Annotated in this window: 57 protein-coding genes and 1 tRNA gene (2 of these 58 only partly in view); 28 read left to right on the top strand and 30 right to left on the bottom strand. The window is 69.7% G+C overall.

The genetic code is table 11. The features are described 5' to 3' along the window. A protein-coding gene (locus CKW28_RS21150) for an MMPL/RND family transporter (RefSeq protein ID WP_003925195.1) crosses the window boundary here: on the top strand, positions 1-1,571 show its 3' portion. Its footprint begins 1,492 nt before the window's first position; 1,571 of the gene's 3,063 nt are visible here — the last part of the coding sequence; the start codon falls outside the window, past its left edge; the stop codon is at positions 1,569-1,571. A gap of 120 nt (positions 1,572-1,691) precedes the next feature. On the opposite strand, the gene CKW28_RS21155 is transcribed toward CKW28_RS21150, so the two are convergent. Further along, positions 1,692-1,982, bottom strand: coding sequence for a hypothetical protein (locus CKW28_RS21155; protein WP_003925196.1), 291 nt, complete (start codon positions 1,980-1,982; stop codon positions 1,692-1,694). Positions 1,983-2,284: 302 nt separating this feature from the next. On the opposite strand from CKW28_RS21155, the gene CKW28_RS21160 reads away from it, so the two are divergent. Genes CKW28_RS21160 through CKW28_RS21180 form a run of 5 tightly spaced genes read left to right on the top strand, consistent with a single transcriptional unit; the run spans position 2,285 to position 7,897 of the window. After that, the gene (locus tag CKW28_RS21160; RefSeq protein WP_264015633.1) at positions 2,285-2,977 is read left to right on the top strand and encodes an ImmA/IrrE family metallo-endopeptidase; all 693 of its coding nucleotides are present in this window, start codon (positions 2,285-2,287) and stop codon (positions 2,975-2,977) included. Between the two features lie 28 nt (positions 2,978-3,005). Next, the gene (locus tag CKW28_RS21165; RefSeq protein WP_003925199.1) at positions 3,006-4,214 is read left to right on the top strand and encodes a tyrosine-type recombinase/integrase; all 1,209 of its coding nucleotides are present in this window, start codon (positions 3,006-3,008) and stop codon (positions 4,212-4,214) included. Then, entirely contained in the window at positions 4,198-6,444 is a 2,247-nt protein-coding gene (locus CKW28_RS21170) for a tyrosine-type recombinase/integrase (RefSeq protein ID WP_234784895.1), read from the top strand. Before CKW28_RS21165 ends, CKW28_RS21170 begins: the two co-directional genes overlap by 17 nt. Further along, positions 6,441-6,878, top strand: coding sequence for a DUF6262 family protein (locus tag CKW28_RS21175; protein WP_003925201.1), 438 nt, complete (start codon positions 6,441-6,443; stop codon positions 6,876-6,878). The genes CKW28_RS21170 and CKW28_RS21175 overlap by 4 nt, the downstream gene beginning before the upstream one ends. Further along, complete coding sequence (locus CKW28_RS21180) at positions 6,875-7,897, top strand: PDDEXK family nuclease (RefSeq protein WP_003925202.1); 1,023 nt, start codon at positions 6,875-6,877, stop codon at positions 7,895-7,897. The genes CKW28_RS21175 and CKW28_RS21180 overlap by 4 nt, the downstream gene beginning before the upstream one ends. Positions 7,898-8,017: 120 nt before the next feature. On the opposite strand, the gene CKW28_RS21185 is transcribed toward CKW28_RS21180, so the two are convergent. Together CKW28_RS21185 and ssd are read right to left on the bottom strand one after the other, a co-directional pair. Next, a complete protein-coding gene (locus tag CKW28_RS21185; protein ID WP_003925203.1) occupies positions 8,018-9,106 on the bottom strand; it encodes a TadA family conjugal transfer-associated ATPase in 1,089 nt (362 codons plus the stop codon). Then, the gene (gene ssd, locus CKW28_RS21190) at positions 9,103-10,167 is read right to left on the bottom strand and encodes a septum site-determining protein Ssd (RefSeq protein ID WP_040546815.1); all 1,065 of its coding nucleotides are present in this window, start codon (positions 10,165-10,167) and stop codon (positions 9,103-9,105) included. Before ssd ends, CKW28_RS21185 begins: the two co-directional genes overlap by 4 nt. Positions 10,168-10,598: 431 nt before the next feature. Here ssd and CKW28_RS21195 point away from each other — a divergent pair, with 431 nt between their 5' ends. Continuing rightward, the gene (locus CKW28_RS21195; protein ID WP_003925205.1) at positions 10,599-11,456 is read left to right on the top strand and encodes an HAD-IB family hydrolase; all 858 of its coding nucleotides are present in this window, start codon (positions 10,599-10,601) and stop codon (positions 11,454-11,456) included. 478 nt (positions 11,457-11,934) lie between these two features. Here CKW28_RS21195 and CKW28_RS21205 read toward each other — a convergent pair whose 3' ends face one another. Then, a complete protein-coding gene (locus CKW28_RS21205; protein WP_003925206.1) occupies positions 11,935-12,681 on the bottom strand; it encodes a Fic family protein in 747 nt (248 codons plus the stop codon). Between the two features lie 121 nt (positions 12,682-12,802). Between CKW28_RS21205 and acs the strand changes: the two genes are divergently transcribed. Next, positions 12,803-14,764 carry an acetate--CoA ligase gene (gene acs / locus CKW28_RS21210; RefSeq protein ID WP_003925207.1) on the top strand — a complete coding sequence of 654 codons (1,962 nt, stop codon included), beginning with the start codon at positions 12,803-12,805 and terminating at the stop codon, positions 14,762-14,764. 22 nt (positions 14,765-14,786) lie between these two features. Here the strand turns inward: acs and CKW28_RS21215 are convergent, their stop codons facing one another. After that, positions 14,787-15,473 (bottom strand): S1 family peptidase, encoded by a 687-nt coding sequence (locus CKW28_RS21215; RefSeq protein WP_003925208.1) that lies wholly within the window; start codon positions 15,471-15,473, stop codon positions 14,787-14,789. Between the two features lie 156 nt (positions 15,474-15,629). Here CKW28_RS21215 and CKW28_RS21220 point away from each other — a divergent pair, with 156 nt between their 5' ends. Together CKW28_RS21220 and CKW28_RS21225 are read left to right on the top strand one after the other, a co-directional pair. Further along, complete coding sequence (locus tag CKW28_RS21220) at positions 15,630-16,145, top strand: phage holin family protein (protein ID WP_040546820.1); 516 nt, start codon at positions 15,630-15,632, stop codon at positions 16,143-16,145. Then, the gene (locus tag CKW28_RS21225; protein WP_040546646.1) at positions 16,145-17,110 is read left to right on the top strand and encodes an alpha/beta fold hydrolase; all 966 of its coding nucleotides are present in this window, start codon (positions 16,145-16,147) and stop codon (positions 17,108-17,110) included. Before CKW28_RS21220 ends, CKW28_RS21225 begins: the two co-directional genes overlap by 1 nt. On the opposite strand, the gene marP is transcribed toward CKW28_RS21225, so the two are convergent. From marP to CKW28_RS23975, 5 genes are all read right to left on the bottom strand, one after another. Continuing rightward, positions 17,107-18,309, bottom strand: coding sequence for an acid resistance serine protease MarP (marP, locus tag CKW28_RS21230; RefSeq protein WP_003925211.1), 1,203 nt, complete (start codon positions 18,307-18,309; stop codon positions 17,107-17,109). The two genes, CKW28_RS21225 and marP, sit on opposite strands and share 4 nt — an antisense overlap. 9 nt (positions 18,310-18,318) lie before the next feature. Beyond that, positions 18,319-19,146: an NUDIX hydrolase gene (locus tag CKW28_RS21235; RefSeq protein ID WP_003925212.1), complete on the bottom strand. Its 828-nt coding sequence runs from the start codon at positions 19,144-19,146 to the stop codon at positions 18,319-18,321. Further along, entirely contained in the window at positions 19,143-19,787 is a 645-nt protein-coding gene (locus CKW28_RS21240; protein WP_003925213.1) for a TlpA family protein disulfide reductase, read from the bottom strand. The genes CKW28_RS21235 and CKW28_RS21240 overlap by 4 nt, the downstream gene beginning before the upstream one ends. 12 nt (positions 19,788-19,799) lie before the next feature. Continuing rightward, positions 19,800-20,507, bottom strand: coding sequence for an endonuclease III (gene nth, locus CKW28_RS21245; RefSeq protein WP_234784898.1), 708 nt, complete (start codon positions 20,505-20,507; stop codon positions 19,800-19,802). 275 nt (positions 20,508-20,782) lie between these two features. Next, entirely contained in the window at positions 20,783-21,145 is a 363-nt protein-coding gene (locus CKW28_RS23975; protein ID WP_220096797.1) for a hypothetical protein, read from the bottom strand. Positions 21,146-21,233: 88 nt separating this feature from the next. Here CKW28_RS23975 and crp point away from each other — a divergent pair, with 88 nt between their 5' ends. Next, a complete protein-coding gene (gene crp, locus CKW28_RS21260; RefSeq protein ID WP_003925217.1) occupies positions 21,234-21,908 on the top strand; it encodes a cAMP-activated global transcriptional regulator CRP in 675 nt (224 codons plus the stop codon). Between the two features lie 31 nt (positions 21,909-21,939). Here crp and CKW28_RS21265 read toward each other — a convergent pair whose 3' ends face one another. The 3 genes from CKW28_RS21265 to sp36 are packed head-to-tail and all read right to left on the bottom strand — an operon-like array spanning position 21,940 to position 23,350. After that, the gene (locus tag CKW28_RS21265; protein WP_003925218.1) at positions 21,940-22,737 is read right to left on the bottom strand and encodes an MBL fold metallo-hydrolase; all 798 of its coding nucleotides are present in this window, start codon (positions 22,735-22,737) and stop codon (positions 21,940-21,942) included. Continuing rightward, the gene (locus tag CKW28_RS21270) at positions 22,734-23,192 is read right to left on the bottom strand and encodes a RidA family protein (RefSeq protein ID WP_003925219.1); all 459 of its coding nucleotides are present in this window, start codon (positions 23,190-23,192) and stop codon (positions 22,734-22,736) included. Before CKW28_RS21270 ends, CKW28_RS21265 begins: the two co-directional genes overlap by 4 nt. Further along, complete coding sequence (gene sp36, locus CKW28_RS21275; protein ID WP_003925220.1) at positions 23,189-23,350, bottom strand: Sp36 family protein; 162 nt, start codon at positions 23,348-23,350, stop codon at positions 23,189-23,191. The genes CKW28_RS21270 and sp36 overlap by 4 nt, the downstream gene beginning before the upstream one ends. A gap of 45 nt (positions 23,351-23,395) precedes the next feature. Here sp36 and bagA point away from each other — a divergent pair, with 45 nt between their 5' ends. Then, the gene (gene bagA / locus CKW28_RS21280) at positions 23,396-24,430 is read left to right on the top strand and encodes an ATPase BagA (protein ID WP_003925221.1); all 1,035 of its coding nucleotides are present in this window, start codon (positions 23,396-23,398) and stop codon (positions 24,428-24,430) included. Between the two features lie 58 nt (positions 24,431-24,488). Then, complete coding sequence (gene bagB, locus CKW28_RS21285) at positions 24,489-25,622, top strand: ATPase BagB (RefSeq protein ID WP_003925222.1); 1,134 nt, start codon at positions 24,489-24,491, stop codon at positions 25,620-25,622. A gap of 75 nt (positions 25,623-25,697) precedes the next feature. On the opposite strand, the gene CKW28_RS21290 is transcribed toward bagB, so the two are convergent. Further along, positions 25,698-26,048, bottom strand: coding sequence for a WhiB family transcriptional regulator (locus tag CKW28_RS21290; RefSeq protein ID WP_040546824.1), 351 nt, complete (start codon positions 26,046-26,048; stop codon positions 25,698-25,700). Positions 26,049-26,332: 284 nt separating this feature from the next. On the opposite strand from CKW28_RS21290, the gene ponA2 reads away from it, so the two are divergent. The 5 genes from ponA2 to CKW28_RS21315 all read left to right on the top strand — a co-directional run bounded on the left by ponA2 (position 26,333) and on the right by CKW28_RS21315 (position 32,764). Beyond that, the gene (gene ponA2, locus CKW28_RS21295; protein ID WP_003925224.1) at positions 26,333-28,801 is read left to right on the top strand and encodes a transglycosylase/D,D-transpeptidase PonA2; all 2,469 of its coding nucleotides are present in this window, start codon (positions 26,333-26,335) and stop codon (positions 28,799-28,801) included. 116 nt (positions 28,802-28,917) lie between these two features. Beyond that, positions 28,918-29,895: a metallophosphoesterase gene (locus CKW28_RS21300; RefSeq protein WP_003925225.1), complete on the top strand. Its 978-nt coding sequence runs from the start codon at positions 28,918-28,920 to the stop codon at positions 29,893-29,895. Next, complete coding sequence (gene cds1 / locus CKW28_RS21305) at positions 29,895-31,013, top strand: L-cysteine desulfhydrase Cds1 (RefSeq protein WP_050811941.1); 1,119 nt, start codon at positions 29,895-29,897, stop codon at positions 31,011-31,013. Before CKW28_RS21300 ends, cds1 begins: the two co-directional genes overlap by 1 nt. A 257-nt stretch (positions 31,014-31,270) precedes the next feature. Continuing rightward, positions 31,271-31,344: transfer RNA gene (locus CKW28_RS21310), tRNA-Pro, on the top strand. A 370-nt stretch (positions 31,345-31,714) separates the two neighbouring features. Then, positions 31,715-32,764, top strand: a complete 1,050-nt coding sequence (locus tag CKW28_RS21315) for an iron-containing redox enzyme family protein (protein ID WP_234784894.1) — start codon at positions 31,715-31,717, stop codon at positions 32,762-32,764. 6 nt (positions 32,765-32,770) lie between these two features. On the opposite strand, the gene CKW28_RS21320 is transcribed toward CKW28_RS21315, so the two are convergent. Beyond that, positions 32,771-33,034: a CDGSH iron-sulfur domain-containing protein gene (locus CKW28_RS21320; protein ID WP_003925228.1), complete on the bottom strand. Its 264-nt coding sequence runs from the start codon at positions 33,032-33,034 to the stop codon at positions 32,771-32,773. Next, positions 33,031-33,753, bottom strand: coding sequence for a HemK2/MTQ2 family protein methyltransferase (locus CKW28_RS21325; protein ID WP_040546828.1), 723 nt, complete (start codon positions 33,751-33,753; stop codon positions 33,031-33,033). The genes CKW28_RS21320 and CKW28_RS21325 overlap by 4 nt, the downstream gene beginning before the upstream one ends. 122 nt (positions 33,754-33,875) lie before the next feature. Here CKW28_RS21325 and CKW28_RS21330 point away from each other — a divergent pair, with 122 nt between their 5' ends. After that, complete coding sequence (locus CKW28_RS21330; RefSeq protein ID WP_040546652.1) at positions 33,876-34,544, top strand: hypothetical protein; 669 nt, start codon at positions 33,876-33,878, stop codon at positions 34,542-34,544. 25 nt (positions 34,545-34,569) lie between these two features. Here CKW28_RS21330 and CKW28_RS23980 read toward each other — a convergent pair whose 3' ends face one another. From CKW28_RS23980 to CKW28_RS21340, 3 genes are read right to left on the bottom strand one after another with little or no spacing between them, the layout of a single operon-like run. After that, positions 34,570-34,728 carry a hypothetical protein gene (locus CKW28_RS23980; RefSeq protein ID WP_165483621.1) on the bottom strand — a complete coding sequence of 53 codons (159 nt, stop codon included), beginning with the start codon at positions 34,726-34,728 and terminating at the stop codon, positions 34,570-34,572. A gap of 40 nt (positions 34,729-34,768) precedes the next feature. Further along, positions 34,769-35,758, bottom strand: a complete 990-nt coding sequence (locus tag CKW28_RS21335) for an LLM class F420-dependent oxidoreductase (protein WP_003925232.1) — start codon at positions 35,756-35,758, stop codon at positions 34,769-34,771. A gap of 37 nt (positions 35,759-35,795) precedes the next feature. Next, the gene (locus CKW28_RS21340; protein ID WP_003925233.1) at positions 35,796-36,260 is read right to left on the bottom strand and encodes a GatB/YqeY domain-containing protein; all 465 of its coding nucleotides are present in this window, start codon (positions 36,258-36,260) and stop codon (positions 35,796-35,798) included. 80 nt (positions 36,261-36,340) lie between these two features. Between CKW28_RS21340 and CKW28_RS21345 the strand changes: the two genes are divergently transcribed. From CKW28_RS21345 to CKW28_RS21365, 5 genes are read left to right on the top strand one after another with little or no spacing between them, the layout of a single operon-like run. Continuing rightward, a complete protein-coding gene (locus CKW28_RS21345; RefSeq protein ID WP_040546830.1) occupies positions 36,341-37,609 on the top strand; it encodes a DUF7847 domain-containing protein in 1,269 nt (422 codons plus the stop codon). 24 nt (positions 37,610-37,633) lie between these two features. Next, complete coding sequence (locus CKW28_RS21350) at positions 37,634-38,281, top strand: DUF4129 domain-containing protein (protein WP_003925235.1); 648 nt, start codon at positions 37,634-37,636, stop codon at positions 38,279-38,281. Then, positions 38,278-39,423 (top strand): DUF4350 domain-containing protein, encoded by a 1,146-nt coding sequence (locus CKW28_RS21355; protein WP_003925236.1) that lies wholly within the window; start codon positions 38,278-38,280, stop codon positions 39,421-39,423. The genes CKW28_RS21350 and CKW28_RS21355 overlap by 4 nt, the downstream gene beginning before the upstream one ends. Next, a complete protein-coding gene (locus CKW28_RS21360; RefSeq protein ID WP_081475480.1) occupies positions 39,420-40,439 on the top strand; it encodes an AAA family ATPase in 1,020 nt (339 codons plus the stop codon). Before CKW28_RS21355 ends, CKW28_RS21360 begins: the two co-directional genes overlap by 4 nt. 10 nt (positions 40,440-40,449) lie before the next feature. Beyond that, positions 40,450-41,772 (top strand): DUF58 domain-containing protein, encoded by a 1,323-nt coding sequence (locus CKW28_RS21365; RefSeq protein WP_003925238.1) that lies wholly within the window; start codon positions 40,450-40,452, stop codon positions 41,770-41,772. A 12-nt stretch (positions 41,773-41,784) separates the two neighbouring features. On the opposite strand, the gene CKW28_RS21370 is transcribed toward CKW28_RS21365, so the two are convergent. Then, positions 41,785-42,777 (bottom strand): stage II sporulation protein M, encoded by a 993-nt coding sequence (locus CKW28_RS21370; RefSeq protein ID WP_003925239.1) that lies wholly within the window; start codon positions 42,775-42,777, stop codon positions 41,785-41,787. A gap of 28 nt (positions 42,778-42,805) precedes the next feature. On the opposite strand from CKW28_RS21370, the gene CKW28_RS21375 reads away from it, so the two are divergent. After that, positions 42,806-43,714, top strand: coding sequence for an RDD family protein (locus CKW28_RS21375; protein ID WP_003925240.1), 909 nt, complete (start codon positions 42,806-42,808; stop codon positions 43,712-43,714). Positions 43,715-43,765: 51 nt separating this feature from the next. Here CKW28_RS21375 and glpK read toward each other — a convergent pair whose 3' ends face one another. Continuing rightward, positions 43,766-45,298, bottom strand: a complete 1,533-nt coding sequence (gene glpK, locus CKW28_RS21380) for a glycerol kinase GlpK (protein WP_003925241.1) — start codon at positions 45,296-45,298, stop codon at positions 43,766-43,768. Positions 45,299-45,341: 43 nt separating this feature from the next. Here glpK and CKW28_RS21385 point away from each other — a divergent pair, with 43 nt between their 5' ends. Next, positions 45,342-46,118: a class I SAM-dependent methyltransferase gene (locus CKW28_RS21385; protein ID WP_040546832.1), complete on the top strand. Its 777-nt coding sequence runs from the start codon at positions 45,342-45,344 to the stop codon at positions 46,116-46,118. Here CKW28_RS21385 and CKW28_RS21390 read toward each other — a convergent pair. Continuing rightward, entirely contained in the window at positions 46,054-47,241 is a 1,188-nt protein-coding gene (locus CKW28_RS21390; RefSeq protein WP_003925243.1) for an acyltransferase family protein, read from the bottom strand. The genes CKW28_RS21385 and CKW28_RS21390 overlap by 65 nt on opposite strands. Before the next feature lie 154 nt (positions 47,242-47,395). On the opposite strand from CKW28_RS21390, the gene CKW28_RS21395 reads away from it, so the two are divergent. Together CKW28_RS21395 and CKW28_RS21400 are read left to right on the top strand one after the other, a co-directional pair. After that, a complete protein-coding gene (locus tag CKW28_RS21395) occupies positions 47,396-48,874 on the top strand; it encodes a glutamate-cysteine ligase family protein (protein WP_003925244.1) in 1,479 nt (492 codons plus the stop codon). A 9-nt stretch (positions 48,875-48,883) separates the two neighbouring features. Continuing rightward, a complete protein-coding gene (locus tag CKW28_RS21400) occupies positions 48,884-49,585 on the top strand; it encodes a class I SAM-dependent methyltransferase (protein ID WP_003925245.1) in 702 nt (233 codons plus the stop codon). 22 nt (positions 49,586-49,607) lie between these two features. Here CKW28_RS21400 and egtE read toward each other — a convergent pair whose 3' ends face one another. From egtE to CKW28_RS21440, 8 genes are all read right to left on the bottom strand, one after another. Next, positions 49,608-50,747, bottom strand: a complete 1,140-nt coding sequence (gene egtE / locus CKW28_RS21405) for an ergothioneine biosynthesis PLP-dependent enzyme EgtE (RefSeq protein ID WP_003925246.1) — start codon at positions 50,745-50,747, stop codon at positions 49,608-49,610. After that, positions 50,744-51,709 (bottom strand): L-histidine N(alpha)-methyltransferase, encoded by a 966-nt coding sequence (gene egtD / locus CKW28_RS21410; protein ID WP_003925247.1) that lies wholly within the window; start codon positions 51,707-51,709, stop codon positions 50,744-50,746. The genes egtE and egtD overlap by 4 nt, the downstream gene beginning before the upstream one ends. Then, positions 51,706-52,404, bottom strand: coding sequence for an ergothioneine biosynthesis protein EgtC (gene egtC / locus CKW28_RS21415; RefSeq protein ID WP_003925248.1), 699 nt, complete (start codon positions 52,402-52,404; stop codon positions 51,706-51,708). The genes egtD and egtC overlap by 4 nt, the downstream gene beginning before the upstream one ends. Continuing rightward, positions 52,404-53,744, bottom strand: coding sequence for an ergothioneine biosynthesis protein EgtB (egtB, locus tag CKW28_RS21420; protein ID WP_003925249.1), 1,341 nt, complete (start codon positions 53,742-53,744; stop codon positions 52,404-52,406). Before egtB ends, egtC begins: the two co-directional genes overlap by 1 nt. Further along, complete coding sequence (gene egtA, locus CKW28_RS21425) at positions 53,741-55,015, bottom strand: ergothioneine biosynthesis glutamate--cysteine ligase EgtA (protein WP_003925250.1); 1,275 nt, start codon at positions 55,013-55,015, stop codon at positions 53,741-53,743. Before egtA ends, egtB begins: the two co-directional genes overlap by 4 nt. 135 nt (positions 55,016-55,150) lie before the next feature. Continuing rightward, the gene (locus CKW28_RS21430; RefSeq protein ID WP_081475495.1) at positions 55,151-55,789 is read right to left on the bottom strand and encodes a sensor domain-containing protein; all 639 of its coding nucleotides are present in this window, start codon (positions 55,787-55,789) and stop codon (positions 55,151-55,153) included. 42 nt (positions 55,790-55,831) lie between these two features. Next, positions 55,832-56,257 carry an organic hydroperoxide resistance protein gene (locus CKW28_RS21435; RefSeq protein WP_003925252.1) on the bottom strand — a complete coding sequence of 142 codons (426 nt, stop codon included), beginning with the start codon at positions 56,255-56,257 and terminating at the stop codon, positions 55,832-55,834. A gap of 77 nt (positions 56,258-56,334) precedes the next feature. Further along, positions 56,335-56,992, bottom strand: the final stretch of a protein-coding gene (locus CKW28_RS21440; RefSeq protein WP_003925253.1) for a catalase. It continues 809 nt past the right edge of the window; only the last 658 of its 1,467 coding nucleotides appear in the window; its start codon lies off the right edge, out of view; it ends in the stop codon at positions 56,335-56,337.

A 56,992-nucleotide genomic window follows, 5' to 3' on the forward strand; every position in this document is an offset into this window, starting at 1 on the left:
CCCGCCCCACCGGCGAGCGACTCGACCAAGCCAAATTAGCCTGGCAGAACCAACAAATCGGGGACAAGATGGCCGACGCCGTCGCCGACGGCAACGCCCGCAAAGCCGACCTGGCCAAACTCACCAACGGCGCCGACCAACTGGCCGCCGGGTTGGCCCAACTCGACACCACCCTGCGCACCGCCCTGGCCCCGCTGAGCGGAATCTTGAGCCAAGCCCAATCCGCCGGCACACAAATGCAGCAGTTCCGGCCGCTGCTGCAGCAACTTTCGGCCACCGCACCCGCGGTCGACCAGGCCATCCAAGCCGGGCCGGGCCTGCGGCCATGGGCCGACCAAGCCGCCCACGCCATCGCCATCCTCGATCCGCTCGTCGGTGCCCTCAACACCGCTCCGTGGTGTGCCACCACACCCCAATGCGCCCAGATCCGAGACCAGGTCCAGGTCTTGGTGACCCTGCGCAACAGTGGCTTCTTCAACCAAGTCGCCGACCTCGGCGACCGCTACAATCCCGCCACCGGCGCCACGGTTGCCGAAACCCTCGCCGACATCCGAAACGCCGTCACCGCCATGGACAAAGCATTCGGAGCCCTCGGCGATCCCGCCGACCTGGCCGGCAACATCGGCCGACTCCAAGACGGCATCAGCCAACTGGCCTCCGGTGCCCAAGCCCTGGCCACCGGCGTGCACACCCTCGTCGACAGCAACCTCGAAATGCTCTCAGGCATGAGTCAGATCGCCACCCAACTACAAAACTCCGCCCGCGCCAGCGCCGACTCCGATTCCTCAAGCGGCTTCTACCTACCTCCCAACACCTTCGAGAACCGCCAATTCGCCGACGTCGCCAAGCAATTCCTGTCCCCCGACGGCAAGACCGCCCGCTTCGCCATCGAATCCAGCCACGACCCCTACAGCGTCGACGCGATGAACCTCGCCCACACGATCACTGACGTCGCCGACGCCGCCCGCCCCAACACCTCCCTGGCCCACGCTACGGTGTCAGTGGCCGGATTCCCTGCCGTCAACTCCGACATCGCACGCCTTCTGTGGGCCGACTTCGCCCAACTCGCCATCGCCACCATCGTGATCGTCGGCCTCATCCTCGTGCTGCTGCTGCGTGCCCTGCTGGCCCCGATCTACCTGCTGGGCACCGTCGTGCTCAACTACCTCGCCTCCCTGGGCATCGGCGTCCTAGTCTTCCAATACCTGCTTGGCCACGAAATCGCCTGGCCGGTGCCGCTTCTGGCGTTCATCATCCTCGTCGCGGTCGGCGCCGACTACAACATGCTGCTCGTCTCGCGGCTACGGGAGGAATCCGGCACCAACATCCGCGTCGGCGTGCTGCGCACCGTGGCCAACACCGGCTCGGTCATCACCTCCGCCGGAGTCATCTTCGCCGCCAGCATGTTCGGCCTCATGTTCGGCTCGATCGCCATCATGATCCAAGCCGGATTCATCGTCGGATGCGGCCTACTGCTGGACACCTTCCTCGTCCGCACCCTCACCGTCCCCGCCATCGCCACCCTGCTGCGCGAAGCCAGCTGGTGGCCCCAACCCAACCGTGCGCGGTAAACGCCGTGGAGCCCAAGAGGTGCCCGGCGGGCACTGACCCCACCAGCGGTCCACGGCCCGGCCGACGAGCCTCCTTTTTCTGATTTCACGATTCAGCAGTCAGGTCCACCGTTGATGCCCCTAAGGCCATCTACCGTCGGCAATCGGAGATTCGGGGTCGAATCGCAAGATGGCCTCGGCGGGGTTGGTGCCCAGTGCTCGGGCGATCTCGGTCCAGCCGTGGCCGTTGGCGCGGGCGTCGTGGACCAGTTGGGGCAGGCAACGTTCGGCTTGCTGGATGAGGCTGGCGACCAAGGCGAGGCTGCGCAGATCATCTCCTAGCCAGACGCCGCGGCGATCGGCGAGGGCGGCGACGGCGTCGTCGATGAGGTCGAGCGTGTCTTCGCCGGTGCGCGGATCCTGGGTGGTCACCGTCTCACGTTACGTCGGCGGCGGCGGGGGCAGGAGCACGCCGATGTCGCGGTACCGCAACAAGCGTGTCGATGTCATGGTTCCGTGACATCGACGCCGAGAAGGTGCTCAAGCTCCCACCGGACAAGGTCCAGCGCCGCTTGGACCGGCGGGGCCTCAGGGTCTAATCCCGGCATCAGTCAATGCTTGTCTGTCGTCGGGATCCATGCTCGTAGGACGCACTGCTCGCTCGACCGGTTCCAAGGGATCACGCGGGTCTGGTCGATGACGACGGCTCGACAGAATCAGGCGGCCCGATATGGATTCGCCGTGCGGCAACACGCCCAGCGCTTCACCGGCCACACGAGTCACATGGGACCGGCGATTATCGCGACCGCCCCGTTGTCTTGTTGCGTGGCATGGAGTCGTGGGAGCGCACCCGCTGGACGGTTGCCCATGAGATCGGGCATTTGGTGTTGCACCGCTATGGCGATATCAGCGATGAGGAGGAACGGGAAGCCTCGCGGTTTGCCTCCGAGCTGCTCGCGCCCGCCGAGGCGATCGCCGCCGAGATCCCGGACGCCCCGACACTGAATGACTTGATCGAGGTGAAGTTGAAGTGGCGAATCTCCATTGGGGCGTTGATCATTCATCTTCGCGAATCGAAGCTGATCGACGACGCCCGCGCACTGACGCTGCAGCGTCAGCTCTACACCAGGATCAACACCGACACCGGGCACACTTGGGGCAAAACCGAACCGGGCTGGGACACCTACAAGCCCGAGCGGCCGCGGCTGCTGCGGCGGTGGATGGGGGTCTGCTACGCCGGGGCCGATTCGGCCGAAGCCCTGGCCGCCCACAATCTGATCTATCCCACCGATCTGCTCGCCGACATCTTGGCCGGTCAAGGCGATGCACCCGGCCGGTCTCGCACCGAGCACGCCAGGACCGCTGACGTCGGTGCCGGACAGGGCGACATCGTGGTGCCACTGCACCGGGCTCCCCGGCAGGCCTAGCAGAACGCCACGGGTCGGTCAGCACACGATGGCACGCACGCAGCGGATCGCACTGACCGATCGCCCCGACACCTACACCGTGCTGGGCGCCGATCACCTGCCCGTCGACCCGGCTGAGGAGTACCTGCAGTTCCTGCGCGACGACGCGGCCTCCCCGAACACGGTGAAGGCCTATGCCGCCGGGCTGGCGGCCTGGTGGACCCTGCTGGAGTACACCGGCACCGACTGGCGCGAGGTCAGCACCGCGATGTTCGGTCAGTTCCTGGCCTATCTGCGCAGCGGGGATCTGCCCGGCACCGCCCGCATCGGCGCCCCGCCGACATGGTTGGGCCCGGCCAGCACCCAACTGCGGGCCGCAGCGGTTCTGGCCTGCTACCGCTACCACGCCGACGCCCACGGACTGCCCGTCCCGTATCGGCGGCTGTTCACCAGCCGCGGCAAACGCGGTCGCTCCCGCTACATTCCGATGCTGGCCGGGGTGGGCCCACCTCGAACCAAGGATCGTCCGGTCTACACGGTGCGCCGCGGTAACCTCGCGGCCACCCCGGTACTGCTGCCCAGCCAAGTCGCCGCCATCCTCGACGGGTGCGCCACCCAGAATGGGCATGTCTGGTCCGGACCCGCGTCCGGCCTGCGTGATCGGCTGCTGTTCGCCACGCTGGCCGAGACCGGGATGCGGCTGGGCGAAGCACTGTCGTTGCGCCACCACGACTTTCACCTCGGCACCGGCGCCACCCCCTACATCGAGGTGGGCACCCGCCAGGACCATCCACGCGGAGCCCGCGGCAAGACACTGCACGGGCGACGGATCTACATCGGCGACGACCTGGAAGCCCTGTATTCGTCCTATGTCTGGCATCTGGTCGACCACGGCGCTGACCTTGCGATGCCGAACCTGGATACCCATTTCGTGTTCGTCAACCTCGTCGCCGGTGAACGGTTCGCCCCGATGCGAGCCGAAACCGTCTACGCCAAAGTCGATTCCCTGACCCGACGGTCCAACGGTGTGCTGCCCGAAGACTGGACACCGCACTGGCTGCGTCACACCCATGCCACCGCGCTGCTGCTTTCCGGGGCACCGCCACACGTGGTGATGCGCCGACTCGGGCATGCCGACATCCAAACCACGCTGTCGACCTACGGCTGGGTCACCGAAGACGCCGAAATGCGCACCGTGGCCCAGTGGCGCAACTACGTGGCCGGATGGAAAGGCCTGCACCATGACGACACCCCCTGAGCCACCACGCCCAACCGCGAGCGATGCGGGGCCATTGGTGGCTGGGCTCGGCTCGTGGGAGGCCCAGTGGGCGCAGGTTCCCGCCGCGTGGCGCCGTCCCGTCTACCCGATCTATGCGGCCCCTTACGACGAAGTCTTCCTGCGCAACCAGTTCTATCTGCGCGCCAACCGCGCCACCGCCGCACACGATTTCACCCCGGCGGCCCCATCGCGGTTCGCCGAGGAGATCGCCTGGTGGGTGTGGTTGTGCTGGGATCAGCAGCTGCGCCGGATCGAGCCCTCCTTGCTGGCCTGGCTGGTGCGGACCCTGCCGGGCGCGGTCGCCGAACACAGCGCCCGCACGGGTCACCCACCGGTCAGCATCGCCGATCTGGATCCCACCGAGCTGATCCGCCAGGCCGCCCTGGCGTTCCAGCGACGCAACAACCGGCTACCGTCAGCGGGGTCGCGGCGCAACATCCGCCATCTCATCGAGCATCTGCACCTGGCCGTAGCGGTGCGCTGCACCGACGCCCCGTGGTGGAGCCACGACATCTGGGATCTTCGCGCCGACCCCCGCATCCCGCAACGCCCGCACGAACCTCACCACGACCAAGCGGTGCGGCTGCGCGGCATCGAACCGGTGTGGCTGCGAGAAGGGCTGCGGTTCTGGCTGCGCAGCGCCCTGACTTATGACTTGCTCACCTGGTCTTCAGTCGTCTCGCGCGCACGCAACATCGGCTCGCAGCTGGGCCGCTTCGCGCGCGACCGGGGGTATTTGCACGACCCGCTGATCAGCACCGACCCCGACGAGCTGCGGGAAGCGTTTCTGGGCTACCTCGAGTACCTGCGATCACCGCAGGCCGCAACACAATCCGAGCGGCTGACCCCCTACACCGTGGCCAGCTTGCAAAGCGAAACCCAGTCGTTCTACACGTTCATGCACGACCACGCCGCCGAGGCCGCTGCCGGCACCGGCAATCTCCGCTGGCGCGAGGCCACGCTGACCCACACTGCGTTGTGGTCACCGATCCACGCGCCCCGACGCCAGCGCAGCGAACGCGACCTGACCTGGTATTCCACCGCCGACCTGCAACGCATGCTCACCTACCTCGACGTGTTGGCCGCCGACCGCAAGCAGAAGGTCGTCATGACCCGGCCCGACGGCACACTGACCGTCCTGCCCGGGCTCGGTGACCCCCAGGCCGCCCGCATCTGGCTGCTGCAAGCCCTGACCGGCCGGCGGGCCTCGGAAATCCTGATGCTCGACTACGACCCGCTCGAAGCCATCCCCGGCCGCGACCGCCCCACCGACGCCGCCGAACCTGACAGCGGGGCGTTCGTCGCGCGGCTGCGGTATCAACAAACCAAAGTCGACGGCGTCATACCGACCATCCTGGTCGAGCAGGCCATCGTCGACATCATCACCGAGCAACAGGCCTGGCTGAAATCCAAATACCCTGCGCTGCAACCGAAATACTTGTTCCTCGGCATCAAGAATCAGCACCGCGGGCAACGGCCACGGTCCTACACCACCTACCGGGCGATGCTCGACAAGCTCGACCAATGCCACGACCTCACCGATAGCGCCGGGCGCCCGCTGAGATTCACCCAAACACACCGGCTGCGCCACACCCGGGCCACCGAACTGCTCAACGACGGTGTGCCGTTTCACGTCGTGCAGCGTTACCTCGGCCACAAGAGCCCTGAAATGACCGCCCGGTATGCCGCCACCCTGGCGGCCACCGCTGAGGCGGAATTCCTCAAACACAAGAAGATTGGGGCACACGGCGCCGACATCGACATCACCCCACACGACATCTATGAAATGACCCAACTCGCGAAGCGCACCGACCGTGTGCTGCCCAACGGGGTCTGCTTGCTGCCGCCGCTGAAATCCTGCGACAAGGGCAACGCCTGTCTATCCTGCGGGCACTTCGCTACCGACGCCACCCACCTGGCCGAACTGCGGCAGCAGCTCGCCTCCACTCAAACCCTCATCGCGCAGCGTCAAGACCAATACCGGCAACGCTCCGGTCGCGAACTCGGCGAGGACAACATCTGGATCATCGAACGCCGCCGCGAAATCGCCTCCCTCCAGGCGATCATCGACCGGCTCACCACAGAGGAAGCCGGTTCGGTGGCCGGCGCCGGCGCCGCCAAGCGACTGCCGCTGCTGCAGATCCAAACCCGCGGCGCGCACCAATCCGCACTCGACAAAGCCCGCCGCCGCCGCACCGGAGAACCGTGACCCCACCGCGATCGACCGAAGGCCTGCTGGACAGCACCAAACGGCGCAAGGCTGCGACCCGCGTCAAGGTCCGAAAAGCGCTGCGCGAGATGAAGAAAAAAGGGCGCACCATCAACATCAACGCTGTCGCCAACTACGCCAAGGTCGCGCGCAAGACCATCTACAACCACCCAGACTTGCGCGACGAGATCCGCGCGGCAGCCACTGCGCCGAGGCCACGGCCGACCACCCCACCCGGCGACGAGGCCAACGGCGAGACCAGCATCACCGCCGCACTGCGCGACCAACTCCGCAGCCAGAAAACCCGCTACGAAACCGACATCGCCACACTCAAATCCCAGGTCAAGCAACTGCAACAAGAATTGGCCACCGCACACGGAGAACTGCACCGACTCCGCAATGCCGGCGGCCGTCCACAACGAGGAACGTCATGAAGTTCAAACGGCGAAACGCCGCCGACCTCGCCGACTTGATCTGCGGAAACGTCGGCTCCGACGATCCAGGCTTCGGCGAGAAGCCCAAGTACTTCCCCTACCGGTCAAGCAGCTACATCACCGAGTTCTTCGCCGACCTCGACACCGACTGGGTGCATGGCGGCTCGACTCGACAGTGGTGGGTCGCCGACGTCATCGAATCCATCCTTAACGAACCCCACGACGGGCCACACCAACCTCCGCAGACCTTCTGCCGTCTCATCGACCAACTGATGGACCCGCGCGAGGCGCTCAACGAAGGCGCCGACCGTCCCCGCGCACTGGCGCAACTCAACGACGTGCTCACCCGAGAAGGATTCGAAGCGTTCTACGCCGAAGACCGTCACTGCTATCTACGCCACCTCGGCAGCGACACCGTCACCATGCTGCAAGCCAATCCCCACCGACCACTCACCCCCGCCGAAAACCAAAGGCGCACCGACTTATCCGCATACCTCGACACCTGCAGCGAAGATGCCCTCATCGAACACGTCCTCCTGCCACTCTTCCGGCAACTCGGCTTTCACCGCATCACCGCCGCAGGCCACAAAGACAAGGCACTCGAGTACGGCAAGGACATCTGGATGCGCTACACCCTGCCCACCCAGCACCCCCTCTACTTCGGAATTCAAGTCAAGAAGGGCAAACTCGACGCCTCCGGAGTCACCAAGACCGGCAACGCCAATATCGCCGAAATTCACAACCAGGCACTGATGATGCTGGCCCACGAGATCTTCGACCCTGAACACAACAAACGGGTTCTCGTCGACCACGCCTTCATCGTCGCGGGCGGCGAAATCACCAAAGCGGCACGCAACTGGATCGGTAACGCCCTCGACGCCTCCAAACGGAGCCAAATCATGTTCATCGACCGCAACGACATCTTGAACCTTTATGTCGTGACAAACCTCCCGCTACCCGACGCTGCCGTGGCGCCCTCCGGTCCGTGGACCACAGATACCGACGAACCGCCCTTCTAGGCGAACAGCCAACGCAGCGTCAAGGAGCTACTCGCCACCCCGGCGGCCCTCGGAGACTACTCACCGTCAATGCGCATGCGATACAGCAAGCCGCGACAGGTAACCACGAAGGGAACACCGTTACAGATAAGACTGACACCGACGAGATGCTCGGCATTCCAAATCCACGTGGGTACCTGTCTTACACATCCCAATCGACGTTACAGATAACACCGCCGCGGCGAGTTGGCTGTGTAGCGCCGCGCGGTCCAGACCGCCGAGCGCGGCCAGTGCCTCCAACCGGGCGGGCACGTCGGCCGGACTGTTGGCGTGGACGGTGCCGGCGCCGCCGTCGTGGCCGGTGTTCAGCGCGGCCAGCAGATCGACCACCTCGGCGCCGCGCACCTCCCCGACCACCAGCCGGTCCGGGCGCATCCGCAGCGCCTGGCGCACCAGGTCACGCATGGTCACCTCGCCGACGCCCTCGACATTGGCGGCGCGGGCGACGAGTTTCACCAGATGTGGATGACGCGGCGCCAGTTCCGGTGCGTCCTCGACGCAGACGATCCGCTCGGCGTCCGAGATCGCGCCCAGCAGCGCCGACAACAGGGTCGTCTTTCCGGCGCCGGTACCACCGGAGACGAGGAACGCCAACCGCGCCCGCAGCACACCGGCGAGCAGGTCCGCCGCCGGCGGAGCGATCGTTCCGGCCCGGATCAGCGCTCCCAGATCCTGCGTGGCGGGCCGCAGCACCCGCAGCGACAGCACCGTCCCGGCGGCGGCGATCGGCGGGAGCACCGCATGGAGCCGCACCGTGAACATTCCCTCACCCAGCCCGGTCAGCTGTCCGTCCACCCAGGGCTGGGCCTCGTCCAGCCGCCGGCCGGCCGCCACCGCCAGGCGCTGCGCCAACCGGCGCACCGCCTGCTCGTCGGGGAACCGCACCGCAGTGCGCCGCAACCCGCCGCCGTCGTCGACCCACACCGCGTCCGGGCCGGTCACCAACACATCGGTGACCCCGTCGGCGCGCAGCAGCGGTTCGAGCACCCCGGCGCCGATCAGTTCGGTCTGCAGTTCCCGAAGGGTCGCCAGCACCTCGGTGTCACCGACCACACCGCCGGACTCGGCGCGGATCGCCGCTGCGACGACATCGGGCCGCAGTGACGCCCCCGCGGTCAGCGGCCCGGCGGCCAGACGTGCCCGGACCCGGTCGATCAGTGACGACGTCATGCGGCATCCACCACCGGGTGCTGCTGCACCACCGCCAGCACCCGCCGCGCCGCACCGGCCAGTGGCGAGCGAGCGCGCAACCGCAAACCCCCCAGCTCCAGCGTTTCGGCCAGCCGCGGCTGCGGACGCATCCACGCCACCAGCGGCACCTCGACGATGCGGGCCACGTCCCGCGGGCTCAACCCGCCCGGCGCCGGCCCCCGGACCACCAGCGCCACGTTCGGGTTGACACCGCCCACCCAGCGAGCGGTGACCGCCGCGGCCGCACAGGACCGGACATCGGCGACGGTCACCAGGATCGCCAGATCAGCTGTGTGCAAGGCGGTTTCCACCACCCCACCGGGGTGGCGCGGCACGTCGCAGATCACCGTGACACCCGCCCGGCTGCCGGCGTCGATCACCGCGGACAACGCCTCGGAGGTGATGTCGGCACCACCCCGCCCGGCCGACAGCACGCTGACGTCGCCGCACCGGGGCAGCGCATCACGCAGCGCCGGATAGGCCAGCCGACCGGTCTGCACGGACAGATCCGGCCACCGCAACCCGGGTGCGCACTCTCCGCCCAGCGCAAGGTCCAGCCCGCCGCTGCACGGGTCGACGTCGACCAGCAGCGTCTCCCCGGCGCTCTTCGCGAGCGCGGCCGCGAACAGCGAGGCACCGGCGCCACCGCGCCCGCCGATCACCGCCACCACCGGCCCACGCCGGCGGTGCGCCCGTGCCGATTCGGCGGCGTCGGCGAGGACGGTGACGAGGTCGCTGTCCTGCCCGGGCAGGGTGAGCAGCTGCTGGGCGCCCACCGCGATGGCTGCCCGCCAGTCGGCGGGGCAGGGTTCGGTCCGGCCGACGAGCACCACGTGACGCCGACGCGGCAGCGCGCGTTCGGCACAGCGGCCGGCGGCGGCGGCGTCGAGGAGCACCGCCGCCGCGCCGGCCCACGCCTTGCGGCTCGACACGTCCGGGCTGTGCACGATCGGCACACCCGCGGCAGCGGCGGCCCGGTCGGCATCGTCACGCAGCGCCGGCTCGCCGACCACGGCCAGCACCGCGGGGGTTGTGGTCACGAATCCACCCTGTGGCGGCGCGGGAGGCCGCGCCAGGGTCGCCACCGAGATTGGGGATCGAATCGGGATTGTGGACCAACCGCCCACCGCCCGAGGCCGCCACGCGAACGCAGTGAGAACGGCATTCCGCAACGACGAGTAGCTTTGCCGATTTCGACGAAACGGGAAGTGCGGAAAAAGAGACGACCCCCGCCAGGGGGGGAGGAGGCGGAGGTCGTCGTGTATCAGTCCCGGGGGGTCGGACTGATGCACACCCGGCATAACCCGGGTAATGCTCACTATACACACGACCCTGGCCCGCGGCGCAAGCCCCGAATCGCGACACGCCCGACACCGACCGGGAAAAAGTTGCGTTCGCGGACACCTGTCGTGAACTGCCAGTTTGTACAGATCTGAAGGAAGTGTCACCCAGTGATGCTTATGGTGGACACGTGACCGATTCCGAGCAGCCCGAAACCATCGACGGCGCGCCGCGGGCAGAGGTGGCAAACGACCGACCGGTCCGCACCGCGGCGTTCTTCGATCTCGACAAGACCGTGATCGCCAAGTCGAGCACGCTCGCTTTCAGCAAACCTTTTTTCGAGCAGGGGCTGATCAATCGGCGGGCGGTGCTCAAGTCCACCTACGCGCAGTTCCTGTTCATGATGTCGGGGGCCGACCACGATCAGATGGACCGGATGCGCAGCTACCTGACCAACATGGTGGCCGGTTGGGATGTCGATCAGGTCAAGTCGATCGTCGCCGAGACCCTGCACGACATCGTCGACCCGCTGGTGTTCGCCGAGGCCGCCGAACTGATCGCCGACCACAAGCTGTGCGGCCGCGACGTCGTGGTGGTGTCCGCCTCGGGTGAGGAGATCGTGGCGCCGATCGCGCGGGCGCTGGGCGCCACCCACGCGATGGCCACCCGGATGGTGGTCGAGGACGGCAAGTACACCGGGGAGATCGCGTTCTACTGCTACGGCGAGAACAAGGCCGAGGCGATCCGCCAGCTCGCCGCCCGGGAGGGGTACGCACTCGAGCACTGCTACGCCTACTCCGATTCGATCACCGATCTGCCGATGCTCGAGGCCGTCGGACATCCCACCGTGGTGAACCCGGACCGGGCACTGCGCAAGGAGGCAGCCGCCCGCAACTGGCCGGTGCTGACGTTCACCCGCCCGGTGTCGCTGCGGGACCGCATCCCCGCCCCGTCCGGCGCCGCGGTGGCAACCACCGCCGCTGTCGGCATGAGCGCACTCGCGGCGGGCGCGCTGACGTATTCGTTGTTGCGGCGCTTCGCATTCTGAGTTCGGCCGCCGCCACGGCGGGCCGCCCGGCCGCATCCGCTCCCCGAGACCTTGATGTGACGGCGATCACGTAGTACAAAGGAAGCACGGCGGCCCGGTGAGGCCAAGGTCGAGCCGGAAGAGAAGGCCCGACCCCCCGAACCGGGCTACCCAGCACGGGTCCCGGTACCCACGCGTAGCACGTGCCGCTATGAAGGCAGAAGTGTTGCGGGCCTGCGTAATTGCGGTAAGCGGGCGACGAGTCGGCCCTTTGGGTTGGGGCCGCAGACGCAGCGCATCGCGAGGACGCCGAGGCCAACCCACGCAACCCACCTGAGCACGCCTGGTAACCGGCGCCCCGTGCTAGCGGGCGGCGAATCGAGCCAGTTTCGAAGCGCCGCCCGCTTCGTGTGCGGACCCTCTTCCCGACCCCGCCTCATTCGCCTCCGCCTGCGCTTCGGCCCCGCCTCATTCGCCTCCGCCTGCGCTTCGGCCCCGCCTAATTCGCCTCCGCCTGCGCTTCGGCGATCGAAATCGCTTCCCGCGCACCGGCATGCAACGCACGCGCGGTCAACATCAACCAGGTGGTGAGCCCGTCCCGGGTGCCCGAGGCGAAGCCCTGCGCCGCCGCCCGGTAGTCCCGCTGCTGGGTCATCCAGAACACCTCCGGCACCCCCAGACCGTGCGGGTCCAGACCGCTGGCCATCGTCACCAACCGCGACGCCGCGCGGGCCACCACCCCGTCCGCGGTGCCGAACGGCGCCAGCGCGAGCAGCTCACCGTGCACCACCGCCGCCAGCACCGTCGCGGGCGCCCGGGTGCCGCCGGTCACCAGATGGGCCAGCAGCTCCAACCGTTGCCCGGTCTCGGTGTCACCGCGCGGGCGGCCCAGGTGGTCGTCGTCGGTGAGGTCCGCGGCCGCCAGCGCGTGCAGCCGGGCCAGCGCCTGCAGCGGCGCCCGCCGCCACACCCCGACCAGGGCGGTCTCCCCGCCCTCCAGCGCCTGCGCCACCCGCAGCGCGCCCGCCAGGATCGGATCGGGCGGATCGTCCGGTGCGATCTGCAGCGGCCCACCGTCGAGCACCGAGGAGGCCCGGGCAGCGCGCAACGCCGCCTCGGCCGCGGTGGTCGGCCAGCCGCGCAGGTTGACGCGGTGCCGGTGGGCCTTGCCCAGCGCCTCCCGCGCCAGCTCACCGGCCGATGTCACCCCGGGAAGCTCGGTCAACGGCGCCAACGGATCGGTCACGAAGCCACGCTAACCCGGTCCAAGCCCGCACCGGCCGGCCGGGCCGCCGGACCGGCGAATCCACCCGATGGATGTGGTGACCCAGCCGACTTTCGGCATCCGCAATGGATAGGCTCACACCATGTCCGAGACGCACACTGAAGCCCAGTCGGTCTACCCTCCCCCGGCTGAGTTCGCAGCCCAGTCCAACGCGACCGCAGACCTGTACCGGGAGGCCGAGGCCGACCGGCTGGCGTTCTGGGCCAGACAGGCCGAGCGGTTGACCTGGGCGAAACCGTTCGAGCAGGTGCTGGATTGGTCGGAGGCACCGTTCGCCAAGTGGTTCGTCGGCGGCCGCCTCAACGTCGCCTACAACTGCGTGGACCGCCACGTCGAAGCCGGCAACGGCGACCGGGTGGCCATCTACTGGGAGGGTGAGCCGGTCGGCGATTCCCGCACCCTGACCTACGCCCAACTCAAGGACGAGGTCAGCAAGGCCGCCAACGCGCTGACCCGGCTCGGACTGCGCACCGGGGACCGGGTCGCCATCTACATGCCGATGATCCCCGAGGCGATCATCTCGATGCTCGCCTGCGCCCGGCTGGGTGTGCTGCACAGCGTCGTGTTCGCCGGGTTCTCCTCCTCGGCGCTGACCGCGCGTATCCAGGACGCCGAGGCCAAACTCCTCATCACCGCCGACGGGCAGTACCGCCGCGGAAACGCGGTGCCGCTCAAGACGAACGCCGATGAGGCGGTGCAGAACCAACCCACCGTCGAACACGTTCTGGTGGTGCGGCGCACCGGCCTGGACGTGCCGTGGACCGAGGGTCGCGACGTGTGGTGGCACGACGCCGTGGACAACGCCTCCACCGAGCACACCCCCGACGCGTTCGACTCCGAACATCCGCTGTTTTTGCTGTACACCTCGGGCACCACCGGGAAACCGAAGGGCATCGTCCACACCACCGGCGGGTTCCTCACCCAGACGGCCTACAGCCACCACTACGTCTTCGACATCAAACCGGAGACCGACGTGTTCTGGTGCACCGCCGACATCGGCTGGGTCACCGGGCACAGCTACATCGTGTTCGGGCCGCTGGCCAACGGGGCCAGCCAGGTGGTGTACGAGGGCACCCCGAACTCGCCCGATGAGCACCGGCACTTCCAGATCATCGAAAAGTACGGTGTCACCATCTATTACACGGCCCCGACATTGATCCGCACGTTCATGAAGTGGGGCCGGGAGATCCCGGACGCGCACGATCTGTCCAGCCTGCGACTGCTCGGTTCGGTGGGTGAGCCGATCAACCCGGAGGCCTGGCGGTGGTACCGCAAGGTGATCGGCGGTGACCGCACCCCGGTGGTCGACACCTGGTGGCAGACCGAGACCGGCGCCATCATGATCTCCCCGCTGCCCGGCGTGACGGCGGCGAAGCCGGGCGCGGCAATGGCCCCGCTGCCCGGCATCTCCGCCCAGATCGTCGATGACGACGGCGATCGCATCCCGAACAGCCCCGAGGGCGGCGAACCGATCACCGGGTACCTGGTGCTCGACCAGCCGTGGCCGGCGATGCTGCGCGGCATCTGGAACGATCCCGAGCGCTACCGCGAAACCTATTGGCAGCGTTTCGAATCCAAGGGTTGGTACTTCGCCGGTGACGGCGCCCGCTACGACGCCGACGGCGACATCTGGGTGCTGGGCCGCATCGACGACGTGATGAACGTGTCCGGACACCGCATCTCGACCGCTGAGGTGGAATCCGCTCTGGTCGGCCACTCCGGGGTGGCCGAAGCCGCGGTGGTCGGCGCCAGCGACCCGCAGACCGGCCAGGCGATCTGCGCGTTCGTCATCCTGGAGGCCGACGCCAAGGACAACGACAACATGGTCGAGGAACTGCGGGCGCAGGTGGCCCGGGAGATCTCCCCCATCGCCAAACCCCGGGAGATCCATGTGGTGCCCGAGCTGCCCAAGACCCGCAGCGGCAAGATCATGCGCCGGCTGCTCCGCGACGTCGCCGAGGGCCGCGAACTCGGGGACACCTCGACGCTGGTCGATCCGAACGTGTTCGAAGCCATCCGGGCCACCAAGGGTGGGCCGAGCTAGCTGCGCCGTCCGGCCGGGGCGATCAGGGGACGGCGCCGATCGGCACGAACCCCGCACCCGGCCGGTTCTTGGCGTTGATGTCGGCGAGCTGGGTGTTGAACGAGATGGTGACCGCCGGCGTGTGCAGCGGGATGAACTTGACCACGCACGTCGGCAACACCTCGCTGAACGCGCCGTGGATCATGCCGACCAGCCGGTTGTTCACCGTGACCGGCGCACCGGAGTCACCCGGCTGACCGCACACCTGGTTCACGATGGTGCCCGGCTGCTGGCCCGGGCCCCAGGTCACCCCGCAGGAGTGACCGGTGGTGCGGCCCAGCTTGCACGCGATCTCCCCGAACACCGGGTCCGGCCCCAACCCGTCGATGCGGAATCCGTTGACCTCGTTGACCGGGATCACCTTCTGCGGATCGAACTCGATCACCGCGTAGTCCAGCGCGTCGTTACCGGCGACCATGGTGCCCAGCACTCCGGCGTCCTCGGCGCCCTCGGCGGACACCACCGCGCCCGGGCCGCCGCAGTGCGCCGAGGTGAATCCGACCAGCGCGCCACGGTTGTCGTGACCGATCGTGGTCAGCGTGCACAACGTCTCACCATTGACCACCAGGCCCGAACCGCCGCCCAGCGGCACCGGGCCGGCGGCGTGGGCGACGACGGACGGCACCAGCGCCGCAACCAGCAACCCGGTCAATGCGACGATGGGCAACATCCAGCGGCGTCTGGTCGCCAAGTGTCCTCCCGAAAACCGACGTTCCCCGACCCGCTACAACACGCTCGACAGCCAGTCTAACCGCGACCGGCATCGTTGAGCGGGTCTGCGCATGGCAACATGAACCGCGACCCACCGACATCGGAGGATGTTCTCGTGAGCACTGGCGAGCGTAAGAATGGCGTGCCGACCACCGTCACCTCGATCCCCTTGGTCGACCCGCACGCGCCCAAACCCGATCCGTCGATCGGGGATCTCGTCAAAGACGCGACGGCACAGGTGTCGACGCTGGTGCGGGCCGAGGTCGAACTGGCCAAGGCCGAGATCACCCGCGACGTCAAACGCGGTCTCACCGGCAGCGTGTTCTTCATCGCCGCGCTGACCGTGCTGTTCTACTCCACGTTCTTCCTGTTCTTCTTCCTCGCCGAGCTGCTCGACACCTGGTTGTGGCGGTGGGCCGCGTTCCTGATCGTGTTCGGGATCATGGTCGTCGTCGCGGCCGTGCTCGCGCTGTTCGGATATCTGAAGGTGCGCCGCATCCGCGGGCCGAAGCAGACCATCGAATCGGTCAGGGAGACCCGCGAAGCCCTCACCCCCGGCCACGACCGGGCCGGGGCCCCGACCGCACCCGAGGCCACGGCCGGTAAACCGAGCGACCCATCCGGTTGGTGATGCCGCCGCCCGACCCGTCGGTGACCCGCATCGACGGTCCCTGGCGTCACCACGAGGTGCACGCCAACGGCATCCGCTTCCACGTGGTGGAGGCCGAACCGGATGAGGCCGACCGGCGGATCCCGCGGACCGAGCGGCCGTTGGTCATCCTGCTGCACGGGTTCGGGTCGTTCTGGTACTCCTGGCGCCATCAGCTGACCGGCCTGACCGGACTGACCGGGGCGCGGGTGGTGGCGGTCGATCTGCGCGGCTACGGCGGCAGCGACAAACCGCCGCGCGGCTACGACGGCTGGACCCTGGCCGGTGACACCGCCGGGCTGGTCCGCGCACTCGGACATCCGCGCGCGGCGCTGGTCGGCCACGCCGACGGCGGGCTGGTCTGCTGGGCCACCGCGGTGCTGCATCCCCGGGTGGTGCGGTCGATCGCGCTGGTCAGCTCCCCGCATCCGGCGGCGTTACGGGCCTCGGCGCTGTCGAACCGCGCACAGGCGCGCGCCCTGCTGCCGTCACTGCTGAGCTATCAGCTGCCGCGCTGGCCGGAACGGATGTTGACCAAGGACGACGGCGCCCGGCTCGAGCGGCTGGTGCGCAGCCGGGCCGGCGCGCAGTGGCCGGCGACCCAGGACTTCGCCACCACCGTCGGGCATCTGCGCCGCGCCATCCAGATCCCCTCGGCGGCGCACTCCGCGCTGGAGTACCAGCGCTGGGCGGTGCGCAGCCAGCTGCGCAGCGAGGGACACCGGTTCATGCGGTTGATGACCCGGCCGGTCCGCGTTCCGGTGCTGCACCTGCACGGCGAGTCCGACCCGTACGTGCTGGCCGACCCGGTGCACCGGACGCAGCGCCACGCCCCGCACGGCCGCTACGTATCCGTGCCGGGCGCAGGGCATTTCGCCCACGAGGAAGCCCCCGCTGTGGTCAACGAGGAACTCGGCCGCTTCCTGACCGGCCGCACCGGCCGTTAAGGGGCCGGCGCGCCCACGCACTGCCCGGTCGGAACCGGTTCGGTGTTGCCGACCCGGGCGATCTGATGCTCGACCTGCTTGGCGGTGAGCACGAAGCCGGTGTCGTCGTCATCGACGGCCGCGCCGAACACCACCCCGAGCACCTTGCCGCTGCGGTCGATCATCGGTCCGCCGGAGTTGCCCTGTTTGATGCTGCCGCGCACCGTGTAGACGCTGCGGGTGACGGTCTTGCTCTGGTAGATGTCCGGGCCCTTGAGGGTGATGGTCTCGCGCACCCGCACCGGGGTGGCCACGAAGTCACCGCCGCCCGGATAGCCCATCGCCACCGCGTCGGTGCCCGGCGGCGCCTCGTGATCGACGAACTGCAACGGCCGCAACGGAAGATCTGGCACATCGAGGATGGAGATGTCGATGTCCGGGTCGTAGGACACCACGGTGGCCGGATACTCCTGGCCGTCGGCGTCGATGGTGACCTGATCAGCCCCCGCGACGACGTGCGCATTGGACATCACCCGGTTGGGGGCGATGACGAAACCGCTGCCCTCCAGCACCTTCCGGCAGACCTCGGCGACACCGCGGATCTTGACCACGCTCGGCGCGGTCAGACCGACCACGGTGTCCTGGGCCAGTGCCGGATCGGGTTCGTCGACGGCGGCGATCGGGGTGCGGCCGAAGGGTTCCAGCACATCGGGCAGCCCGGAGTCGTCGAGCAACGCCGAGATACGCTGCGGCACCGACCGCAACCATTCCGGCGCGACCTTGTCGACCTCGGAGAGCAGTCGTGAATCGCTCACCGCGGCGGCCACCGCCGGCTGACCCGACGTCGACGCCAGCGGGGTGGCCAGCAGCCAGGCCGCGAGCAGCACCGCCACCAGTTGCATCGCGACGCCGGTCACCGAGTCCAGCGCGCGCACCGGCCCGCTGCGGAGTGCGCTGCGCGCCGCGCGGCCCAGCACCACACCGGCGATCTCGCCGATCACCACCAGCGCCAGGATCAGGAACAGGGTGGCGAACAGCCGGGTTCGGGCGCCGTCGATGTAGGTGACGACGTGCGGGGCCAGCAGCACCCCGGCCACCGCGCCGAGCACCACCCCCAGGAAGGACATCAACGAACCCACCGCGCCGGAGCGCCACCCGGAGATCGCGGCGATCAACGCCACGGCGAGGATGGCGAAGTCGAGCCATTGCGCCGCTGTCATTGTCGAGCCTCAGTCATCGTGGGCATCACCGTATCTGCCGGGCGACCGATCCGGGCTTCCGGCAAGGGCCATGGCCTCGTCGAGTTCGCGAACGTCGTCGGTGTTCCAGGGTCGGGCCCAGCCGGCCACGTCGAGCATCGCGGAGATCACCTGTCCGGTGAAACCCCACACCAGCATCTCGTTGAGCACGAACGCGGGCCAGGCGAGGCGGTGGGTCCGGGCGTCGCGGTGCACCATGATGCGGTTTTCCGGGTTGACGAAGGCGCGCACCGGAATCCGCGACACCAGTGCCGCCTCGGCCGGATCGACGACGCCGACCGGGCCGGGATCCGGTGAGTAGGCCAGCACCGGCACCACGTGGAACCCCGACGGTGGGATGAACATCTTCTCCATCGTCGCCAGCGGCTGCAGCCGGGCGGTGTCGATTCCGGTCTCCTCGGCGGCCTCCCGAAGCGCGGTGTACACCGGGTCCGGGTCGGTGTCGTCGGCGGCGCCGCCCGGGAACGCGGCCTGCCCGGCGTGATGCCGCAGCGTCGACGCGCGCACCGTCAGCAGCAGGTCGGCGTCGTCGGGCAGTTCACCGGCCGGCGCGTCCGGCGGGCCGGAGAACAACACCAGCACCGCGGCGTCCCGCTTGGGCTTCCCGGCGGGGCCGGACGTGTCCCGGCCCGCGGCCCGGTCGGCTTCGGCGTCGGCCTCCAGGATCGCCGACACCACCTCCGCGGGCAGCCGGCGCCGGTACGCCCGCCGGATGTGGTCGACGTTGTCGACCAGCTGCTTGAGCCAGGGCGGCGCAGCATCGGGAGCCAGCCGGCTCCGTTCCCGCTCCCACCTCACCGCGACTCTCCTAACTCCCGCTCGACCGCCGCGGCGATCTCATCGGCGGTGGTGAACGCGCGCGGCAGAACCTCGCCCACGGTACCGTCCGCCCGCAACACCACCGTGGCAGGCATCACATTCGGCACCCGCAGCGCCGCGGCGATTCTGCGCTCACCGTCCTGCAGCGTCGGCAACCGCACCCCGAGTTCGGTCAGCAGGGCCAGCCCGGCCGCCTCGTTGGGATCCTGGTGCACGGTCAGCACGGTCACCTCGGGGCCGGCCCGGTGCTGGTATTCGGCCATGGCGGGCAGTTCGTCGCGGCACGGTCCGCACCAGTAGGCCCACAGGTTGAGTACCACCGGCCGGCCGGCCAGCGCGGGCGCCACGTCGATCGGGGCGCCGTCGGCGGCGCACCGCACCTCGATGCCGCGCAGCGGCTCCGGGCCCGCTCCGCCGTCGCCCTCCGGACACGGCGCCAGATCCGCGGCGGCCCGCACCTCGGCCGGCGCCGCTCGGTCCCCGGCCGGTTGTTCGGCGACCACCGGCGGACCGCCGCGCTGCGCGGGTGGGGCCGGGCTGTCGAGTTGCCGCCACAGTCCCACACCCACGGCCAGCGCCACGATCAGCGCAGCCAGGCTCCAGCGGGTCGTCGCACTCATGGGCCGCGGCCTCTACAGGCCGGCCAGCGCCAGCAGGTGGTCTCGTTCCGGTCCCCTGACCAGTTCGGCCGCGGCGAGCTTGTCGGTCTCCCCGATCCCGTAGGACGGGCAGTCGTCGGCCAGCACGCACACTCCGCACGCCGGTTTGCGGGCATGGCACACCCGGCGGCCGTGGAAGATCACCCGGTGGCTCAGCAGGGTCCACTCCCGGCGTTCGATGAGCTTGCCGACGGCGTGTTCGACCTTGACCGGATCCCGCTCGTCGGTCCACCGCCACCGCCGCACCAACCGGCCGAAATGGGTGTCCACCGTGATGCCGGGGACGTCGAACGCGTTGCCGAGGATGACGTTGGCGGTCTTTCGGCCGACCCCGGGCAGCGTCACCAGGTCCTCGAGGTTGTCGGGCACCTCGCCGTCGAAGCGCTCGACCAGCTCCTGACCGAGCCGGATCAGCGAGTTCGCCTTGGTGCGGAAGAAGCCGGTCGGCCGGATCAGCTCCTCGAGTTCGGCACGGTCGGCCTGCGCGTAGTCCAGCGCGGTCCGGTACTTGCGGAACAGCGCCGGGGTGGTCAGGTTCACCCGTTTGTCGGTGCTCTGCGCGGACAGGATCGTCGCCACGGTGAGCTCGAGCGGGTTGGTGAAGTCGAGTTCGCAGTACACGTGGGGGAAGGCCTGCGCCAGCTTCCGGTTCATCCGCCGGGCCCGCCGCACCAGGCCCAGCGGGGTTTCGGCGTCCCAGTTCTTCTTCGATCTGGCCTTCTTCGCCGTGGTCTTCGAATCTGCCGAGGTCTTCGAATCTGCCGAGGGGGCGGACCGCCGAGTGCGCTTGACCGGTGCCGACTCCGCGGCCGAGGACGCTCCCGTTGTCACGGCTGCCAGCCTACTGAACCCGGTCCGGGGCCCGGCCGCGCTCGAGCCGCGTGTGGTTTCGGGGGTGCATCCCGGGCGGATCCGTCGAACCGTTTGACGGTAGTGGCGCCGGTGACGTTTTGTGATCACCCTGAGATCTTCGGCGTGTTTACTTCAGCCTTGTGTCTTGGTTGCTCGTCGCGTTCATCCCCGGGTTGCTGATGCTGGCGACCTTCGGGCTGGAACGCCTCGAAGCCGGTCTGGTCGACGACGCCGCCGCCGACCATCCGGTCCGGGCGCCCCAACGGAACCCTACCGCCGGCGTCGAGGCTGATCGGGCGGCTGCCGCCGGGCCGTCGACCAACGGTGTGTCGCGTACCATCGTCGGGTGGGCCGCTGACCTGGACAAACCGGCGCTGCCCACCCGCATATATGTCCATCACCAGCAGAAAACGAGTTTTCAGCCGCCCCGACATGCAGATCGTGTGTAGCGTGGGTAAGTCACGCACGTGACATACCTCTAGACTGACTTCGCTAACCGGAACAGGGGTCGGCTGGCGCATGTCACATCACCCAACGGCGTAAGAGGAACAGACTGTGGACGAGATCCTGGCGAGGGCCGGAATCTTCCAGGGGGTTGAACCCAGCGCGGTAGCCGCGCTGACCAAGCAACTGCAGCCCGTGGACTTTCCACGTGGTCACACCGTGTTCGCCGAGGGGGAGCCAGGCGACCGGTTGTACATCATCATCTCCGGCAAGGTGAAGATCGGCCGGCGGTCACCGGACGGACGGGAGAACCTGCTCACGATCATGGGCCCGTCCGACATGTTCGGTGAGCTGTCGATCTTCGACCCGGGCCCGCGGACGTCGAGCGCCACCACGATCACCGAGGTCCGCGCGGTGTCGATGGACCGCGACGCGCTCCGGGGGTGGATCAAGGACCGTCCGGAGATCGCCGAGCAGCTGTTGCGCGTGCTGGCCCGCCGGCTGCGCCGCACCAACAACGCGCTGGCCGACCTGATCTTCACCGACGTGCCGGGCCGGGTGGCCAAGCAGCTGCTGCAGCTCGCGCAGCGGTTCGGCACCCAGGAGGGCGGCATGCTGCGGGTCACCCACGACCTGACGCAGGAGGAGATCGCCCAGCTGGTCGGCGCGTCGCGGGAGACCGTGAACAAGGCGCTGGCGGACTTCGCCCAACGGGGCTGGATCCGGCTCGAGGGTAAGAGCGTACTGATCTCCGACTCGGAGCGGCTGGCCCGCCGAGCCCGCTGACATCTCGCGATTTCGGCGTGGTTGCGATCGCTCAGCGGTCGTGACCACGCCGAAATCGCAAGTAATCGAGCTGGGCGCGCACCGACGACTCGGCGGCGTCCCACAGTTTCTCGTCGACATCGGTGTAGACGTGTTCCACCACCTGACGCGCGGTGGCGTCCTCGCCGAGTTCCCGCAGCGCCGCGCGGACCTGTTCGAGACGTTCCTCGCGGTGCGCCAGATACATGTCGCTGACCGCGGCCAGATCCGGTAGTTCGGGCCCGTGGCCGGGCAACACCACCCGCCGGCCCAGCCCCCGCAGCCGCCGCAGCGACTCCAGATACGCCGCGAGGCTGCCGTCCTCGTCATCGATCACGGTGGTGCCCCGCCCGAGCACCGTGTCGGCGGTCAGCACCGCGTCGTCGAGCACGAACGACAGCGAGTCGACGGTGTGGCCGGGTGTGGCCAGCACCGTGATCCGCAGGCCGGCGGCTTCGATGACCTCACCGTCGGTGAGCGGACCACCCAGCCCGCGCAGGAATCCGCTGCCGACCGACCGCACCACCGCGCCGGTGGCGTCGACGATCTTGTCGATGCCCCCGGTGTGGTCCTCGTGTTTGTGGCTGATCAACACCAGCGGGATCGGCCCCAGCTCGGCCAGCCGGGCGATGTGGTCGGCGTCGTCGGGCCCCGGGTCGACGACCACCATCTCGTCGCTGCCCGGTCCGCGCAGCACCCAGGTGTTGGTGCCGTCCAGCGTCATCAGGCCCGGGTTGTCGGCGAGCAGCACCGAGGCGGTCTCGGTCACCGGGCGCAGCAGCCCGTAGGCCGGATGCTCCAGATCGCTCACCTGATCTCGGCAATCAGCTCGACTTCCACCGGGGCGTCCAGCGGCAGCTCCGACACCCCGACCGCCGAGCGCGCGTGCGCGCCGGCGTCCCCGAAGATCTCCCCGAACAGTTCCGACGCCCCGTTGACCACCCCCGGCTGACCGGTGAAGCCCGGCGCGGACGCCACGAAGCCGACCACCTTCACGATCCGGGTGACGGCGTCGATCCCGGCCAGGTCGTGCACCGCCGCCAGCGCGTTGAGCGCACACACCCGGGCCAGCGCCTTCGCCTGCTCCGGGGTCACCTCGCCGCCCACCTTGCCGGTGGCCGCCAGGTTGCCGTCGACCATCGGCAGCTGACCCGAGGTGTAGACGAGGTTGCCGGTGCGCACCGCCGGTACATACGCCGCCACCGGCGCGGCCACGGCGGGCAGGCTGATGCCCAGTTCGGTGAGTCGGTTCGACCAGGTGCTCACTTCGGACGCTTCAGGTAGGCCACGTGCTGTTCGCCGGTGGGTCCGGGCAGCACCGACACCAGTTCCCACCCGTCTTCACCCCACTGGTCGAGGATCTGCTTGGTCGCATGGGTGAGCAACGGCACTGTGGCGTACTCCCACCGGGTTGGTTCGGTCATGTTCTGAGCTTATCGGTCGGTCAAATCCTGCTTGGCTAGCATGCAGTGGTGAGTTCTTCACCCAGCGGCAACAAACCGGTCGGTTGGCCGTCGCGCCTGACCAGGGCCCGGCTGCATTTCGTCACCGGCAAGGGCGGTACCGGCAAATCCACCATCGCGGCCGCGCTCGCGTTGTGCCTCGCGGCCGGTGGACGCAAGGTGTTGCTGGTCGAAGTCGAAGGCCGCCAAGGTATTGCACAGCTGTTCGACGTCCCACCGCTGCCGTACGAGGAAGTCAAGATCGCGACCGCCGAGGGCGGCGGCGTGGTCAACGCGCTGGCGATCGACACCGAGGCCGCGTTCCTGGAATACCTCGACATGTTCTACAACCTGGGGCTGGCCGGCCGCGCGATGCGGCGCATCGGCGCGGTCGAGTTCGCCACCACCATCGCCCCGGGCCTGCGCGATGTGCTGCTCACCGGCAAGATCCGCGAGATCGTCACCCGTAACGACAAACCGGACAAGCACGCCAAGCAGCAGATCTACGACGCCGTCGTGGTGGACTCACCGCCCACCGGGCGCATCTCACGCTTCCTCGACGTCACCAAGGCGGTGTCGGATCTGGCCAAGGGCGGCCCGGTGCACGCGCAGGCCGAGAGCGTGGTCAACGTGCTGCATTCCGATCTGACCGCGATCCATCTGGTGACCCTGCTCGAGGCGTTGCCGATGCAGGAGACCATCGAGGCGATCGAAGAACTGCGCGAACTCGACCTGCCGATCGGCAGTGTGATCGTCAACCGCAACATCCCGGCCTATCTCGCACCCGGCGATCTGGCCAAGGCGGCCGAAGGTGACATCGACGCCGACACGGTGCGGACCGATCTGGCCAAGACCGGGATCACGCTGTCCGACAAGGATTTCGCCGGTCTGCTCACCCAGGCCATTCAGCACGCCACCCGGATCCGGGCGCGCGCCGAGAGCGCCACCCAGCTGGACCGGCTGGACGTGCCCCGGCTGCAGCTGCCCGCGCTGCCGGAGGGTATCGACCTCGGCAGCCTCTACGAACTCGCCGAAGCGCTTGCCCACCAAGGTGTCCGATGAACGGTCGGCTCGACGCGCCGATCCGGCACCCGCAGGCACACAGATTGGGGAGGAATCGATGAGCACCGCACCACCCGCCCTCGACATGGGCTCGATCCTCAAGGACACCAGCAACCGCGTGGTGGTGTGCTGCGGCGCCGGCGGCGTCGGCAAGACCACCACCGCGGCGGCGATGGCCCTGCGCGCCGCCGAATACGGGCGCACCGTCGTGGTTCTCACCATCGACCCGGCCAAACGACTGGCCCAGGCACTGGGCATCGACGACCTCGGCAACACCCCGCAGCGGGTGCCGCTGGCCCCGGAGGTGCCGGGCGAACTGCACGCGATGATGCTCGACATGCGCCGGACGTTCGACGAGATGGTGATCCAGTACTCCGGGCCCGACCGCGCCAACGCGATTCTGGAAAACCAGTTCTATCAGACCGTCGCCACGTCACTGGCCGGCACGCAGGAGTACATGGCGATGGAGAAGCTGGGTCAGCTGCTCGCCGAGGACAAGTGGGATCTGGTGGTGGTCGACACCCCACCGTCGCGCAACGCGCTGGACTTCCTGGATGCGCCGAAACGGCTGGGCAACTTCATGGACAGCCGGCTGTGGCGGTTGCTGCTCGGGCCGGGTCGCGGCATCGGCCGGCTGGTGACCGGCGCGATGGGCCTGGCCATGAAGGCGATCTCGACGATCCTGGGCTCCCAGATGCTCGCCGACGCCGCGGCGTTCGTGCAGTCCCTGGACGCCACCTTCGGCGGGTTCCGGGAGAAGGCGGACCGCACCTATGAGCTGCTCAAGCGCCGCGGCACCCAGTTCGTCGTGGTGTCGGCGGCCGAGCCGGACGCGCTGCGCGAGGCGTCGTTCTTCGTCGACCGGTTGTCGGAGGAGCACATGCCGCTGGCCGGGTTGATCCTCAACCGCACCCACCCGACGCTGTGTGATCTGCACCCGGACAAGGCGATCGAGGCCGCCGAGCAGCTCGAGGCGGATGACCCCGCATCGCTGACCGCGGCGGTGCTGCGGATCCACGCCGACCGGTATCAGACCGCCAAGCGGGAGATCCGGCTGCTGTCCCGGTTCACCGGGGCCAACCCGCATGTGCCGATCGTCGGGGTGCCGTCGCTTCCGTTCGACGTCTCCGATCTCGACGCGCTGGGCGCGATCGCCGATCAGATCACCGGAACGACGGAGCCGGCGGCCTGATGTCGGCCGCCGGCTCGTGCGGGTCGGTGAAGTCGGCCGGGGTCGGCCGGTGACGTTGTCAGATCTGCGAGGCGGTCAGACCGCGTTGCGTTGTTTGCGCTGCGCGGCGAAGAAGTCCGCCCAGGAAACCACCTCAGGATGCTGTTTGAGCAGGGCTCGACGTTGGCGCTCGGTCATTCCACCCCAGACGCCGAACTCGACCCGGTTGTCGAGGGCGTCGGCGCCGCACTCGAGGATGACCGGGCAGTGCCGGCAGATCACCGCTGCCTTGCGCTGCGCGGCACCGCGGACGAACAGTTCATCGGGGTCGGTCTGCCGGCACCGGGCGCGGGACACCCACGCAATCCGGGACTCCGACGAGGTACTGGGTTTGAAACCAGGGGCAGTGGACTTGCTCCTGCCGGGTGCGGGCCGATTGCTTGACACCAGCGATCCCTTCTTCATGACCGTTCGAGGCGGTCCTTTCTACCTCGGCGTAAATCGTAATGCGATCTACGCCACATTGCCCAGCGGATTGTTACGTTAATCGCACTGTGCATAGAAGCTACGTGGTCAGCGCTGGTTTATGCAAGACGGAGACCGGCACAATTTTGGGACGAGCGTGCAGGGCCAGTCACTTCCGTTACTCGCGCACCTCGCCGTGACGCCGGATTCGCGGTATCTGCACAGCTCGGCAGATCAGGTCCGCCACCGTCGCTACGCTGTACGTCATGCCGGAGGATCCGCCGACCGCCCCGACTGAATCGACCCGGGCGGCCACCGTCATCAAGCTGGCCTGGTGTTGCTTGCTGGCGGCCGTGATCGCCGCTGCGCTGATGTTCCCCGTCGTGGGGGGCATCGGGCTGTTGTCGAACCGCGCGTCCGACGTGGTGGCGAACGGCTCGGCGCAGCTCGTCGAAGGCGATGTCCCGGCGGTGTCGACGATGGTCGACGCCGAGGGCAATCCGATCGCCTGGCTGTACAGCCAGCGCCGCTGGGAGGTGCCCAGCGAGGAGATCGCCGACACGATGAAGCTGGCAATCGTGGCGATCGAGGACAAGCGCTTTGCCGAGCACAACGGTGTGGACTGGCAGGGCACGCTGACGGGCCTGACCGGGTACCTGCGTGGCGACTCCGACACTCGCGGCGGCTCCACGCTGGAACAGCAGTACGTGAAGAACTACCAACTGCTGGTGGTCGCCCAGACCGACGCCGAGAAACGCGCCGCGATCGAGACCACCCCGGCCCGCAAGCTGCGGGAGATCCGGATGGCGCTCACCCTGGACAAGACGCTGACCAAGCCTGAGATCCTCACCCGGTACCTGAACCTGGTGTCGTTCGGCAACGGCGCGTACGGCATCCAGGACGCCGCCCAGACGTATTTCGGCATCAACGCCTCGGAGCTGGACTGGCATCAGGCCGCGTTGTTGGCCGGGCTGGTGCAGTCCACCACCGCGCTGAACCCGTACACCAATCCCGACGGCGCGCTGGCCCGGCGCAACCTGGTGCTCGACACGATGATCGACCAGCTGCCCCAGGAGGCCGAGGCGCTGCGCGCCGCCAAGGAGCAGCCGCTGGGCATCCTGCCGCGGCCCAACGAACTGCCCCGCGGCTGCATCGCCGCCGGTGACCGGGCCTTCTTCTGCGACTACGTGCTGGAGTACCTGGCCCGGGCCGGGATCAGCAAGGAGCAGGTCGCCAAGGGCGGGTATCTGATCAAGACCACGCTGGACCCCGAGGTGCAGCGTGCGGTGAAGTCGGCGATCGACCAGTACGCGCGTCCCGACGCCAACGGCGTGGCCAGCGTGATGAGCGTGATCCGGCCGGGTAAGGAGTCGCACCCGGTGCTGGCGATGGCGAGCAGCCGGCACTACGGGCTGAACTCCGAGGCCGGCGAGACCATGCAGCCGCAGCCGTTCTCGCTGGTCGGTCACGGCGCCGGGTCGGTGTTCAAGATCTTCACCACGGCCGCGGCGATGGAGATGGGCATGGGGATCAACACCCAGCTCGAGGCGCCGGCGTTCTTCCAGGCCAAGGGGCTCGGCAGCAGTGACACCCCCGGCTGCCCGGCGGCCACCTGGTGTGTGCGCAACGCCGGCAGCTACCGCGGCTCGATGAACGTCACCGACGCGCTGGCCACCTCCCCGAACACGGCGTTCGCCAAGTTGATCTCGCAGATCGGCGTGCCGCGCACCGTCGACATGGCGGTCCGGCTGGGGTTGCGGTCCTACGCCCAGCCCGGCACCGCCCGCGATTACGACCCGAACTCCGACGAGAGCATCGCCGACTGGGTGAAGCGGCAGAACATCGGCTCGTTCACGCTGGGCCCGATCGAGGTGAACGCGCTGGAGCTGTCGAATGTGGCCGCCACGCTCGCCTCGGGCGGGGTGTGGTGCCCGCCGAACCCGATCGACAAGGTCTACGACCGGCACGGCAACGAGGTGTCGGTGACGACCGAGACCTGCGAACAGGTCGTCCCCGAGGGGCTGGCCAACACGCTGGCCAATGCGATGAGCGAGGACGACCGGGGTGCCGGTACCGCGGCCGGCGCCGCCGCGTCGGTGGGCTGGGATCTTCCGATGTCCGGCAAGACCGGTACCACCGAGTCGAACCGCTCCTCGGCGTTCTTGGGCTTCACCAATCAGCTGGCCGCCGCCAACTACATCTACGACGATTCCAACAGTCCCGGTGAGCTGTGTTCGTTCCCGTTGCGGCGGTGCGGGTCGGGCGACCTGTTCGGCGGCAATGAGCCGGCTCGCACCTGGTTCGCCGCGATGAAGCCGATCGCCGAGAAGTTCGGCCCGGTGGCGCTGCCGCCCACCGATCCGCGTTATGTCGACGGCGGACCCGGCTCCCGGGTGCCGAGTGTGTCGGGGCTGAGCGAGGAAGCCGCGCGGCAGCGTCTGCGCGACGCCGGTTTCCAGGTCGCCGACGGGGTCGCGACCGTCAACAGCAGTGCGCGGCGCGGAACCGTGGTGGGCACCAACCCGTCCGGGCAGACCATTCCCGGGTCGATCGTGACGATCCAGGTGAGCAACGGCATCCCGCCGGCTCCACCACCGCCGCCGACGATCCGGGTGCCCGACATCCCCGGCGGGCCGCCACCCCCGATCGGCCAGACCGTGGTGGAGATCCCGGGTCTGCCGCCGATCACGGTGCCGGTGCTCGGGCCGCCGCCACCGCCACCGCCGCCGCCGTGATCGACGGGCCGTGCTCGGTGGGCACCGGCTCACCAGCACCGGCTCATCGGCACCGGCTCACCAGTACTGATGCGGGTGCACGGGCCCGTCGCGCCGTAGCGCAGTAGGCTGCCTGCATGCCCGTTGCATCATCCCGATCGGTTGCGCGGAAGTCGGCAGCGCTGGCCGTCGGCTCGCTGGCCGCCGGAATCGGTTACGCGTCGTTGATCGAACGCAACGCGTTCACGCTGCGTGAGGTGACCATGCCGGTGCTGGCGCCGGGCTCGACGCCGCTGAAGGTGCTGCACATCAGCGACATCCACATGCGGCCGACCCAGCGCCGCAAGCAGGCCTGGCTGCGTGAGCTGGCCCGGTTGGAGCCGGACCTGGTGGTCAACACCGGCGACAACCTGGCGCACCCGAAGGCGGTGCCGACGGTGGTGCAGGCACTGAACCCGCTGCTGTCGCTGCCCGGGCTGTTCGTCTTCGGCAGCAACGACTACTTCGCGCCGCGGCTGAAGAACCCGCTGAACTACGTCGTCAAACCGTCGCACCGGGTGTTCGGCGAACCGCTGCCCTGGCAGGATCTGCGGGCGGCGTTCACCGAGCGCGGCTGGCTGGATCTGACCCACACCCGCCGCGTCATCGAGGTGGCGGGGTTGCGGATCGCCGCGGCCGGGGTGGACGATCCGCACCTCAAACGGGACCGCTATCCGACCATCGCCGGGCCGGCCGACCGCACCGCCAATCTGACGCTGGGCCTCACCCACTCCCCCGAGCCGCGGGTGCTGGACCGGTTCGCCGCCGACGGCTACCAGCTGGTGCTGGCCGGGCACACCCACGGCGGTCAGCTGTGCCTGCCGTTCTACGGCGCGTTGGTGACCAATTGCGAACTGGACCGGTCGCGTGCCAAGGGCGCGTCCCGATGGGGCGCGAACATGGCGCTGCACGTGTCCGCCGGCATCGGCACCTCGCCGTACGCGCCGGTGCGGTTCTGCTGCCGCCCGGAGGCAACGCTGTTGACGCTGGTGGCCGCGCCTAGCGGCGGCGCGGACAGCGGATCGCATGCCGGCCGCGCCCATCCCACCGTCTCGGCGCAGAAGACCACCGGTTGATGGGACGCGGGGCGGTGGGCCGGTCGACGGCCGGCGCGTCCCGCACCCAGCCGCGGGAGTGGGTGCACCGCGCGATCCGGTTGATCGAGGCCGATGCGCGGCGCAGCGCCGACACCCATCTGCTGCGCTACCCGTTGCCGGAGGCGTGGCGCTCGGCCGATGTGCAGCTGTATCTCAAGGATGAGAGCACGCACATCACCGGCAGCCTCAAGCACCGGTTGGCGAGGTCACTGTTCCTCTACGGGTTGTGCAACGGCTGGATCGGTGAGCACACCACGATCATCGAGGCGTCGTCGGGGTCCACGGCGGTGTCGGAGGCCTACTTCGCGGCGCTGCTGGGGCTGCCGTTCATCGCGGTGGTCCCGGCGTCGACGAGCAGCGCCAAGATCGAACTCATCGAAGCCCAGGGCGGGCGGTGCCATTTCGTCGCGGAACCGTCCCAGGTGTACGCCGAGGCGGAGCGGCTGGCCGAGGAGACCGGCGGCCATTACCTCGACCAGTTCACCAACGCCGAGCGGGCCACCGACTGGCGCGGGAACAACAACATCGCCGAGTCGATCTTCCAGCAGATGAGCGCCGAGCCGCATCCGATTCCGGAGTGGATCGTGGTGGGCGCGGGCACCGGCGGCACCAGCGCCACCATCGGGCGGTATGTGCGCTACCGCTGTCACGACACCCGGTTGTGTGTGGTCGACCCGGAGAACTCCGCATTCTTCCCGGCGTATGCGCAGGGCCTCGACGATGTGGTCACCACCGAGTCGTCGCGGATCGAGGGCATCGGCCGGCAGCGGGTGGAACCGTCGTTCCTGCCCGGGGTGGTCGACCGGATGATCGCGGTGCCCGACGCCGCGTCGGTCGCCGCGGCGCACCATGCCAGCCGCGTGCTGGGCCGCCGGGTGGGACCGTCGACCGGCACCCATCTGTGGGGTGCGTTCACCCTGCTGGCCGAGATGGTGGCCGAGGGGCGCCGTGGTTCGGTGGTGACGTTGCTGGCCGACAGCGGCGACCGCTATCACGACACCTACTTCAACGACGAGTGGCTCACCAAGCAGGGCCTCGACGTGTCGGCGGCCGATGCGGTGCTCGACGAGTTCGAGCGGTCCGGCCGCTGGCCGTGATCCCCGGTCAGATACAGCCACAGCGCCGCTGCGACGAAGAATCCGATGTAGAGGGCGGCTCCCAATGTTGTCATCCCCGACGCCTCCCTTCCCGCATGCGTCAGGCCAGCTGCGATCACGTGGCTCAACGTCGGGCGGCGCCGGTTTCTTCCCGGCTTCTCGGTACTTCTCCGGGACTTCTCCGGGACTTCGACGGGGTGAGGGGAAACCCGTTTGGCTTCCCGCCGCAGCGGTGCGATACCCTGTCATAGCTTCATCGGGGTGTGGCGCAGCTTGGTAGCGCGCTTCGTTCGGGACGAAGAGGTCGTGGGTTCAAATCCCGCCACCCCGACTCGGTGATTTCACGAGAGGCCCGCTCCTCGGCCTGGTAACCCAGGCGGGAGCGGGTTTTTCGTTTTCATGTGGTTTTCATGCGGTTTCAGTGGCACCGGTCGCAACAGTCGCAGCCGCATGTGAGTGTGCTGTGGCTGCGATGAATGTCCGCCGGCTGACGTGACGGTGTCCCGGCTGTCGAGAATCGGCCGAATAGGCCCGGTGGCCGCACCCTCAGCACAGCCGCCACACATCCGGCGCACCACCCACACGGTCGCGACAGCACCGACACACTCGCGGCGGCGGATGCACTCGGCGCGGACCTTCCTCGACGTTGCGGGACCGTCAAAAGCGTTTGACGAACGTCGAGGTGGGGAACGATAGAGGCCGTGACCGTGCCTTCTTTGCCCTCGACGTCCGCGGCCCCCCGGAAGTTCGCCGAACCCCGCCTGCCGACCGCGGTCGGGCCGTTGTCCGCAGCGGTGATCAACGTGCTGGCCGAACGTCCGCCCCGCCGCACGTTGATCCGCATCGACGCGCCGATCGGCGACGCCGACCCGTACGGGCTGGATCTGCAGCTGGCGCTCTACACCTGCTACGAGTTGCACTACCGCGGCTTCGCCGGCGTGGACCCGCGTTGGGAGTGGAATCCGGCGCTGCTGCACCTGCGCGGTCAGCTCGAGGACGCGTTCCTGGCCGCGGTGCGTCGCGACGTCGGGCCGATCGAATCGGACGTCACCGCCGCCGACGAGATGGAGCGGCTGGCCCGCGAACCGGTCGACGGCCATCCCGATGCGACCGGCCCGTCGTACCACCTGCGCGACTCCGGCACGTGGGAGCAGATGCGGGAGTACTTCATTCACCGCTCGCTGTATCACCTCAAGGAGGCCGATCCGCACGCGTTCGCGATCCCCCGGCTGATCGGGCAGGCCAAGGCGTCGTTCGTCGCCGTGGAGTTCGACGAGTACGGCGGCGGCCGCGGCCCGCGGGTGCATCAGGAGTTGTACGCCGATCTGCTCGAGGCCGCCGGCCTGGACACCACCTACCTGGGCTACATCGACGCCGTCGGCGCCGACACCTTGGCCACGGTCAACCTGATGTCGTTGTTCGGGTTGCACCGGGAGTTCCGCGGCGCGGCGGTCGGGCATTTCGCCTCCACCGAGATCACCTCGTCGCCGGGGTCCCGCCGGCTGGTCCAGGCATTGCAGCGGCTCGGCGCACCCGAGGCGTGTATCGCGTTCTACGCCGAACACGTCGAGGCGGACGCCGTGCACGAGCAGGTGGTGCGCACCGACGTGGTCGGGGATCTGGTGGCGCGGGAGCCGCGGCTGGACCGCGATGTGGTGTTCGGGATCCGCGCGCATGCGGTGGTCGAGGACCGGCTTGCCGGGCATTTGATGGCGTGCTGGAACGCCGGCCGCAGCTCGCTACGTCACTGAGTGACGTCAGTTCTGGGTCGCCGCGCTCTGGGACACCGCGTTCTGGGGCACCGCGTTCTGAGCCGAGCTGTCGGCGGGCGGTTTCTGCCGACGGCGGTGGCTGGTGTCGCACAGCGGATAGTTCTTGCTGCGCCGGCACGTGCAGATCGCGACCATGAACCGGTCGGACTCGACCACCGCGCCGTCGGGCAGCTCGATACACACCGGGCCCTCCACCAGGATCGGTCCGTTGGGCACCACCCGCACGATGCGGGCCTCGCGAGCGGTCACGGCTTGTCCGCCCGGATCACCACGAGTTGTTCCTCCCGACGCCCGGGATCGAGCATGCCGAGACGTTCCAGGAACGCGGCCCGGGCGGTGAGCACCGGGCCGAAGGGAATCCACTGCTCGGCAATGACTTCGGCGTTCAGCCCGCCGGTGCGCAGCGCGGCCAGGCTCTGGTCGACTCCGGAGAACTCCGAGTGCACCACCAGCAGCGATCCGCCGTCGGCCAGCAGGGCCGGCGCGGCGGCACACAGCGGATCGAGCACCATCCGGCCGTTCTGGCCGGCGTTCCAGGCCTGCGGCGGGCCGGCGTGCGGGGGAATCCGGTCGGTGTCGTCGTCCCCGCCGTGCGGCACGTACGGCGGATTGCACACCACGGTGTCGTACGGCCCGAACTCCACCGCGCGGGCCCACGAGCCCAGCCGGACGTCGACGTCCACACCGGCGGACAGTGCGTTCGCCCGGGCGCAGCGCACCGCGCGGTGGCAGATGTCGAAGGCGCTGACGTGGAACGCTCCCTGCCTGGCGGCGTTGATCGCCACCACACCGCTTCCGGTGCACAGATCGACGACTCGACGGTCGACGGCCAGCCCGGTTCGGTCCAGCACATCGACGAGCAGCCGGGAGTCCTCCTGCGGGGCGTACACGCCCGGTGGGGCGGAGATACCGCCGGACCGGCCGGCGGTATCCAAAGCGTCGCGGACATCGGTGTATGCGGTTGTCACATCGGCCTTTCGACGGTCCAGCAAGCTCATCATCGAGCTACGCGGGAACTAATGCCCTGTTTGACCGCGGTTGAAACGCGCCGCGACGTTTGCCGACCGGCGGGCCCGGGCACCTGAGACACATGAGTGCCTCTGACCTTGCCGCCCTACCCGTCCGGTTGGGGTCCGCGATCCGGCACCGCCGCCTGTTCCATCCGGCCGGGGTGCTGGCCGGCGGAACCCTCGAGCGGCTCGCCGCGCCGGGTGACGGTCTGCCGATGGTGTCCGGCGAGGTCATCGGCCGGGTGTCGAAGGGCATCGGCCTGCCGGGGTCGGTCCCCGACATCGTCGGCCTGGCCTGGCGGATGCCCCCGCACCCGCCGCCGGGCCCGCCGTGGGACGTGCTGTTGGCGTCCACCACGGGCGGCCCGCTGGGCCGGCTGCTGCTCCGCCCGGCGATCGGCTGGACCGGCGTGACGACGTCGAGCCTGATGCCGGTCCGCTACGCGGGTGGCACCTGGTGGCTCCGCGGCCGGGTGGCGTCCGTCTTCGAGCAACCCGGTCTGTCGCTGGACGCGGTCGCCGAACGCATCGCCGACGGCGGCATGGTGTTCGACATCGAGCAGGCGGCCGGCACCGGCCGGTTCCGCCCGCTGGCCCAGCTCACCCTGCACGACCTGATCACCGGGCGCGAGGTGTCGTTCGACCCCGTCCTCAACACCGCGCCGGGGGTGCAGTTGTTGCCCGGGTGGTTGGCCGATTTCCGGCGGGCCGCCTACCGGCGCAGCCGCGAAGGCCGCTCAGCCGAGTGATCCGGCCGATGATCCGGAGGGGTCGTCAGGCGGTGGGTTCCTCCCCGCTCTCGACCACGTCAGGGGCCTGTTCCCGGGTGGCCATCCCACCTTCGCGGCCCTGATCGGTCGGGCCTGGGCGGCCACCCTTCGGCTCGTCCTTCGGGGCGTTCTCCTCGTCGTAAATACCCTTACCCTTGGGCATCCTCATCCTTTCCTTTCGGGTGAACCGAGCGGATCGCGGTTCACCGGGGAGCCGCGGCACGCAACTTGTCCAGCAACGCTTCCGCGGCCTTCTCCAGGAACAGGTCCTGGTTCTCGTCGCCGATCTGGATCAAACCGATGTCGGTGAACCCGGCGTCCCAGTAGGCGCGCACCGCCTCGACGATGGCGTCCAGATCCGGTCCGCACGCGATGGCCGCGGCGGTGTCCTCGGGCCGGACGAACTGCGTCGCCCCGGCGAATCCGGCGGTGGTCGGCAGATCCGAGTTCACCGCCCAGCCGCCGGCGAACCACCGGAACTGCTCGTGGGCCCGCTCGACGGCGGCGTCGCGGTCCGGGTCCCAGCAGATCGGCACCTGCCCGAACACCCGCGTCTCGACCGGTAGCCCGGTGGCGCGGCGCAGGTGATGCCAGGACCCGACCAGGCCGGCGTCGGGTTCGGTGGTCACCAGGTGGTCGGCGATCGGGGCGAACATCTCCACCGAACGGTCGCCGGACACCGCGACCGCGATCGCGACCGGCACTTCCGGGATGTCCCACAGCCGGGCCGAATCGACCTCGAAGTATTCACCCTTCCAGTCCACGACCTCACCGCTGAACAGCCCGCGGATGATGGTGATGGCCTCACGCAGCATGTCGTGCCGCCGCGCCACCGTCGGCCATCGCCGGCCGACGACGTGCTCGTTGAGGTTCTCCCCGCTGCCGAGGCCGAGAGTGAACCGCCCGTCGGCCAGGATCTGCAGTGTCGCGGCCTTCTGGGCGACGACGGCCGGGTGGTACCGCATCGTCGGGCAGGTGATGAAGGTCAGCAACTCCACCCGGTCGGTGGCGTGCGCGACGGCGCCGAGCACACTCCAGGCGTACGGGGCGTGGCCCTGTGCGGCCAGCCATGGGGAGTAGTGGTCGCTGCACAGTTCGAAATCGAACCCGGCCCGCTCCGCCGCCACCGCGTAGCGGATCAGATCCTTCGGTCCGCTCTGTTCGGTCAGCAGGGTGTAACCAAAACGGGTCATGGCCCCTGGGTGCCCCGCGGCCGGCCCGGACAAACGGCTACAACCGGGCCTTGACCGCCTCCGCGAGCCGGGCGCCGTCCACCTTGCCTGCCGCGATCGCGGTCGCGGCCTTCATCACCTGACCCATCTGCCGCTTGCCGGGCCGTTCCCCGAGTTCCTCGGCGACCTGGGCGATGGCGGTGTCCACCACATCGGCCAGCTCGGCTTCGGTCAGTGGAGGCGGCAGGTATTCGTCGATGACCCGCATCTCGGCGTGTTCGGTCGCGGCCAGCTCGCCGCGCCCGCTCTGGGTGTAGATCTCCGCGGCCTCGCTGCGCCGGCGGGACTCGCGGGCCAGCACCTTGATCACGTCCTCGTCGGACAACTCGCGCTGGGTCTTACCCGCCACCTCCTCGGCCTGGATCGCCGCCAGCACCATCCGTAGCGTGGCCGTGCGCAGCCGGTCCCGCGACTTCATCGCGGCGGTCAGGTCTGCGCGGATCCGTTCTTTGAGTTCCGCCATGGTGCAACGCTACTGTCCGAGTCCGCGACGCGCGCCCGTGTGCGTTGTCAATTTCGATCGTGATCGCGAGGATGGACGCCATGAGCAACGACGCCGGCGGGTATCCACCGCCCGACCCGCCGCCGGGTCCACCGCCGGCCGGTCCGCCGCCGGCCTACCCGGCACCGGGTTACGGACCGCCGGCCTACCCGGCACCGGGTTACGGACCGCCGGCCTATGACACCCCGGGATACGGACCTCCCGGGAGCTACCCGCCTGCCGGCCCACCACCCGGCTATCCGCCGGGATATCCGCCCGGATGGGGTGCGCCCCCACCCATCCCGGTGAACCCGATGGCGCCGATGCGCCAGACCGCTCTGAAGCCCGGCGTGATTCCGTTGCGTCCGCTGACGCTGTCGGACATCTTCAACGGCGCGGTGGCCTACATCCGCACCAATCCCAAGGCGACGCTGGGGTTGACGGCGATCGTCGTGGTGGTCGCGCAACTGCTCGCACTCGTCCTGCAGATCGGGTCGCTGGCCGCCACCGGTGATCTCGTGTCGAGCGTGCGGGGTGACGATGTGTCCACCGTCGGGCTGTCCTGGGCCGATCTGGCCAGCGTCACCACCGCGGTCGCCAACACGCTGGCGCTGCTGGTGCTCAGCGGCATGCTCACCGTGGTGATCGGGCGTGCGGTCTTCGGCGCCGGCATCACGATCTCGGAGGCCTGGGAACGGTTGCGGGGCCGGCTGTGGGCATTGATCGGGTTCAGCGTGCTGGAGCTGCTCGCCGTGGTCGTCATCGTCGTGCTGGCCGTCGTCATGGGTGCCGCGCTCGCCGCGGCCGGCGGAGCGGGCGCCGGGGCCCTGATCGTGCTGCTGTTCCTGGGCACCGTGGCGCTGCTGGCCTACCTGGCCACCGTGCTCAGTTTCGGTCCACCGGTGATCGTGCTGGAACGCCTCGGTGTGTTCGCCGCGATAGCCCGCTCATTCGGTCTGGTCAGGAATTCGTTCTGGCGGGTGTTCGGCATCCGGCTGCTGGCCTGGCTGGTCGCCGGGGTGATCTCGGTCGCGGTGGCGGTGCCGTTCAGCGTCGCCGGCGGATTGTTCGGGCTGAGCGCCGACTCGTCGGCGCTGGCGATCATCTCGCTGACCCTGATCGCGATCGGCGGTGCGGTGGGCCAGATCATCACCACACCGTTCAACGCCGGTGTGATCGTGCTGCTCTACGCCGACCGCAGGATCCGCGCCGAAGCGTTCGACCTGGTCCTGCAGACCGGCGCGACGGCCGGCCCGGCACATGCCGAATCCACCGACCAGCTGTGGCTGCCCCGACCGACCACGCCGTGGGCGGCGCACCACCCACGATGACCCCCGACACCGAACCGACCTGACGTGCCGACCATAGACATCGAACGCGACACCGCCCGGGACGCCGCGGAAGCCGAACTGGCCAAACCGATCTACTCCGGCCCGTCTCTGCTGGAACGGTTGAGCGACTGGCTCGACCAGCTGCTGTACCGGATCGCGATGGAGGGTGCGTCACTGCCGGGCGGCTGGTTCACCCTCAGCGTGCTGTTCCTTCTGGTCGCCGCGGCGATCGTGATCACGGTCCGGGTGGCCCGCCGCGCCATACGCACCGGCCGGACCGAGCCCGCACTGTTCGACACCCGGGAACTCACCGCCGCCCGACACCGCGCCACCGCCGAACAGGCTGCCGCAGCTGGAGATTGGGCTACGGCCATCCGGCACCGGCTCCGCGCGGTGGCCCGCCAGCTCGAGGAGACCGGAGTGCTCACCCCGGTCGCCGGACGCACCGCCACCGAACTGGCCCGCGACACCGGCGTCCTGCTCCCCCACCTCGCCGGCGAGATGCGCCGTGCCGCCGAGGTGTTCAACGACGTCACCTATGGCGACCGGGCGGGCACCGAAGCGGCGTACCGGATGATCGCCGACCTCGACGAGCGGATCCGCAACCGGCCCCCGGTCGGGACACCGACGGCAGCCGCGCCGGCCGGCAGTGGATGGGCGGAGCTGCGATGAGCCGGCCTTCCACCGCGGTCGGGCCGACCCTGCGGGAGCGGTGGCGCACCGCCCGTTGGGTGGTTCTGGTCGTGTCGGTCCTCGCCGTGGTCGCGGTGCTCGGGGTCCTGCTGAGCCCACCGCAGTCCGGCGGCCGGATGGATCCGGAGGCCACCACTCCCGAGGGTGCGCACGCGCTGGTGACCCTGCTGGACGAGCAGGGGGTCGAGGTGGTGACCGCCGGAACCGTCGACGAGGTCGTCGACGCCGCCCGTCCGGACACCCTGCTGGTGCTGGCCCAGTTGTTCTACCTCGACGAAGATCAGCTGCGCCGCCTCGACGGCCTGCCCGGCGACCGGCTGCTCATCGCCCCGTCCGCACGTGCCCGCGAGATCCTCGCACCCCAGATCCGGACCGACGGTCTGCTCACCTTCGGCGGGACACCGGACTGCGATATGCGCGAGGCCACCCGCGCCGGGGACGTGAACTTCGGGATCGCCGAGACCTTCACCGCCGCCGACGATTCCGATGTCGACCTGACCCGCTGCTACGACGGCGCGGTGGTGCGTTTCACCGACGGTGACCGGGTCACCACGGTGGTCGGCAGCAGCGGCTTCATGTCCAACGGCGCCCTGGCCGACGGCGGCAACGCCGCGTTGGCGCTGAACCTGGCCGGCACCCAGCCCCGGGTGGTGTGGTTCGCGCCGCAACAACCGCCGGCCGAATCCACCGGGGATGCGGCGCTCTCCGATCTGATTCCGGAACACGTCGGCTGGATCGTGTGGCAGCTGATCGTCGTGGTGGTGTTGCTGGCGTGGTGGCAGGGCCGCCGGCTCGGACCGCTGGTCACCGAACCACTTCCGGTGGTGGTGCGCGCCTCGGAGACGGTGGAGGGCCGGGGCCGGTTGTACCGGTCGCGCCGCGCCCGCGACCGGGCCGCCGAAGCGCTGCGCACCGGCGCCGTGCAGCGCCTGGTGTCCCGGCTGGGCTTGCAGACGTCCGCCACCCCGTCCGAGGTCACCCTGGCGGTGGCCGCCCGCTCCGGCCGCGACCCCGCCGCGGTGAACCATGTTCTGTACGGACCGGTTCCGGCCACCGACGCCGACCTGGTCACCCTCGCCCACGAACTCGACGACATCGAAAGGCAGGTCGCACAATCGTGACGCAGCCCCCACCGCAGTCGGTGCCCACTCCGCCCACTCCGCCCCCTTCCGGCGCGTCTGCTCCCGGCGACCACAACGCCGCCCGCAACGCGTTGCTGGCCCTGCGGCAGGAGATCGCCAAGGTGGTCGTCGGCCAGGACGCCGTGGTCAGCGGTCTGGTGATCGCCCTGCTGTGCCGGGGACACGTGCTGCTCGAAGGTGTCCCCGGGGTCGCCAAGACGCTGTTGATCCGCACCCTGGCGGCGGCGCTGCAGCTGGATTTCAAACGGGTCCAGTTCACCCCGGACCTGATGCCCGGCGACGTCACCGGATCGCTGGTGTACGACGCCAAGACCGCCCGGTTCGAGTTCCGGCCCGGGCCGGTGTTCACCAATCTGCTGCTGGCCGACGAGATCAACCGCACACCGCCGAAGACGCAGGCGGCGTTGTTGGAGGCGATGGAGGAACGGCAGGTCAGTGTCGAGGGGGAGGCGCGTCCGCTGCCGGATCCGTTCATCGTCGCCGCCACCCAGAACCCGATCGAGTACGAGGGCACCTATCAGCTGCCCGAGGCGCAGCTCGACCGTTTCCTGCTGAAGCTGAACGTCCCGCTGCCGCCCCGCGATCAGGAGATCGCGATCCTCAGCCGGCATGCGCAGGGCTTCGATCCCCGCGATCTGTCGGTGGTGCGGCCGGTGGCCGGCCCCGCCGAACTGGCGGCCGGGCGGGAGGCGGTGCGTCAGGTGCGGGTGGCCGACGAGGTGCTGGGTTACATCGTCGACATCGCGGCCGCCACCCGGCAGTCCCCGGCGCTGCAGCTGGGGGTGTCGCCGCGCGGCACCACCGCGCTGCTGGCCACGGCTCGGTCCTGGGCGTGGCTGTCCGGGCGCGACTACGTCACCCCCGACGATGTGAAGGCCATGGCGCGGCCCACCCTGCGGCACCGGGTGATGTTGCGGCCGGAGGCCGAACTGGAGGGGGCCAACACCGACACCGTGCTCGAGGCCATCCTGGCGGCCGTCCCGGTCCCGCGCTGACGGTGGGACGATGATCGTCACCGGCCGAACTGCCCTGGTCGCCGCGGTCGCGATCCTGCCGATCGCGGTGTCGCCTTGGCCTGCAATGGCTTTCGCTGCCCTCCTGAGCCTGCTGGTGGTGGCGGTGGTGGTGGACGCCGCCCTTGCGGCCAACCCGCGGCAGCTGCTGTTCAGCCGCTCCGGGGAGAGCACTGCACGGTTGGGCCAGTCGGTGGACGCCCTGCTGGAGGTCGCCAACGGCGGAGGGCGCCGGCTGCGCGGCCGACTGCGCGACGCCTGGCCGCCCAGCGCCCGGGCCGAACCGCGGCTGCATGCGCTGCACCTCGATCCCGGGCAGCGGGTGCGACTGCGCACCACGCTGCGGCCGACCCGGCGGGGTGATCAACACTCGGCGCTGGTGACGGTGCGGACGTTGGGTCCGGCCGGTCTGGCCGGTCGGCAGCGGTCGCACCGGGTGCCCGGCCGGGTGCGGGTGCTGCCGCCGTTCCTGTCCCGCAAGCATCTTCCGGCCCGCCTGGCCCGGCTGCGGGACCTCGAGGGTGCGGTGCCGGTGCTGATCCGCGGTCAGGGCACCGAGTTCGACTCGCTGCGCGAGTACGTCGTCGGTGACGATGTGCGGTCCATCGACTGGCGCGCCACCGCCCGCAAGGACGACGTGGTGGTGCGCACCTGGCGGCCGGAACGCGATCAGCGGGTCGTCATCGCATTGGACACCGGCCGCACCTCGGCGGGCCGGGTGGGGGTCGACCCGACCGGCTCCGAACCGGGCGGCTGGCCCCGGCTGGACTGGTCGATGGACGCCGCGCTGCTGTTGGCGGCGTTGGCGTCCCGCGCCGGCGACCGGGTGGACTTCCTGGCGCACGACCGGGAACTGCGGGCCGCGGTGTTCAACGCGCCGCGCACCGAACTGCTGGCCAGACTGGTCGACGCGATGGCGCCGCTGCAACCGGCGCTGGTGGAATCCGACGCCTCGGCGCTGGTGGCTGAGGTGCAGCGGCGGGTGCGGCGCCGGGCGCTGGTGGTGCTGCTCACCGACCTCAACGCCAGCGCACTCGATGAGGGCCTGATGGGGGTGCTGCCGCAGCTGACCGCCCGGCACAAGGTGCTGCTGGCCGCGGTGGCCGATCCCCGGGTCGACCAACTCGCGGCCGGCCGGGCCGATGCGGCGCAGGTCTATGACGCCGCATCGGCCGAACGGTCACGCAACGAGCGGCGGGCCATCGCGATGCGGCTGCGCCGGCACGGCGTCGAAGTGGTGGACGCGCCGCCGGAGGAGCTGGCCCCCGCCCTGGCCGACCACTATCTGGCGATCAAGGCCGCCGGCCGGCTCTGAGCCGCCGGCCCATCAGCCCGCCGGGACGACATCGGGGGCGTCGGCGATGTCGCCGCTCTCCCCCGCCCGCGCCGCGCGGCGCCCGAAATACACGATGTAGGCCAGAAATCCGGCCTCGGCGATGATCCCGATGCCGATGCGGACGGCGGTGGGCAGCGGCGACGGCGTCACCAGCGCCTCGATCAGCCCGGCCACCGCCAACACCGCGACCAGCCCGATGGCGACCGACATCACCGCCCGGCCCTGTTCGGCCAGCACCTGGGTGCGGGGACGGTCCCCCGGCGCGATCACCGACCAGCCCAGCCGCATCCCCACCGCCGCCGCCAGGAACACCGCGGTCAGCTCCAGCAGGCCGTGCGGGGTGATCAGCCCCAGGAACACATCACCCTTACCCGCGTCGAACATCAGACCGGCCGACAATCCCACGTTGGCGGCGTTCTGGAACAGCACGTACGGGATCGGGATGCCCAGCAGCACCGCGAACACGATGCACTGTGCGGCCACCCAGGAGTTGTTCACCCACACCCGGAATCCGAACGACGCCGCGGGGTTCTCGCTGTAATAGGCCGCGAAGTCGTGATCGACCAGTTGTTCGATCTCCGCGGGGGTGCCCACCGCGGCGCGGACCTCCGGCGAACCGGCCACCCACAGCGCCACCAGCGCGGCGACGAACAGGAAGGCGATGGCCGAGCCCAGCCACCACCGCCCGGCGCGGTAGGCCACGACCGGGAAGGACACCGTCCAGAACCGGGTGAACTCGCTCCACAGCGGGGCGTGCGCGCCGGTCACCGCCGACCGCGCCCGGGCCACCAGGCTCGACAACCGGCCGACCAGCACCGGATCGTTGGTGGCCGACCGCACCATCGACAGATGGGTCGACACCCGCTGATACAGGTCGACCAGTTCGTCGACCTCCGCGCCGGAGAGCCGTCGCCGCCGTTTCACCAATTCCTCGAGGCGGTCCCAGGTGGGGCGGTGGGCCAGCACGAAGGCGTCGACATCCACCCGGCCGATCCTAGTAGCGTTGTGCGCTATGGCCATGCAGCCCGAGACGGTCGTCACCGGAGACGCCGTCGTCCTGGATGTTCAGATCGCCCAGTTGCCGGTGCGGGCGGTGTCGGCGCTGATCGACGCCGCGGCGATCTTCACCCTGTACGTGCTGGGCCTGATGTTGTGGGCGGTGGCGCTGGCCTCCTTCGACGACGCGCTCAGCGCGGCGGTGCTGATCGTGTTCACCGTGCTGACGCTGGTCGGTTATCCGCTGGTGTTCGAGATGGCCACCCGCGGGCGCACGCCGGGCAAGATGGCGATGGGGCTGCGGGTGGTGTCCGACGACGGTGGCCCGGAACGCTTCCGGCAGGCGCTGTTCCGGGCGTTGTCGTCGGTGATCGAGATCTGGATGTTCATGGGCGGCCCGGCGGTGCTGTGCAGCCTGATCTCGCCGCGGGGCAAACGCATCGGGGACTACTTCGCCGGCACCGTGGTGATCAGCGAACGGGCGCCCCGGCAGACACCGCCGCCCCCGATGCCGCCCCAGCTGGCCGGGTGGGCGGCCACCCTGGAGTTGTCCGGGCTGAGCGCCGACCAGTTCAATCTGGCGCGGCAATACCTCTCGCGGGCACCGCAGTTGGAGCCCGCGGTGCGCGATGAGATGGCGTACCGGATCGCCGCCGACCTGGCTCCGCGGATCTCCCCGCCACCGCCGCCGGGCACCCCGCCGCACCATCTGCTGGCCGCGGTGGTCGCCGAGCGGCACCGTCGGGAGCTGGCCCGGTTGCGCCCGCAGGCGGCGGTGCCCGCAGCGCCGGTCTGGTACCCGCCCCAGCAGCCCGGCCATCCGGTATATCCCGCCCCGCCGTACCAGCCGCAGTACCAACCACCGCAGCAGCCGGCGCAGCAGCCGCCGGATCCGTCCCCCGGCGGGTTCGTACCGCCGAGCTAGTTGTGATTTCGGCGTGCTCACGATCGCTGAGCGACCGCCGGCACGCCGAAATCACCCGACGTCGACCCAGTCCAGGGTGCGTTGGACGGCTTTCTTCCACCCCCGGTAACCGGCCTCGCGCTGCTCGTCGGTCCACTGCGGGGTCCACCGCCTGCCCTCCTGCCAGTTGGTCCGCAGATCGTCGGCGTCCTCCCAGAACCCGACCGCCAGCCCGGCCGCATACGCCGCGCCCAGCGCGGTGGTCTCCGACACCACCGGTTTGATCACGTCGACGCCGAGCACATCGGCCTGGATCTGCATGCACAGCTCGTTGGCGGTGATGCCGCCGTCCACCTTCAGCGACTCCATCCGCACCCCGGAGTCGGCCACCATCGCGTCGACGACGTCGCGGCTCTGGTAGCAGATCGCCTCCAGCGTCGCGCGGGCGATGTGGGCGTTGGTGTTGAACCGCGACAACCCGACGATCGCCCCGCGGGCGTCCGAGCGCCAGTACGGCGCGAACAGCCCGGAGAACGCCGGCACGAAGTACACCCCGCCGTTGTCGGGCACCTGCCGCGCCAGCGACTCGCTCTGTGCGGCGCCGCTGATGATGCCCAGCTGGTCCCGCAGCCACTGCACCGCCGCACCCGTGACGGCGATCGAACCCTCAAGGGCGTAAACGGGTTCGGCCGGCCGGCCGTCGGCGCCGGTGAACTGGTAGCACACCGTGGTGATCAGCCCGTTCTTGGACCGGACGATGTTCTCCCCGGTGTTCAGCAGCAGGAAATTACCGGTGCCATAAGTGTTCTTGGCCTCCCCGGCAGACAGGCACACCTGTCCGACCATCGCCGCCTGCTGATCGCCGAGGATCCCGGTCAACGGCACCTGACCGGCCACCGGGCCGTCGTCCAGGGTGATGCCGTAGGACTGCGGATACGACGACGGTTTGATCTCGGGCAGCATGGCACGCGGAATCCCGAAGAAGGACAACAACTCATCGTCCCAGTCCAGCGTCTCCAGGTTCATCAGCATGGTGCGGCTGGCGTTGGTGACGTCGGTGATGTGCCGGCCGCCGCGCACCCCGCCGGTCAGGTTCCACACCAGCCAGGTGTCGGGGGTGCCGAACAGCGCCTCCCCCTTCTCGGCGTCGGCCCGCAGCCCGTCGACGTTCTCCAGCATCCACTGCAACTTGCCGCCGGAGAAGTAGGTCGCCGGCGGCAGGCCGGCCTTCTGCCGGATCACCTCACCACGGCCGTCGCGCTCCAGCGCGCTGGCGATCCGGTCGGTGCGGGTGTCCTGCCACACGATCGCGTTGTAGTACGGGCGGCCGGTGCGCTTGTTCCACACCAGGGTGGTCTCACGCTGATTGGTCACCCCCAGCGCGGCCAGATCGGTGGCCGACAACCGCGTCTCGTTCAGCGCCGACATGATCACCGCGGAGGTGCGCTCCCAGATCTCGATCGGGTTGTGTTCCACCCAGCCGGCCTGCGGCATGATCTGCTGGTGTTCGAGCTGGTGGCGGCCCACCTCGGTGCCGGCGTGGTCGAAGATCATGCAGCGGGTGCTGGTGGTCCCCTGATCGATCGCGGCTACGAATTCGGCCACTCGGGCTCCTCTCGGACGGTGTTGACGACGCGCACCCGCCATGATGGTGCATATGTCCGCCCCGAACGTCGACATTGACCGCATGCCGCGCGGCGGGCCGGACGCGTCCTGCCTGGACCGGCTGCTACAGACCGACCGCCCCGAATACCTCGACCGCGAGGACGTCGACGAGTCGGTCAAGCGCAGCGTGGTCGACACCCTGCAGCGGGTCGGCGAGCTGTTCGGCCATCACCAACGGTTCGCGCACCTGGTGCTCGACGAGGTCGCCGACGTGCCCGATCCACGCATTCTCGAACTCGGCGCCGGCCACGGCGAATTGTCCCGCCACCTGCTGGAGCAGCATCCCACCGCGCACGTCACCGTCACCGACCTCGACGCCCGGACGGTGGCGCGGCTGGCCGACTCCGATCTGGGATCGCATCCGCGGGCGACGGTCCGGCAACTCGACGCCACCGCGATCGACGCCGGCGACGGTCGGTTCAACCTGGCGGTGTTCGCGGTGTCGTTTCACCACCTGCCGCCGGCGGCCGCGGCGGCGGCGCTGGCCGAGGGCACCCGGGTGGCCGACACCCTGCTGGTGATCGATCTGCCCCGCCCGCCGTCCCCGCTGCATCTGGCGCGGTTGGCGACGATGCTGCCGTTGGCCCCGTTCGTGCCGTTCATCCACGACGGGGTGATCAGCTCGCTGCGCACCTACAGCCGGTCGGCGTTCCGGGCGTTGGCCGAACACGCCGACCCGCCGGTGCGGGTGTCGTTCAGCGGCGGTCTGTTCGGTCCGCAGATCGTGCGGGCACGGCGGGCCGGATCGGCGGCCGGGTGAACCGGTGCAGCAGCCAGGCCACCGGGATGGTCAGCGCCAGCGTGGTCGCGAACAGTCCCAGCACCGACCCGGTGTAGACCGGCCAGCGCAGCACCGACACCATCGCGATCTCCATCACGATGACATGCACCAGGAAGATCTCGTAGGAGATCTCGCCGAGCCACACCATCGGCCGGCTGCCCAGCATCCGCGTGTACCACCCCCGGTTCCCCAGCGCCGGCGGCGCCACCACCAGCGTGGCGATCACCGCGTAGAACATCACCTTGGCCAGGTCCTGGCCGAGATTCAGCACCGGGGCGCCGGTGTCCCCGGCGATCGGGGTGGCGACGATCAGGTAGGCCGCCACCGCGACCGGGACGGTGGCGGCCGCATAGGCGCGCACCCCCTGCGCCTGCAGCACCGCCAGCACCATGCCGCCGACGAACCAGATCAGGTAGTGCGGCAACCAGAATCCCGCCCCCAGCGGTAACCAGTCGGTGCGATGCAACACCACCACCCACAGTGGGCTGACCACCGCGAGCACACCCAACCCGGTCAGCAGCGGCACCGGCCGCCACCGTCGCCGCGCCAGCACCACCAGCAGCAGCCAGGCCAGCACCGGCAGCGCCGCGTAGAACGCCACCTCCACCGCCAGGCTCCACATCTGGGTGAGCCCCTGATGCGCGTAGGCCGTCAGATAGTCGTCGCTGTAGATCTGGGTCAACGTCAGGTTGCGCAGCAACCCCACCCAGGTGTGGCCCGGATTCGGTTCGAGTTCGCGGACCGCGTAGATGCCGTAGGCGGCCAGCACCGTCACCACGTAGGCCGGCATGATGCGGCGCACCCGGTTACGGGCGTACCGGCGCACCGACGGCGCCGCGGTGCCGTCGGCGGCGGCGCGCACCCAGGGCCGGAACAACAGAAACCCCGACAGCACGAAGAACACCGCCACGCCGATGTCCATCCGAGCGAAGATCAGCCCGACGTAGCCGTGGTTGTAGGTGCCGGTGCCGTAGGCGGCGTGGGTGCCCATCACCGACAGCGCGGCGACGGCCCGCACCCCGGTCAGCGCGGCCACCCGGTCGACGGTCGAAACCTGTTCCAGCCCGCCCTGGTCCAGGTCTGTCTCCGGTGATGGCCTCACCCGGCCAGTATGCGCAGTGACCGAACGTCGAACGTGCGGCTGCTGCGGTCGGCGGGCCGATTTTCCGCACGGAATGCACGTTCGCGCGGCATCGGGCAGCGCGCCTGCCGCCGGTTACTTGCGCGGACGTCACCGACCCTGTTCCATCGGCGGTGTGGGCGAAGAGGTGAAGGGCGGCGACTTCAGCCGCGCACAACGCCGCGAGTACCGGCGCAAAGTGCAACTGTGCCTCGACGTGTTCGAAACCATACTCGCGCAGTCCACCTTCGAGACCGACCGCCCGCTGATCGGCATGGAGATCGAGTGCAACCTCGTCGACGACGACTACCAGCCGGCGATGACCAACCGCGAGGTGCTGGCCTCGATCGCAGATCCGGCGTATCAGACCGAATTGGGCGCCTACAACATCGAATTCAACGTGCCGCCGCGGCCGTTGCCGGGGCAGGCCGCCCTGGAACTGGAGAACGACGTGCGGGCCAGCCTCAACGTGGCCGAGTCCCGGGCCAATCAGAGCGGCACCCACATCGTGATGATCGGCATCCTGCCGACCCTGATGCCCGAACACCTCACCTCCGGATGGATGAGCGAATCCACCCGGTATCAGGCGCTCAACGACTCCATCTTCACCGCCCGCGGTGAGGACATCGTGATCGACATCGAGGGTCCGGAACGGCTGACCCTGCAGTCGGCGACGATCGCCCCGGAGTCCGCGTGCACCAGCATGCAGCTGCATCTGCAGGTGTCGCCCGCCGACTTCGCCCCGAACTGGAACGCCGCGCAGCTGCTGGCCGCCCCGCAACTGGCGCTGGGCGCCAACTCGCCGTACTTCTTCGGCCACCAGTTGTGGGAGGAGACCCGCATCGAGCTGTTCACCCAGGCCACCGACACCCGGCCCGATGAGCTCAAGGCGCAGGGGGTGCGCCCCCGGGTCTGGTTCGGTGAACGGTGGATCACCTCGATCTTCGATCTGTTCGAGGAGAACGTCCGGTACTTCCCGTCGCTGCTGCCCGAACTCTCCGACGAGGACCCGGCAGCCGAACTGGCCGCCGGCCGCACCCCGCAGCTGCACGAGCTGCGGCTGCACAACGGCACCATCTACCGCTGGAATCGCCCCGTCTACGACGTGGTGAACGGCCGACCGCACCTGCGGGTGGAGAACCGGGTGCTGCCGGCCGGCCCGACGGTGCTGGACATGTTGGCCAACTCGGCGTTCTACTACGGCTGTCTGCACATGCTGTCGCGGGAGGACCGGCCGCTGTGGACCCGGATGAGCTTCGGCGCCGCGCACCACAACTTCGTCGAAGCCGCCCGGCACGGGATGCACGCGCGGCTGTACTGGCCGGGCAGCGGCGATGTCACCCCGGATGAGTTGGTGTTGCGGGAACTGCTGCCGCTGGCCCACGAGGGTCTGCGGCAGCGCGGCGTGGCCGCCGCGGTGCGGGAACGCTATCTCGGTGTCATCGAGGGCCGCGCCAAGACCGGACGCAACGGCGCCCGCTGGCAGGTCGCCACGGTGGAGGCGCTGCAACGGCGGGGGCTGTCGCGGCCCGATGCGCTGGCCGAGATGCTGCGCCGGTATTGCCAGGAAATGCACAGCAATGAGCCCGTGCACACCTGGGCGGTCCCCGCTTAGGGTGAAACCATGGCCACAGAGGATCCAGGCACAGGGGACCCGACGGACACGATCGACTGGGACAGCGTCTACCGGCAGGAGGCACCGGGTTTCGACGGCCCGCCCCCGTGGAACATCGGTGAGCCGCAGCCGGAACTGGCCGCGCTGCACCGGGCCGGCGCGTTCCGCAGCGATGTGCTGGACGCGGGCTGCGGCCACGCCGAGATCTCCATGGCTCTGGCCGCCGACGGCTACACCGTGGTGGGTATCGATCTGAGTCCGACCGCGATCGCCGCGGCCAACCGGACCGCCCAGGAGCGCGGGCTGGCCACCGCCAGTTTCGTGCAGGGCGACATCACGGACTTCGGCGGCTACGACGGCCGGTTCAACACCATCATCGACAGCACCCTGTTCCACTCCATCCCGGTGCAGGCCCGGGACGGCTATCTGCGCAGTATCCATCGGGCCGCCGCGCCCGGTGCCCGCTACTTCGCGCTGGTGTTCGCCAAGGGCGCGTTCCCGGAGGAGATGGAGCAGGGGCCGGGCCCGAACCCGGTCGACGAGGACGAGCTGCGCGAGGCGGTGTCGAAGTACTGGGAGATCGACGAGATCCGCCCGGCGTTCATCCACGCCAACATGCCGCCCGACGTGCCCGGGGTCGAGTCGTTCGACACCGATGAGAAGGGCCGCACCAAGTTGCCGGCGTTCCTGCTCAGCGCACACAAGGCCTGACCGGCCCCCTCGGCGGACACCCTCAGCGAAGCGCCGCCGTCACGTCGGCCAGCGCGGCCGCGAACTGCTCGAGCTCGGCGGTGGTCGTGTCGATGTGCGGGGACAACCGCAGCACCGGGGTGCGCAGTTCGAACGGGGCCCGGGCCGGTTCGGCCGCGGTGGTCACGATGCCGCGCTCGATCAACGTCCGGCGGACCGCCGCCGGGTCGGCCCCTGCGGTGGGTTCCAGGGTGGTGATGGCGGTCGGCTCGTCGGGCGGTTCCACCACCCGCCAGCCGGGCACCTGCGCCAGCACGGCGTGGGTCTGCCGGCCCACCTCGGCCAGCCGAGCCCGCACCGCCGCCGGCCCGGCGGCCAGATGCTCCCCCACGGCCACCGAGAACCCCACTCGCGCGGCGATGTTGGCCTCACCGTGGGCCAACCGGTCGAGCACGCGCAACGTCCGCGCCACCGGCCAGTCCGGAGGTGGCAGCCGGGGGCACAGCCGTTCGGCGAGCTCGGGCCGGATCGCCAGTACGCCGACCCCGCGCGGCCCGGCCAGCCATTTCCGGGACGACGAGTACACCGCGTCGGCGCCGACGGCGCAGTCGAGATGCCCGAGGGCCTGCGCGGCGTCGATCACCAGCGGCACCCGGTAGGCCCGGCACAGTTCGGCGATGCGGGCCGCCGGCTGGGCGATGCCGCGGTGGCTGGCCAGCGCCGTCAGGTGCACCAGCGCCGGCGGGTCGGTCCGCAGCAGGTGCTCGGCGCGGTCCGGCCGCACCCTGCCGATCTCATCCACCGGCAGGGCGCGCACCTCGAAACCGTTGGCCGCCATGATCGCCAGGTTGGGACCGAATTCCCCGGGCAGGCAGGCCAGGCTGCGCGGCTGCGGCCAGCTGCTCAACAACAGGTCCAGCGCATGGTTGGAGCCGGTGGTGAACACCACGTCGGCGGCGTCCATGCCGACCAGGTGGGCGACGGCGGCCCGGCCGGCGTGCAGCACCGGGGCGGCGGCCTCGGCGGCGACGTAACCGCCCGCCGCCGCCTCGTGCCGGGCGTGGTCGGCGACGGCGTCCAGGGTGGCGTTGCTCGGCCGCGAGCAGGCCGCACTGTCGAGGTGCAGCCCGAGGGGCGCGACCCGCGCCGACCGCCACCGCGCGGCCAGATCGGCACCGCTCACCGGACCGCCAACGACAGTCCGAAGTCACCGTCCGGGTCGGTCCACCAGTGACTGCGCCGCAGCCCGGCGGCGGCCAGCTCCTCGCCCACCCGGTCGGGATGGAACTTGCACGACACCTCGGTCAGCATCTCCTCGCCGGCGCCGAACTCGACGGTCAGCCCCAACGCCCGCACCCGGACCCGCTGCGCGGTGGCCGCGCGCAGCCACATCTCGATGCGGCTCTGCCCGGCGTTCCAACGGGCGACGTGTTCGAATGCGGTGAGGTCGAAGTCGGCGTCGAGTTCCCGGTTGATCACCGCCAGCACATTGCGGTTGAATTCCGCGGTCACGCCGGCGCTGTCGTCGTAGGCGCGCACCAACCGGTCGGCGTCCTTGATCAGATCGGTGCCGAGCAGCAGACTGTCCCCCGGCTTCAGGGTCGCGGCGAGATCCGCCAGGAACTGGGCCCGCGGCGCCGCGGTGAGATTGCCGATGGTGGATCCCAGGAACACCACCAGCCGCCGGCCACCGCGCGGGATCTTGTCCAGGTGATGTTCGAAATCCCCGCACACCGCGTCGATGTCGACGCCGGGATACTCGGCGGCGATCGCGGCGCCGGAGCTGCGGAGCACCCCGGCGTCGACGTCGAACGGGACGAACCGCCGCAACACTCCCCGGGTGTGCAGCGCATCGAGCAGCAGCCGGGTCTTCTCCGAGGTGCCGCTGCCGAGTTCGACGAGGGTGTCGGCGCCGGACACCGCGGCGATGGCGCCGGCCTGCGCCCGCAGGATCTGCGCCTCCGCACGGGTCGGATAGTACTCCGGCAGCCGGGTGATCCGGTCGAACAGCGCGCTGCCCACCGAGTCGTAGAACCATTTGGGCGGCAACGACTTCGGGGTGGCGGTCAGACCGGTCAGGACGTCGCTGCGCAGCGCTTCGGCGACGGAGTCCTCGGCCAGGTAGTTCGCCAGGGTGACGGTCACGCGGTTCCTTCCAGGGCCATCATCTCGACGCCGGCCCCGGTGACCTCCACCAGATGCCGGTCCGGCACATCACGCCAGCGCGGGTCGTCATCGTACGGTTCGCTGGCCAGCACCACCCCGTCGTCGCCGGCCAGGACCGACAGTGTGTCCCCCCACGTGGTGGCGAGCAGCCGGGTCCCGTTGCCGGCCAGGATGTTCAGCCTGGCGTCCGGGTCGGCCGCGGCGACGTCGCGGAGGGTCTCGCCGAGTCGGTCCAGCCCTCGCTCGAAGATCGTGGCCGCCAACAACGCGCTGTCCACGGTGGATTCGGCCCGCGCGGCGGCCGTGTCCAGCACCGCGCGGTCCACCCGGCCGTTGTGCGACAACAGCCAGTGCCCGTCGGTGAACGGCGCCGACGCCGACGGCTCGATCGGCATCCCGACGGTCGCCGACCGCACCGCGGCCACCACACAACCGCTGCGAAGCACCGGGGCGATCGACGCGAACGAGGCGTCCCCCCACAGCGGGGTGGCGCTGCGCCACCGCCGGGCCACCCCGTCGTCGTCGAAGAACCCGACCCCCCACCCGTCGGCGTTGAGCAGCCCGTACTTCTGGCGGCGCGGCGCATACGACTGCACCAGCAGCCCGTACGGCGGTTCCAGCATCAGCTCCGCGATCGACCGCGGGCGTCCCAGCCAGCCCAGGTGCCGACACATCAGCAGCCCCCGACCGGCCCGGGCCGGGCCGTCTGACGATCCACGTCCCAGGCCAGCCTGACCCCGGCGAAGATCTGCCGCCGGATGGGGTGGTCCCAGTTGCGGAAGCTGGGCCGCAGGATGTCGGCGGCGACCGCCCACGATCCCCCGCGCAACACCCGGTAGTCACCGGAGCCGGCGCCCTCGAAGAACGGTTGCGAATACCGCTGATAGATCATCGGGGTGAAACCGGGCCACGGCCGCAGCGGTGAGCTGGTCCATTCCCACACGTCGCCGAGCATCTGTTCGGCGCCGCAGGCCGACGCGCCGGCCGGATAGGCGCCCACCGGGGCGGGCCGCAGCGCGTCGCCGCCCAGGTTGGCCAGCGCCGCGGTCGGTGCGGCGTCACCCCACGGGTAGCGGCGGCGCCGGCCGGTGGCCGGATCCCACGCGCAGGCCTTCTCCCATTCGATCTCGGTGGGCAGCCGGGCGCCGGCCCACGCGGCGTACGCCTCGGCCTCGAAGTAGGTGACGTGCTGCACCGGCTCATCGGGCGGGATGTCCTCGACATGGCCGAACCGGGTGCGGGTGCCGTCGGGATTCCAGAACTGCGGAGCGGTCAGCCCGGCCTCGCAGCGGTACGCCCAGCCTGCGTCGGACCACCACCGCCGCTGCCGGTATCCGCCGTCGTCGATGAACGCGCGCCACTCGGCGTTGGTGACCGGCACTCGCCCGATCCGGAACGCCGGCACGTCCACGACGTGGGCGGGCCGCTCGTTGTCCAGCGCGTACGGCTCGTCGGCAAGGTCGACGCCGAGCACGAACGGGCCGCCCGGCACCAGCACCGAGGTGCCGGCCACGCCGGGCCGCCCGGGCGGCAGCGCGGTGCCGGAGCCCAGCAACGGCTCCCCGGACCGCAGGTTGAGCGCCTGCAGCATGGTCTCGTCGTGCTGATGTTCGTGGCTGACCACCATCCCGAACGCGAACGTGTCGGCGTCCTCGGGCAACCGGTCGAGAGCGTCGAGCACCGCCGAACGCACCGTCGCGCAGAACCGGCGCGCCTGCGCCGGGGACAGCAGCGGCAGGTGCACCCGGCTGGCCCGGGGGTGCACGAACGCGTCGTAGAGCTGTTCGACCGCGGGTTCGAGCAGCCCGGGGCGGCGCGGATCACCACCGCGCAGCAGCCACAGCTCCTCCTGCTGACCGATATGGGCCAGATCCCACACCAGCGGACTCATCAACGGGTCGTACTGACGCCGCAATTCGGCGTCGTCGAAGTCCACCAGCCTCAGGGTGCGGTTGCGGGCGTCGATCAGCTGACGGGCCAGCTCGGCCCGGTGCGGTACAGCCACCCCGGTCACCAGTCACCTCTTCCGTGTCGGTCCACCGCGTCGCCGATGCCGCGGCGGACCACCAGATCCGCGAAGTCGTCGGCGGGACAACGCCCCCGCTCGACCGACCGCACCAGCCGCTCCATCGATTCCAGCAGCGGGGCGGGCGTGCGTTCGGCCGCGGTGCGCACACATCGGTTCGCGGCGGTGAACAGCCGCCGGTCGGCCAGCCCGTCGCGGGCGGCCCGGCTCCACGCCGAGCTCACCGGTTCGGTGGCCTCCGCGGCGATGTCGGCGGCGGACGGATCGTCGAGCAGGGTGACGAGCGTGAACACCACCGCCGGCCACAGCGCGTCGGGCACACAGTCGAGGTAGCGGATCTCCAGCCAGCCCCGCGGCCGCACCGGTGGGAACAGCGTGGTCAGGTGGTACTCCAGATCCGCCACCGTGGGCCGCCGCCCGCCCAGCGCGGTGCGGCCGTCCGCCCAGTCGGCGAACGGCACCCAGTCGGTCACCGGTTCGGCGGTCCGGTCCCCGGCGCCGTTGACCAGCATGACCGGCGCCCGCAACGCGTACCGGGCCCAGTCCCCACCGGGTGTCCGGACACCGTCGCGGCCGCCGAGGATCGGCCCGCACCGCGCGGAGTCGAGTTGCCCCCAGATGCGTTGGCGACTGCTGCGCCAGCCGGAGAATCGTCCGCCGAGCAGCGGCGAGTTGGCGGCGATCGCGACCATCACCGGACCCAGCGCGTGCGCCAACCGGATCCGCTCGGCCCATCCGGTGCGCGGCCCGGCCTCGACGTTCACCTGTATCGACGCGGTCGAGGTCATCATCGCCGATCCGGCGGCGGCGGTGCCGCTGGCGGCGAAGAACGTCTCCATCGCCCGGTAACGGGACCCCGGATTGACCCGCTGCGGCTGCCGCACCGGGTCCGCGCCCAGCATCACCAGGGCGTACCCGGCCCGGGCGAACGCGGCCCGCAGCACCGCCTGATCGGTGAGCATCGCCGTCGCCGCGGCCACCGGCCCGTCCAGCGGCGGGCCGGACAGTTCCACCGCGCCGCCCGGTTCGACGGAGATGGCGCTGCCGCCGGGCAGCTCCCCGACGGTGGCGATGACGTCGGTCAGTTCCGCCCAGCCCGGCCGGCGCCCCGGGTCGGCGACGTCGAAGCAGTGCGCCTCGATCTCCAGCCCGACCCGCCCGACCGGACCGTCACGCAGGCAGGACGCCTCGATGTGCGCCGCGGCGCGCCGGGCGCTGTCGACGGTCGCAGGGGCTTCGGCCGTGACGGGCAGGGTCATGGCGGTGTCCTCGCAGTCCTCCCGGGTTGTGCGGCTCGGGCAGCAGTTGCCAACCATCTTCCCGCAGATGTCCGACAATCCCGCCGGTCTTCTCCGGGCTTCCGGGTGGCTCTCGGGTGACTCCCCGTCGAGCCGCTACTGACCGAGCGTGTTCTGCATCGCCCCGGCCAGCACGTTCACCGCCGGTCCGCCGTTCCCGGATTGGCACACCTTGGCCTGCAGCAGCACGTTCTCCCGCAACCGGGTGGTGTTGAAACACCGCCGGTCGGTGCCGGCCTGCTGCTTGACCCAGTCGACCTCCGCGGCGGTGGCCGGTCCCGCGGTGAACGACCACACCTCGGTGGTGAAGTTGTCCAGATGCATCGCGGTGTTCTGGCCGGCGCATCCGGCGGCCCGGTCCACCACCCGGTGGAACGCCCGGCCGGCGGCCTCAGTGGTGGCGAACACGCCGACGGCCTGTTTGACCAGATGGGTGCGGTCGGTGGCCGACGTCTGGGTCAGGGCGCTGTTGAACGATGCGAGATCGGGGTCGAGGTAGACCTCCGGCAGCCCGATGTCGGCCCAGTTGTTGCACACCGGGTTGTCGACGTAGAACGCCTGCACCGGTTCGGTGAACACCGCTTCCCAGCGCAGCTGGGCGCCGACGATGTTACTGACCGAACCCTTCGGCAGCACCGCGTAATTCACCACGCCCGGATCCGACGGCCGGGCCTGCGCCGGTGCCACCGCACTGATGAGGGCCGTCGCGGCAGCCAGTGCGATGGTGGTCGCGATGGTGGCCAGGGCCGCGCCGACCGTTGTGACGGCACGCAAGCGCTAGACCTTCGCCGACGTGGTGACGTCGATGTTGCCCCGGGTGGCCTTGGAGTACGGGCACACCTGGTTCGCCTTGCCCATCAGCTCCTCGGCCTGCTGCTGGGACAGCCCCGGCAGATAACCGATGATGTTGGCGCTCAACGCGAAACTCGTGTCGTCCTTGCCGATCCCGATCTGCACCGTGACCGAGGTGGCGTCATCAAGTTGGACGTCGGAGTTCTTGGCCACCAACCGCAACGCCCCGAGGAAACACGCGGCGTAGCCCGCGGAGAACAACAGTTCGGGGTTGACGCCCTCGCCGCTGCCTCCCATCTCCTTGGGCGGGCGGGTCTGAAGGTCGAGCCTGCCGTCCGAGGACCGGACCTTGCCGTCGCGGCCTCCTCCGGTCGCAGTGGATTCCGCGGTGTAGATGGCTTCGATGCTCATGGTCCGATCCTCGCGATTCGGGGCGCGAACGGCAAGGGCCGGACGCACCCCGGATCCGGGAACATCCGATTCCCGCGCTACACGCCGTTGGTGTGGTTGAGCCTGGCCCGCACTCCCTCCTCGACCTTCTTGCCCAGATCGGCGTCCACATTGCGCCAGTACTCGAACACCCGGGACAGCACCGGCTCCTTCACACCGTTGGAGACGTGCCCGATGATGTTGTTGGCCAATCGTTCCCGGGCCGCGTCGTCGAGCACCTCACGCACCAGGGTGCCGGCCTGACCCCAGTCGTCGTCCTCCGCGTGCAGGGTGTAGGCACTGCGCACCATCTCCCCGTCGGACATCCAGCGCACCTCGGCGGCGCGGGACTCGTCGGCGACCGGTCCACCGTAGGAATTGGGTGCGTACACCGGGTCTTTGACGTTCTGAATCCGCATCGCCCCGTCCTTGGAGTAGGAGTGCACCTCCACCCGCGGCGAATTCACCGGGATCTGCTTGTAGTTCACCCCCAACCGGGCGCGGTGCGCGTCGGCGTAGGAGAAACCACGGGCCAACAGCATCTTGTCCGGGCTCAGCCCGGTCCCGGGAACGAGGTTGTTCGGCTCGAACGCCGCCTGCTCCATCTCGGTGTGGTAGTCCTCGACGTTGCGGTTCAGCGTCATCGTGCCGACGTCGATCAGCGGATAGTCGCCGTGCGGCCACACCTTGGTCAGGTCGAACGGATTGAACCGGTAG

This window comes from Mycolicibacterium thermoresistibile, from assembly GCF_900187065.1.
GTDB lineage: Bacteria > Actinomycetota > Actinomycetes > Mycobacteriales > Mycobacteriaceae > Mycobacterium > Mycobacterium thermoresistibile.

What these genes read in the sequence shown, in the direction of transcription:
- CKW28_RS21165 (WP_003925199.1), top strand. Translation starts at nt 3,006, where the DNA reads ATGGCACGCACGCAGCGGATCGCACTGACCGATCGCCCCGACACCTAC.
- CKW28_RS21170 (WP_234784895.1), top strand. Translation starts at nt 4,198, where the DNA reads ATGACGACACCCCCTGAGCCACCACGCCCAACCGCGAGCGATGCGGGG.
- CKW28_RS21180 (WP_003925202.1), top strand. Translation starts at nt 6,875, where the DNA reads ATGAAGTTCAAACGGCGAAACGCCGCCGACCTCGCCGACTTGATCTGC.
- CKW28_RS21185 (WP_003925203.1), bottom strand. Translation starts at nt 9,106, where the DNA reads ATGACGTCGTCACTGATCGACCGGGTCCGGGCACGTCTGGCCGCCGGG.
- acs (WP_003925207.1), top strand. Translation starts at nt 12,803, where the DNA reads ATGTCCGAGACGCACACTGAAGCCCAGTCGGTCTACCCTCCCCCGGCT.
- CKW28_RS21215 (WP_003925208.1), bottom strand. Translation starts at nt 15,473, where the DNA reads ATGTTGCCCATCGTCGCATTGACCGGGTTGCTGGTTGCGGCGCTGGTG.
- CKW28_RS21225 (WP_040546646.1), top strand. Translation starts at nt 16,145, where the DNA reads ATGCCGCCGCCCGACCCGTCGGTGACCCGCATCGACGGTCCCTGGCGT.
- marP (WP_003925211.1), bottom strand. Translation starts at nt 18,309, where the DNA reads ATGACAGCGGCGCAATGGCTCGACTTCGCCATCCTCGCCGTGGCGTTG.
- CKW28_RS21240 (WP_003925213.1), bottom strand. Translation starts at nt 19,787, where the DNA reads ATGAGTGCGACGACCCGCTGGAGCCTGGCTGCGCTGATCGTGGCGCTG.
- sp36 (WP_003925220.1), bottom strand. Translation starts at nt 23,350, where the DNA reads ATGACCGAACCAACCCGGTGGGAGTACGCCACAGTGCCGTTGCTCACC.
- bagB (WP_003925222.1), top strand. Translation starts at nt 24,489, where the DNA reads ATGAGCACCGCACCACCCGCCCTCGACATGGGCTCGATCCTCAAGGAC.
- ponA2 (WP_003925224.1), top strand. Translation starts at nt 26,333, where the DNA reads ATGCCGGAGGATCCGCCGACCGCCCCGACTGAATCGACCCGGGCGGCC.
- CKW28_RS21300 (WP_003925225.1), top strand. Translation starts at nt 28,918, where the DNA reads ATGCCCGTTGCATCATCCCGATCGGTTGCGCGGAAGTCGGCAGCGCTG.
- cds1 (WP_050811941.1), top strand. Translation starts at nt 29,895, where the DNA reads ATGGGACGCGGGGCGGTGGGCCGGTCGACGGCCGGCGCGTCCCGCACC.
- CKW28_RS21330 (WP_040546652.1), top strand. Translation starts at nt 33,876, where the DNA reads ATGAGTGCCTCTGACCTTGCCGCCCTACCCGTCCGGTTGGGGTCCGCG.
- CKW28_RS23980 (WP_165483621.1), bottom strand. Translation starts at nt 34,728, where the DNA reads ATGCCCAAGGGTAAGGGTATTTACGACGAGGAGAACGCCCCGAAGGAC.
- CKW28_RS21335 (WP_003925232.1), bottom strand. Translation starts at nt 35,758, where the DNA reads ATGACCCGTTTTGGTTACACCCTGCTGACCGAACAGAGCGGACCGAAG.
- CKW28_RS21340 (WP_003925233.1), bottom strand. Translation starts at nt 36,260, where the DNA reads ATGGCGGAACTCAAAGAACGGATCCGCGCAGACCTGACCGCCGCGATG.
- CKW28_RS21345 (WP_040546830.1), top strand. Translation starts at nt 36,341, where the DNA reads ATGAGCAACGACGCCGGCGGGTATCCACCGCCCGACCCGCCGCCGGGT.
- CKW28_RS21355 (WP_003925236.1), top strand. Translation starts at nt 38,278, where the DNA reads ATGAGCCGGCCTTCCACCGCGGTCGGGCCGACCCTGCGGGAGCGGTGG.
- CKW28_RS21365 (WP_003925238.1), top strand. Translation starts at nt 40,450, where the DNA reads ATGATCGTCACCGGCCGAACTGCCCTGGTCGCCGCGGTCGCGATCCTG.
- CKW28_RS21375 (WP_003925240.1), top strand. Translation starts at nt 42,806, where the DNA reads ATGGCCATGCAGCCCGAGACGGTCGTCACCGGAGACGCCGTCGTCCTG.
- CKW28_RS21385 (WP_040546832.1), top strand. Translation starts at nt 45,342, where the DNA reads ATGGTGCATATGTCCGCCCCGAACGTCGACATTGACCGCATGCCGCGC.
- CKW28_RS21400 (WP_003925245.1), top strand. Translation starts at nt 48,884, where the DNA reads ATGGCCACAGAGGATCCAGGCACAGGGGACCCGACGGACACGATCGAC.
- egtC (WP_003925248.1), bottom strand. Translation starts at nt 52,404, where the DNA reads ATGTGTCGGCACCTGGGCTGGCTGGGACGCCCGCGGTCGATCGCGGAG.
- egtA (WP_003925250.1), bottom strand. Translation starts at nt 55,015, where the DNA reads ATGACCCTGCCCGTCACGGCCGAAGCCCCTGCGACCGTCGACAGCGCC.
- CKW28_RS21435 (WP_003925252.1), bottom strand. Translation starts at nt 56,257, where the DNA reads ATGAGCATCGAAGCCATCTACACCGCGGAATCCACTGCGACCGGAGGA.